The organism is Rhizobium sp. 01N447_2, from assembly GCF_056399245.1.
Window position 1 is genome coordinate 115343 of sequence record NZ_JBFTQY010000009.1, and the last position, 56059, is coordinate 171401.

A 56059-nucleotide genomic window follows, 5' to 3' on the forward strand; every position below is an offset into this window, starting at 1 on the left:
ATCCAGCGGATGAATTCGCCGGTCAGAAAAGCCGTCTGGGTCTCATCGCGCGAATAGGCCGGCGGCGCATCGGAAATGTCTCCGGCTCCAGCACCGACCGGAATATGGATATCGCGGCTGACGGCATCCGCATGGCCGCGGGACCTGAGCCAGGAGAGCCATTGTCTTTCATGCTCGGGCAGAAGCTGGCGAGCCGTAAAGCCCGGCAGCACGCCTTCGTAGGTCGTCAGATGCGGATCGCCGGTATCCATCCCGCGCGGATCGGGCGCCGTATCCGTATAGCCGAACAGCGTCGGGTCGTATCCCGCCCGCCGGGCGGCCAGTGCCAGATTGTCGAAGCGGGCATCGAGCGGCGAACCGTTGCGACAGACGCGGTGGTTCATCTGATAGAGGCCGGTATAGAGCGTGGCCCGCGCCGGTGAGCAGGGTGCCGCCCCGGCAAAGTGCCGCCGGAAGAGGGTGCCTTCGCGCGCCAGTGCATCGACGCCAGGCGTCTTTACGCAGGCATGACCGACAGCCGACAGGCAATCGCCGCGCCACTGGTCCGCCGTGATCAGCAGGATGTTCGGCCGGCGCGCTTTCTCGATGCTGGTTGGCTCAATGCTGGTTGGATTTTGCATGCCAGTCCCAGGCGGAGCGGATGATCTCAGACAGATCATACTGCGGCACCCAGCCGAGCACGTCACGAGCCTTGTCGTTATTGGCGACCAGCGTATGCGAATCGCCTTCGCGCCGGCCGATATATTCGACCGGGAAAGGCCGGTTCGACACGTCCTCGATTGCGCCGAGCAATTCCTTGACCGTCGTGCCGGTGCCGGTGCCGAGGTTGAGTGCGACGGAATCGCCGCCCTTCAGCAGATATTCGACGGCGCGCACATGTGCATCGGCAAGATCCAGCACATGGATATAGTCACGCACGCAGGTGCCGTCGCGGGTCTCGTAATCGCTGCCGAACACCTTGAAACCCTGGCGGCGGCCGAGTGCCGCGTCGATCGCCAGGGGTATCGCATGCGTTTCCGGCTGGTGCCATTCGCCGATCCGGCCTTCGAAATCGGCGCCGGCCGCATTGAAATAGCGCAGCACCACCGAGCGCAGGCTCCTGTACTGGTCGTAATCGGCAAGCGCCTGTTCGACGATATATTTCGTCCGCCCGTAGGGATTGATCGGCACCTGCCGGTGCGTCTCGTCGAGCGGCACGCTCTGCGGCAGGCCGTAGGTGGCGCAGGTGGAGGAGAAGACGAAGGCATTGATGCCGGCCGCCTGTGCCGCCGAAAGCAGCGTCAAAGTGCCGATCACATTGTTCTCGTAGAAGGAAACCGGATCCTTGACCGATTCGCCGACCTCGATCAGCGCCGCGAAATGCAGGATCGCCGCCGGCTTGTGCTTGGCCAGCACCTCGTCCAGCCGGGCGCGATCACGAATATCGCCCTCTTCGGCCGGCCCCCATCTGACGAACTCGCGATGACCGTTCGAAAAATTATCAAAGACGACAGGCGCATAGCCCTTGTTCGCCAGGTCGAGGCACGTATGCGAGCCGATATAGCCGGCGCCGCCGACGACAAGAACCGTTTCACCTGCCATGCACCACCCTTACTATTCATTGAGAGATGGGAGAAACCTAGACGAGATACACGTCAATAAAAAGAAGGAACTGCGATCGGCGTCAACGGACAATACGTCAAATGCCGAAGCCACGCTCGACCGGGTGCGATCCGCCGCCCGTGCAATTTGTGCCGGATCAGCAGAAAACACAAATTATTCGCGTGATTTGCATAGCCGCCCGATCTAAGGGGCTTGCACCACCATGTGATGATCAACGGTCTGCAGGCATCAGGCAGGGAGAGCGCGAATGAGGAAGGCATTGGTCGTTTGGGGCGGCTGGCAAGGCCACGAGCCGGAGCAATGCGCCGATATCGTCGCCGATCTCCTGCGCGAGGACGACTTTACCGTCGAGGTAACCGGCGATCTCGGCGTGTTCGGATCTCCGACGCTGGCGAAGGCCGATCTGCTGGTGCCGATCATTACCGGCGAAACGCTCGAAAAGCCTCATGCCGCTGCGCTGGTCGAAGCGGTGCGCGGCGGGCTCGGGCTTGCCGGCCATCACGGCGCACTCGCCACGTCCTTCAAGGAAAGCGCCCCTTTCCGTTATGTCTCCGGCGTCACTTGGGTCGCCCATCCCGGCAATATCATCGACTTCCGCGTCGCCGTCACTCGGCAGGACGATTCCGTCATGGAGGGCATTCCGGACTTCGACTACCGTTCGGAGCAATATTACCTCCACTATGATCCCACAGTCGAAATCCTTGCGACCACCACCTTCACTGGCGCCTACGATCCGGCAGCCCGCAATGTCGTGATGCCCGTCGTCTTCAAGCGCCATTTCGGTGCCGGCCGCATCTTCTATTCCGCCCTCGGCCATGTCGCAGCCGAATTCGACCATCCCTACATGCCCCTCATCCTGCGGCGGGGCCTGAGCTGGGCCGCACGCCAGTAGTGTCAGGACGATCGCCCTCGGACGAGGATCGGCGGCGACAGCCAAAGATGTCGGCGGCTGAAGAACGAGCATTTCAAGCTGGAGGGCAGCCTCACCTGATCGGCCGGCATGGGCGAGCGCTTGCCGATCGTCCGCCTGCGCCATAATTTGCCCGGATGCAGGATCGCTTCTCTTTCTTCCCCGCCACCGCCGACCGCCTGGCCGATATAGAAGCGGTCTTCGACGATTGCGCCGACGGCCGGAATTGTCGCTGCGCCTACTGGTATCGTCCGAATGCCGACTACAAGGCAGGATGGGGCGAAGGAAATCGCAATTGGTTCCGAAGCCTCGTCGCCGAACCGCGCCCGCCCGGCATTCTCGGCTATCACGACAATGAGCCGGCCGGATGGTGCGGTGTCGCGCCACGCGCCGTATTCGATCGGCTGCGCCGCTCAAAACCCTTTGCTCCGGTCGATGACAGGCCGGTCTGGTCGATCAATTGCTTCATCGTCCGCAAGCCGTTCCGGCGGCAGGGCCTGTCGCGATTGTTATTGAAACACGCCGTTGAATTCGCAAGCGCGAACGGCGCCGAATGTCTCGAAGCCTACCCTGTCGATCAGGCAGCCCGTGCTTCGAACGGAGCCGAACTCTATCCGGGAACGCTATCGATGTTTCTGGATGCCGGTTTCGCCGAAGCGGCAAGACGCCTGCCGGCAAGACCTGTGGTCCGTCTGGAATGCCGCTGAATATTTCGGCACTCAGGGGAGTGGCAATACGGTCTAGCGAGCCGCTTTGATCTGCCGGTCGTTCTCGACGGTGGGCGCCGCCTCGTCATAGATCCGCATCAGCCGCCCGGCTGCCTTCAGCTTCTCGATGAGGTCGTTTCCATCAGGCGAGGCCTTCGTCAGCTCCAGCTGCTCGAATTCCCTCAGCGCCTGCGCCCAATGGCTTTCCCCACGCCCATCCGGCCTGCCTTCCGATTCCCATAGTGAATAAGCGCGCTGGCTGACCCAGGCGTCTTTATTATGACTCATAATCAACCCCAGCGAGAAATTTGGAAGCAATATTCGACAGGCAACAAGGTGCCAAAACCGGCTTTAGGAGTCGTTACGAGGCAGCGTTAGTTTTTAGCTAATAGCGAGGCGCCGAAGGATTATCCCGTGCACACATTCCGGACCTTGGCCTCGTACCGCCTGCAGGGTAGGGTCATCGCAGAAACGACAGCGATGACCGATGGCAGCCAAGACAACACTCAATGCGAAGAATCTCGAATCCCTTGGTGCGCAGCGCCTTGCCGAGCTGCTGGTCGAGATCAGCATGGGCAGTGCTGCCCACAAGCGACGGCTTCGAATGGAACTTGCCGGCAACCACGGCAGCGCCGAGGTCGCGCGTGAGGTGCGAAAGCGGCTTGCCAGCATTGCCCGCGCTCGCACTGTCATCAACTGGCGCAAAGTGAAAGCGCTGAAGAGCGATCTGGAAACCCAGCGCAAGACGATCGCAGAGACGGTTGCCGCCGATGATCCCCAGGAGGCTTTCGAATTGATATGGCAGTTCCTCGCGCTGGCGAATTCGATCTTTGAGAGATCCAGCGACAGCAGCAGTTCTCTCATCGAAAGCTTTCATCAGGCTTGCGAGGATGCTGCCGCAATCGCCGCGTCCGCCAAGATCGCCTCCAATGTCCTGGCCGAGAAGGTGTTCAAAGCCGTGCAAGACGATGGCTACGGCCAATACGACAACCTGATTGCGGCGATGGCGCCTGCTCTCGGCAAGGATGGTCTCGATTGCTTGAAAACTCTCTTCGTCCAATGGTCCAAGGAGCCGAAAGACAAGCCGGCGAATGACAAGCGCGAGATCATCGGCTGGGGCAGCGCAGGCACCCTTTACGAAGATGAGATCTACGGTACTCAGCGAGATCTGACGGTGCGCATAGCCTTGCAGGAAATTGCCGACGCCCAGGGCGATGTTGATGCCTACATCGCTCAGCAATCCGAGAAAACGCGCAAGATGCCGATGATAGCGGCCGACATCGCCAATCGCCTGGTCTCGGCCGGCCGAGCCAAGGAAGCACTTGAGGTGCTGAGTGAGGTCGATACGACAAGCCAGGCCGACATACCATTCGAATGGCAGCGCGCGCGTGTCGAGACGCTCGAGGCCCTGGGGCGCACAGAGGAGGCGCAGTCCTACAGGTGGACATGCTTCGAGCAGTCGCTGCATGGCGAGCACCTCAAGGCTTTCCTCAAGCGGCTGCCGGATTTCGACGATCTCGAGGCCGAGGAGAAGGCATTCGCTTATGCCCAGGCTTTCCCGGACGTCCACCAGGCACTTGCATTTTTCCTGAATTGGCCGGCACCTGCCGAGGCAGCAAAACTCGTGATGAGGCGGAAGCCGGAACTGGACGGCAATCTCTATGAGCTGATGCCGGCGGCGGCCGAAGCTCTGGCGGAGAAACATCCGCTTGCGGCAACCATCGTCTTGCGCTCCATGATCGATTTCACGCTCGATAGCGGCCGGTCCAGCCGCTACAAGTATGCGGCGAGGCATCTTGCGGACTGCGCATCGCTTGCGCCTCATATCAATGACTTCGGCAACACAAGAACCCATGACGTCTATGTCGCAGAACTCAAACGTCGGCACAGCAAGAGGCATGGCTTCTGGAGCCAGGTGACCTAAGTCGCAGCGGATGCGTTACCTTCAGAGAGGAATTCCATGACGACCACTTCCTGGCATACAGATCCGCTGACTTGGGGCAATGGACCCCGCGTCTTCGAAGCCTTTCTGGAGCCGACTTGCCCCTATTCGGTCAGAGCGTTCAACAAGCTCGACGAGTTGCTCAGCCAGGCGGGCGAAGACAAGATCACCGTGAAGATCCGCCTGCAGTCGCAACCTTGGCATATGTATTCGGGCGTCCTTGTCCGCTGCATCATCGCTKCCTCAACGCTGGAAGGCGGCAAGCAGACAGCAAAGAAGGTGATATCAGCCATTGCAGCCCATCGCGAGGAGTTCGAATTCGAACGCCATGCCGGCGGCCCGAATATGGATGTGACGCCAAACCAGATCATCGAGCGCCTGGAGGGCTACAGCGGCGTCAAGCTGAAGGAAGCCTTCGCAATCCCGGATCTTGACCGGGAGATCAAATGGCACTGCAAATATGCCCGGCAAAATGGCATCCATGTCTCGCCGACCTTCATGATCGACGGGCTGGTGCAGGCTGACATGAGCAGCGGTGATGAGGTTGGAGTCTGGGTGAAGAAGGCACTGGGCAACTGACGCTGGCCGAGTGCCAGAGACGGTCCCACCCGCTTATTTGTCTCCTGCCATGAATCCCATGCAGGAATCAGTGCAAGCAGCAGGCATTTTCCAACTTTGGACTTCAGGAAACACCGCGGGTGTGGCCCTGGGATGGATGCGATCCTACCGGTCAGTCATGGAAGTATCCCGGCAATCACAAAGCGCTGATAATCCCGGGAAGCTTATGGCGGAGAGGGTGGGATTTGAACCCACGATACCCTTGCAGGTATGCCGCATTTCGAGTGCGGTGCATTCGACCACTCTGCCACCTCTCCGCGGTCTGGTCGGCGCTTGTTCGGCGCGGGCGTTCTCATAACGGGCAAATGACAGGCTGGCAAGCCGAAAAGTCGAAGCATTCCATCCTTTTGCCTTGACACCTTTTTGTCACTCGCGTATCTCGGCTGCGCAATAGGTTTGGAGAAATCCGCGCCTTAGCTGTCTCGCGCTCGCGCGGGGCTTCACCGGCAGGACGAGTTCGAGGATTTGACCTCTGAAATCCCTGCTTAACTTCGACTGATAAAAAGACAGCCACCTGCTGGATTAGCGGGGAGCGCTGGAACGAACATGAAAGGATAAAAAATGTTCGCAGTCATCAAGACCGGCGGTAAACAGTACCGTGTGGCAGCCAACGACGTGCTGACCATCGAAAAGCTGGAAGCCACCGCTGGCGACTCCATTGAATTCACCGAAGTGCTCGTGATCGGCGAAGGCGCCGACGCTGCGATCGGTGCGCCCTTCGTAACCGGCGCCTCTGTCAAGGCAGAAGTCGTCGAACAGAACCGCGGCAAGAAGGTCATCGCCTTCAAGAAGCGCCGTCGTCAGAATTCGAAGCGTTCGCGCGGCCATCGTCAGCATCACACGGTCGTCCGTATCACGGACATCGTGGCTGCCAAGTAAGATCAACGGGACAAGGTTTTAAAGGAGAACTCCAATGGCACACAAAAAAGCTGGCGGTTCATCGCGCAACGGTCGCGATTCTCAGTCCAAGCGCCTTGGCGTGAAGAAGTTCGGCGGCGAAGCCGTCATCGCAGGCAACATCATCGTGCGTCAGCGCGGTACTGAGTGGCATCCGGGTTCCAACGTCGGCCTCGGCAAGGATCACACGATTTTTGCGCTTACCGCCGGCAATGTGAACTACCGAACGAAGGCCAACGGTCGCGTCTACGTGTCTGTCATGCCGAAAGCGGAAGCAGCGGAATAAGCCGGTAGCGCTCAAAAACAGCCGGCGTCTCATCGACCCGGCTGGCCGTATCAGGTTCAGTCTAGAAAACAGGGGAGATGGGGCGCCATCTCCCCTTTTTCTTTACCCCTCAAGGAGGACTGAACCATGCAAGGCGAATTGTTAAGGGCAGACCAATCACGGTCTCCCCGGGAAGACCAGCGGTCTTCCGAAGAACGGCTGAGGCCGGAACGGTTAAGGACCGATTGCCCTGTCTTGTTATCGGAAAGGCTCGTCATGCGCGCGCCCCACGAGGAAGACATCGACGCCCTTGCCCATCTCGCCAACAACGCCAAAGTCGCCACCATGGTATCGCGTATGCCGCACCCTTATACCGCCGATGATGCTGCTGACTTCGTGCGTCGCACGAAAAATGGCGATATTGGCAAGTGCGTCTATGCGATCACCAAGGCCGAAAACGGCGCCTTTATCGGCTGCTGCGGCGTCGAGCCGCATGCGGACGGCAGAACCGTCGAGATCGGCTACTGGCTGGGCGAGCCCTATTGGAACAAGGGTTACACGACCGAGGCCTGCCATGCCCTGGTCGATATGGTGTTCAGAACCCGCCAGGATGTCGATCAGATCGACGCCCGTTGCCGGGTAATGAACGTCGCCTCGCGCCGCGTCATCCAGAAGTGCGGCTTCCAGTTCCAGGGATCGGGGCTCGCCGCCTCGCTGGCGCTCGGCAGCAACGTACCGGTCGAATGGTACAGGCTCGACCGCAAGACCTGGATGTCCCTCAGAAGCTGGGGGAACATCGCATGAGCACGACTGCGCTGCAAAGGCCAGAGGTCAAGCCGATGATGCCCGGCCCCGCGCCTGTCATCTCGACCGCCCGGCTGACGCTCCGCCCCCACAGGCTGAGCGATGCGCCGGCGATCGCGGAATCGCTCTCCGATTTCGCGGTCACGCGCATGCTGTCCCGCGTTCCCGCGCCGTTCGACCGGCAGGATGCGCTGGACTGGCTGATCCCCGTAACCTCGGGCACCCTGCCCGACTGGCCACTGGCGATCACCGATAAGGACGATGTCCACATCGGCAACGTCTCGATCGAGCTGCGCCACGGTCGCTGGCACCTCGGCTACTGGCTGAACCGCTACTACTGGCGGCGCGGCTATATGAGCGAGGCGGTGGCGGCCATCATCGAGCGCTTCTCGCGCCGCATGCCGGAAACGCCGGTTCATTCCGGCGTTTTCGCCGACAACCCGGCTTCGCTGCGACTGCAGGAGAAGCTCGGTTTCCACATGACGGGCTGCGGCGAAATCTATTGTTTCGCCCGCAACACCATGGTGTCGCACATCGAGACCGTGCTGCAACCTGGCATGCTGCAGCCGCGAAAGGTCGCCTGATCAAAAAGGGAGACGCCGCCATACAGGCGGCGTCTCCGTCAATCACCGATCTCGACCCAGACGGGGAAATGGTCGGAGCCGACGGATTGCGTATCGATCCGGGCGGATTTCAACCGGCTCTCCAGGCCGCAACTGACGAAGCAATAATCGAGATGCATGCGTTTGCCGTGATCTTCGGGATCCATCCAGCTGTAGCTGTCAGGCCCATAAGCCTTGAGCGCCGAAAGGGCGTCGACCGGCGTGCCGATCCTCGCCACACGGCCGTAATATCCGCCGCCAGCCCCGGCAAGCGCGCAATATTCCGGCGATTCCGGCGCCATGTTGAAATCGCCCATGATGATATAATCCTCCGGCAGCGGCGGCTCCGGCAGATCGAATTCACCGCCCCCCGTCAGCGACCCACCCTCCTGGACGAAGGCATTGATATGCGCGTTCAAGAATTCCAATTGGCGGATGCGCTCGTCGGCGGAGACATGGTCGAGATGCACGGAGTAGACGCGGATCGCACCRCCGGGTGCGTCGATCACCGCCTCGGTTGCGCCGCGCTGCAGGTTGATCTTGCCGATCGTGCGGCTGCGCGGCAGAAGCAGCGTTCGGGTCGAGACGATCGGCCAGCGCGACAGCACCATGTTGCCGAACTGAAAACGGGTTCCCGCCAGCGGCTGCAGCCCGCCTTCATCCGCTGCGACATGCATGTCGCAGGCTGGCCCATACACCCAGAAATAGTCGGGAAAGAAGGCTGCAACATCGGCCACCATGTCGGCAAAATCGTTGCGGGAGAAGCCGCGGGTCACCTCCTGCAGCGCGATGACATCGGCTCCCTCAAGGCTCCGGGCAATCCGCGCCAGATCGTATCTGCCGTCGAGACCGAAGCCGTACTGTATGTTATAGCTCGCAAAATTCACGATAATCTTTGACCTCCGTCGGAACCGCCTATATCGAATGGGCCAAGACGGGCCGTCCAACCGCCACTGAATATTGGAAGTAAAATGAAATTTCTCGACGAAGCAAAGGTCTATATCAAGTCCGGGGACGGCGGCGGCGGCAGCGTTTCCTTCCGACGTGAGAAATTCATTGAGTTCGGCGGCCCGGATGGCGGTGATGGCGGACGCGGCGGCGACGTCTGGGTCGAGGCCGTCAACGGCCTCAACACGCTGATCGATTTCCGCTATCAGCAGCATTTCAAGGCGACGATCGGCACCCATGGCATGGGCAGGAACCGCACCGGCGCCAATGGAAGCGACGTGACGCTGAAGGTTCCGGTGGGCACCCAGATCTTCGAGGAAGACCAGGAAACGCTGATCTGCGATCTGACCGTGGAAGGCCAGCGTTACTGCCTCGCCCACGGCGGCAACGGCGGCTTCGGCAATGCCCATTTCAAGACCTCGACCAATCAGGCGCCGGATTGGGCCAATCCCGGCCTGCCCGGCGAAGAAAAAACCATCTGGCTTCATCTGAAGCTGATTGCCGATGCCGGCCTCGTGGGCCTGCCCAATGCCGGCAAATCGACCTTCCTGGCCGCTGTCACCCGTGCCCGGCCGAAAATCGCCAACTATCCCTTCACCACGCTGCATCCCAATCTCGGCGTCGCCACCATCGACGAGCGCGAATTCATCCTGGCCGACATTCCGGGCCTGATCGAAGGCGCCCATGAAGGTGTCGGCATCGGCGACCGTTTCCTCGGCCATGTCGAGCGCACCCGCGTGCTGCTCCACCTCATCTCCGCCCAGGAAGAAAAGGTTGGCAAGGCCTATAAGACGGTCAAGCACGAGCTGGAAGCCTACGGAAACGAGCTGACCGACAAGGCTGAGATCGTGGCACTGTCACAGATCGACGTGCTCGACGATGCCGAACTGAAGAAGAAGACCAAGGAATTGGCCAAGGCCTGCGGCAAGACGCCATTCCAGATTTCGGCCGTCACCGGCAAGGGCATGACCGAGGTGCTGCGTGCGCTCCGCGACATCATCGTCGAAGCCAATACCGAGGAGAAGCCGGCCAAGGTGCCGAAGCTGCGCCATCGCGACATGGTCGTCACCGATGAGGGCGAGGACGATGACCAGCCGTAAGCCGCTTGGCCGCTACCGCCGCATCGTCATCAAGATCGGCTCCGCGCTTCTGGTCGACCGCAAGGCCGGGCTGAAGAAGGCCTGGCTCGACGCCATGTGCGCCGATATCTCAGGCCTGAAGGCCAAGGGCATCGACGTACTCGTCGTCTCCTCGGGCGCGATCGCGCTCGGCCGCTCGGTGCTCGACCTGCCGTCAGGCGCGCTGAAGCTGGAGGAAAGCCAGGCGGCAGCGGCCGTCGGCCAGATCGCGCTGGCGCGCGCCTGGTCGGAAAGCCTGTCGCGCGACGAGATCGTCGCCGGCCAGATCCTGCTGACGCTCGGCGATACCGAGGAACGTCGCCGCTATCTCAATGCGCGCGCCACCATCAATCAGCTTTTGAAGATCGGCGCCGTGCCGATCATCAATGAAAACGACACCGTCGCCACCAGCGAGATCCGCTATGGTGACAACGACCGCCTGGCCGCCCGCGTCGCGACGATGACCGGCGCCGATCTGCTCATCCTTCTCTCCGATATCGACGGTCTCTACACCGCGCCGCCGCATCTCGATGCGAACGCGACGTTCCTGGAAACGATTGCCGAAATCACCCCCGAGATCGAGGCGATGGCCGGAGGTGCGGCCTCCGAGCTTTCGCGCGGCGGTATGCGCACCAAGATCGATGCCGGCAAGATCGCGACGGCATCAGGCTGCGCGATGATCATCGCCTCCGGCAAGACCGATAATCCGCTGTCGGCGATCGAAAACGGCGCGCGTTCCTCCTGGTTCGCGCCATCGGGCACACCCGTTACCGCCCGCAAGACCTGGATTGCCGGGCAGCTGCAGCCGGCCGGCGAATTGCATGTCGATGACGGCGCGGTCGCGGCCCTCGGCGCCGGCAAGAGCCTGCTTCCCGCCGGTGTACGCAGCATTTCAGGCCTCTTCAGCCGCGGCGATACGGTGGCGATCATCGGCCCGGCCGGCCGCGAGATCGCCCGCGGCCTGGTAAGCTACGATGCCGACGATGCCCGTCGGATTGCCGGCCGCAAGTCGGCGGAGATCGAGGCCATTCTCGGTTATGCCGGGCGCGCCGCCATGGTCCATCGCGACGACATGGTGATGACCGCGCAGGTCTGTTCGAAATCGGAAAGGCAGAAGAAGGACGCGAGCTATGCTTGATACCGTTGCGCCAAGCCCTGACATTGACGTGCTGATGAACGACATCGGCCGCAAGGCAAAGGCTGCCGCACGACCGCTGAGCTTTGCGTCCACCGAGGCCAAGAACAGCGCGCTGAATGCCATGACTGATGCGATCCTGGCGAACAAGGCGCATATTCTTGCCGAGAATGCCAAGGACCTGAAGGATATCGAAGGCACCGAGATGCTCGCTTCCTTCGTCGACCGGCTGACGCTGAACGACAAGCGCGTCGCCGAAATGGCCGAAGGAATCCGCGCCATCGCCGCCCTTGCCGATCCGGTCGGTGAAGTCATCGCTGCCTGGGACCGGCCGAACGGGCTGAAGATCGAGCGCGTCCGCACGCCGCTCGGCGTCATCGGCGTGATCTTCGAAAGCCGCCCGAACGTTACCGCGGATGCCGGCGCCCTCTGCCTCAAGGCGGGCAATGCTGTCATCCTACGCTGCGGCTCGGACTCGCGCCGTTCATCGCAGGCTATCCATGCCTGCCTCGTCGAAGGATTGAAGGCGGCAGGGCTTCCAGAGCATGCTATCCAGCTCGTGCCGGTCACCGACCGTGCCGCCGTCGGCGCCATGCTGCGCGGCTTGGACGGGGCGATCGACGTGATCGTGCCGCGCGGCGGCAAGAGCCTGGTCGCCCGCGTGCAAAGCGAGGCGCGCGTGCCTGTATTCGCCCACCTCGAAGGCCTTTGCCATATCTATGTCGATGCCTCGGCCGATATCGAGATGGCGAAGAGGATCATCGTCAACGCCAAGATGCGCCGCACCGGCATCTGCGGCGCAGCCGAAACCCTGCTCGTCGATGGCGCCGCGATCGGCACGCATCTGACACCGCTGCTCGAGGTTCTGACGGAGGCCGGCTGCGAGGTCCGCGCTTCGGCAACGGTGCTGAAGGTCGCACCCGGCATGAAGCCTGCGACCGAAGAGGACTGGTCGACCGAATATCTCGACGCGATCATTTCGGTCGCCGTCGTCGACGGCATATCGGGCGCCATCGCCCATATCCAGACATACTCCTCCAACCACACCGAGGCGGTCATCGCCGAGGACCCTGAGGTCGTCGCGCGTTTCTTCACCGAAGTCGATTCGGCGATCCTGCTGCACAATGCATCGACGCAGTTTGCCGATGGCGGCGAGTTCGGCATGGGTGCGGAAATTGGCATCGCCACCGGCAAGATGCATGCCCGTGGCCCTGTCGGTGTCGAACAGCTCACCTCTTTCAAATATCGGGTGCATGGTGCCGGACAGACGCGGCCCTGACGTGACGACCGAGAATGTGGACCGGCATTATCTCCGCATGCCGCACAGCGAGCGCGGCATGGTCGTCGGTCTGTTCGGTGGTTCGTTCAATCCGCCGCATCAGGGCCACGCGCTCGTCGCTGAAATCGCCCTCAAGCGGCTTGGCCTCGACCAGCTCTGGTGGATGGTCACACCCGGCAATCCGCTGAAGAGCCGCAACCAGCTCGCGCCACTCGCCGAGCGCATTGCCGAAAGCGAGCGTGTTGCCGCCGATCCCCGCATCAAGGTCACCGCCTTCGAACAGGCGTTCGGCGTCAGCTACACCGCCAACACGCTTGCCCGCGTCAAGGCGCGCAATCCGCATGTGCATTTCATCTGGATCATGGGCGCAGACAGCCTGCAGACCTTTCACAAATGGCAGAAATGGCAGGAGATTGCCCGCACCTTCCCGATCGCGGTGATCGATCGGCCAGGCGCGACGCTTTCCTTCCTGTCCTCGAAAATGGCCAGGACCTTCGATTTCGCCCGTGTCGATGAGGATGACGCCCGTGTTCTCTGGAAGAAACGTGCGCCGGCCTGGACCTTCATCCACGGACCGCGCTCCGGCCTGAGTTCGACGGCAATCCGCAACGGCTCGTCGCACGGCGACGCCGAATAGAGCGCCGCGCGCCCAGCAAGACGCATGCGCCAGCCTGATGTCAGAATATCCCGAAAACGAGAAAGCCCGACGGGGGAGGAGATCCGTCGGGCTTATAAACTCGATCGACAACTGGGAGGAGGAGTGTTGTCGACCCTATCGAACGGCTATGGGAGGAGGAGAAGCCGTGTCGATGAGTATGTTTTATCATATTCGACAAGAAGGTGAATATCGATTGGTGCATTGCAGCAATGCACCGGATGCAAATCTCGAGGTGAATTTGGCCTCCCCATTGCCGTTTTTATTAGCAAAAATGAAGGAACCAGTCCCGGTCGCCGGGAGTCCTTGCGGTTTGTAAACTGACTCCCAGGTATTTTCGCCCTGCTGATCTCACTTTCGGCGGAAGCCATGCACCTCACGAATGCGTGAACATTGCGCCGCTGCGAACGCGAGCGCCCGATGCGGTTATATTTTCTTGGATATATCCCTAGCCAAGGCGTGCGGCCCGTTATATTCGTCGCAATATTTCGAACTCCGGGGAATGAATTATGCAGAACCGCCGCCGATGGATGAAACTGGCAATCGCCGCGATCTCGGCCCTCTGGCTTGGCGCGACGGCGCTTCCGGCGCCTGCCGCCGCAGCCGAAAAACTTACCGTCTTTGCGGCGGCGAGCCTCAAGAATGCGCTCGACGCCGCCAATGCCGCCTGGGCAAAGGAAAGCGGCAAGGAAGCCGTCGTATCCTATGCGGCAAGCGGCGCGCTGGCCAAACAGATCGAAAACGCCGCACCCGCCGATATCTTCATCTCGGCCGACCTCGACTGGATGGATTACCTCGCCAAGAAGAACCTGATCAAGGCCGATACCCGTTCCAACCTGCTCGGCAACCGCATCGTGCTCGTTGCCGAAAAGGCCAAGGCAAAGCCGGTCGAGATCAAGCAAGGCTTCGATCTCGCCGGGCTTTTGGGTGACGGCAAGCTTGCCATGGGTGAGCCGAAATCGGTTCCGGCCGGCAAATACGGCATGGCCGCGCTCGAAAAGCTCGGCGTCTGGAAATCGGTCGAAACCAAGGTCGCCGGCGCCGAAAGCGTGCGCGCCGCCCTTGCCCTCGTTTCGCGCGGCGAAGCGCCTTATGGCATCGTCTACCAGACGGATGCCGCAGCCGATAAGGGGGTCGCCATCGTCGGCACATTCCCCGCCGATTCCCACCCGCCGATCATCTATCCGATCGCAATCCTCGCCGAGAGCAAGAACCCGGATGCATCAGCCTATCTCGATTTCCTGAAATCCGACAAGGCAGCCGCCTTCTTCACGGCGCAGGGTTTCACCATTCTGAAATGATCGAGGCCTGAAATGATTGCGGAATCAACAGCGACAGCTTAGCGTGAAGACTCAATAAGGCGAGCCGCAGATAGCAGTCTGGTTCGTGCCGATGTTGCCCCTCACCCTAACCCTCTCCCCGTAAACGGGGCGAGGGGACGTGCCCAGCGAGACGTTAGCGAGGGACGGAGAGGTTGCGGCTATTCCCCTTCGCCCCGCGAGCGGGGAGAAGGTGCCGGCAGGCGGATGAGGGGCAGGCATCGGGTGATGCCGGATTTCCAGGGAGACCATCGCATTTGAACATATTGGGCTTGAGCAATGAGGAATGGACGGCGATCCTGCTCAGCCTGCGCGTCTCGATCGTCGCCATGCTGGCGAGCCTGCCCTTCGGCATCCTCGTCGCCCTCGTGCTTGCCCGCGGCCGCTTCTGGGGCAAATCGGTGCTGAATGGCGTCGTTCATCTGCCGCTGATCCTGCCCCCGGTCGTCACCGGTTTTCTTCTCCTCATCCTGTTTGCCCGCCGCGGTCCGATCGGCAGCCTGCTCGACCAGTATTTCGGCATCGTCTTGTCTTTCCGCTGGACGGGCGCTGCACTGGCGTGCGCCATCATGGCCTTTCCGCTGATGGTACGTAGCATCCGCCTGTCGATCGAGGCGGTCGACCGCAAGCTGGAAGAGGCGGCCGGAACGCTCGGCGCCGGCCCTGTCTGGGTCTTCCTGACGGTCACCCTGCCGCTGACCCTGCCCGGCATCATCGCCGGCATGATCCTTTCCTTCGCCAAGGCGATGGGCGAATTCGGCGCGACGATCACCTTCGTTTCCAACATTCCCGGCGAAACCCAGACGCTGTCGTCGGCGATCTACACCTTCACCCAGGTGCCGGGCGGCGATGCCGGTGCGCTCCGCCTGACACTCGTCGCCGTCGTCATTTCCATGGCCGCCCTGCTCGCCTCCGAATTCCTCGCCCGTCTCGCTGGCCGGAGGATCGACCTGGAATGACGCTGATCGTTGAGGCAAAACAGAGGCTCGGCGCCTTTTCGCTCGATGCCGCCTTCACCTCCGAGCGTGGCGTCACTGCGCTGTTCGGCCGCTCCGGCTCCGGCAAGACCTCGATGATCCGCATCATCGCCGGCCTCGCCCACCCGGACGAAGGCCGCGTCGTCCTCGACGGCGAGGTCTTGACCGAAACCGCAACCGGCATCTTCGTCGCGAAACATCGCCGCCGCTTCGGTTATGTCTTCCAGGAGGCGCGGCTTTTCCCGCATCTCAGCATTCGTGCCAATCTCTCCTATGGCCGCTGGTTCGCGGCGAGACCGGCACACAGCGAGAGCTTCGATCACATCGTCGACCTGCTCGGCATCGAGACGCTGCTGGAGCGCAGCCCCTCAAAACTTTCCGGCGGCGAGAAGCAGCGCGTCGCCATCGGCCGCGCACTTCTCTCCTCGCCGCGCCTGCTGTTGATGGACGAGCCGCTCGCCGCCCTCGATGATGCGCGTAAGGCCGAGATCCTGCCTTATCTGGAACGATTGCGCGACGAAACCGACATACCGATCGTCTATGTCAGCCATTCGATCGCCGAGGTGGCGCAGCTGGCAAACCAGGTCGTCGTCATGCGTGACGGCAAGGTGGAAGCGACAGGCCCTGCCATCGACATATTGAGCCGCCCCTCCACCGCCTCCGACCGGCGCGAGGCGGGCGCACTGCTGGAAGGCACGGTGGAAAGCTTCGATGCGCGGCACCGCCTGTCGACGGTCGCGCTGAAATCTTGTCAGCTCCACATCCCGGGAGCCGCCCTTGCGCCCGGCAAAACGGTCCGCATCCGCATCCCCTCCCGCGATGTCATGCTGGCGACCGTAAGGCCCGAGGGGCTCAGCGCGCTKAATATCCTGGAAGCAAGGATAGACGGGATGTCGTCGACCGAGGACGGAACGGTGGAAATCCGGCTCGATTGCGGCGGCGATATCATTCTTTCCCGGATCACGACATTGTCCTGCGAGCGTCTGGATCTTCGACCTGGAAGGGCGGTCTTCGCCGTCATCAAAACAGTTGCCCTGGAGGCCTGATCAGCCGCGCTCGCCCTGCTGCAGGTTGCGCTTGCCCTCGAGCCAGGCGAGATCGTCKGCAAGGCTCGTGCGCATCGTCCTTTCCATCCGGCGGAAACGCGCGAGCAATTCTTCGCCGAACGGCGTCAGCGCCGCGCCGCCGCCCTTCTGTCCGCCGCGCTGCGATTCCACCACCTGTTCGTTAAACATCCGGTTCATCTCGCTGACCAGCAGCCATGCCCGCCGATAGGACATGTCCATCGCCCGCCCCGCCGCCGAGATCGATCCGGTCTGGCGAATATGCTCCAGCAGTTCCATCTTGCCATGGCCGAGACGATCCTCATCCGGGAAGCTGATTCGCAGGACGGGCACGAGTGTTTTTGCAGCTGAGTCGGTCATTGAATCTGGAGATCGTGGAATTTGCCGCACTTTACGCTGCGGCATGGAAACTGTACACCGCCCGCACGAGGCCGCCCCGGGCAGCCAAATACTTCAATTCGAACGGCAGATCGGATTTTCGGCCGTTCCGTACCTTAGCATGTCTTGAAACATTAATGGTTTGATGCCTATCTTAACCATGATCCGGTCTCGATCGGATCTGTGTTGTGCATAGTTTGTCATTCCAGGAAAGGGAAAGCACTGACAACAGTACACGCCAAGGGAAAAACGTTCGCCGTTATCCCGAAGAGTGCGGAACGTGGCGCCGATGCCGCCGCCCGTGCCCTAGAAACCGTCCTCGCCAGCCTCGAGGACTCCAAAGCTGAAGATATCGTCACCATCGACATTGCCGGAAAATCGGCGCTGGGAGACTACATGATCGTCGTCTCCGGCCGCTCGAACAGGCATGTCATGGCGATCTCGGATCACCTGCTCACCGACCTGAAGGACGACGGCCTCGGTACGGCCCGCGTCGAAGGTCAGGAAGGCGGCGATTGGGTCCTGATCGACACCGGTGACATTATCGTGCATGTGTTCCGTCCCGAAATCCGCGAGTTCTACAACATCGAAAAGATGTGGGCGGCTCCGGATATGGATGAAGAAACACGGCACTGACAGGCAAGCCGGCACTTTGTCCGGCGCCTGAGACGTGGCATTGGCTGGCCGGAAAACATCACAAGCCGGCCGGTGGCGTAGTGTGCGCCCGATGTGTCGCATGAGCGGGAGCGGATAAATGCGAATAGGTCTCTTTGCGGTGGGACGGCTGAAGTCCGGCCCCGAAAAGGATCTTGCCGCCCGTTATTTCGACCGTTTCGCCAAGGCCGGCCCTGCCGTCGGCCTCGAACTTACCCGTGTTGCCGAAGTCGCCGAAAGCCGTGCCTCCAATGCGGAGACCCGCAAGCGCGAAGAGGCGGCGATGCTTCTGAAATCGCTTGTCGATGGCAGCATCCTCATTCTTCTCGACGAACGCGGCAAGGCGCTCGACAGCGAAGCCTTCGCAAACCTGCTCGGCTCCTACCGCGACCAGGGCAAACGCGAGCTGACCATCGCGATCGGCGGCGCCGACGGACTCGATCCCTCCCTGTATGATCGTGCCGACGCCACGCTGTGCCTGGGCAAGATGACCTGGCCGCACCAACTCGTGCGCACCCTGATCGCCGAGCAGCTCTATCGTGCCGTCACCATCCTGTCCGGCCACCCCTATCACCGCGTCTGATACCGCATCGGCCTGATGTGACGGCAATGCGTCGGCCAATGCGTCGCAATGTCACGCAGCCGTGTTTGACTGCCGCTCCGTTCTCCTTCGAACTTTCTGGCAAAGCGCACCAAATCAGCTTAGTCTCCGCGCGATTTGAGAAAGTGCCCCAACACGCATGACGAGAGCATCCACCAGGCGACACCGCATGATCCTGCCGGCTATCGCGGCCGGCGTCGGTGTGGCGGTGATTGTCGTGTCGGCAAATCCGTTCATCGTCCGGGCGCAGGATGCCGCGCCCGAGACAGCACAATCTGCCCCGCAGCCGGCAGCCGAGCCGCCGCCGCCCGATCCGGCCGCAGAACTTGCCGCCAAGCGTGACCAGACCCGTGCCGAACTCGAAACCCTGTCGAAGACGATCAGCCTCTCCACCGACAAGGTGAGCGCGCTTCAGCAGAGCATCGCCGATCTCGAAAAGAACACCGAAAGCATCCGCCAGGCGCTGATCGATTCCGCCAGCCGCCGCAAGGCGCTCGAAAAGCAGATCCTCGAAAGCGAGAAGAAGCTTGCCGATCTCGGTGTCAAGGAGGATGGCATCCGCCGTTCCCTGCACGAGCGCCGCGGCCTGTTGGCTGAGGTGCTGGCAGCACTCCAGCGCATGGGCCGCAACCCGCCGCCCGCTTTGCTCGTCACCCCCGATGACGCGCTCGCCTCCGTACGCAGCGCCATTCTGCTCGGCGCCGTCGTACCCGGCATCCGCAAGGAGACCGACAAGCTTGCCGCAGACCTCGCAAGCCTCGCGGCATTGCAATCCGCAAGCGCTGCCGAGAAGGCCTCCCTGACCGGGACGATGACCAACGGCATCGAGGAAGAGCGGCGCATGGACCTGCTGCTTGCCGAAAACGACAAGCTCAGCCGCAGCAACACCGCCGAACTCGGGGCCGAAAAGAAACGTTCCGAGGAACTGGCAGGCAAGGCGACCAGCCTCGAAGGCCTCGTCGCCTCGATGGAATCCGAGATCGCTTCAGTGCGGGATGCCGCCGCTGCCGCCCGCCAGGCGGAGGAGAACCGCAAGCTGCTGACGGACGAGCAGCGCGCCCAGGCCAAGGCGCTCGCCGACAGCGGCGTGCCCGATAAAAACCGCATTGCGCCCGCATATCCCTTCGGAGAATTGAAGGCGAAATTGGAGGTGCCCGTTACGGGCGATATCCTGCGCCAGTTCGGCGATGCCGACGGCACCGGGCACGAAGCCATGGGAATGACGGTCGCCACCAATCCAGAGACGGTGGTGACGGCGCCTGCGGATGGTCTGGTGGTTTTCGCCGGCGCATTCCGCAGTTACGGCCAGATGATCATCCTCGACGCGGGCGATGGATACCACCTGGTTCTCTCGGGAATGGATACGATCAATACCCGTCAGGGAAAATTCGTTTTCTCCGGCGAGCCACTTGCCGTGATGGGCGCGAAAAGAGTGGCAAGCGCAACTGCATTGGCGCTGGAAACGAACCGGCCAACGCTTTACATTGAATTTCGAAAGGACGGTAAACCGGTCGATTCCCGGCCGTGGTGGACCGCCAAAGACACTGGAAAGGCACGCAATGATTCGTAGGGCTTCTCTTGTTCTGGTCGGCGCATTGATGGGTGCGACCGCAATGAGCGTCATTTACTCGGCGGGTGTGCCGGCAGAAGCGGCCGGATCCTCGACCTACAAGGAACTTTCGGTTTTCGGAGATGTCTTCGAGCGTGTGCGTGCGCAATATGTGACGCCGCCTGCGGAAGACAAGCTGATCGAGAACGCCATCAACGGCATGCTCTCCTCGCTCGATCCGCATTCGAGCTACATGAATGCGAAGGACGCCGAGGACATGCGCACCCAGACCAAGGGTGAGTTCGGCGGCCTCGGCATCGAAGTCACGATGGAAGACGAACTGGTCAAGGTCATCACCCCGATCGACGATACGCCCGCCGCCAAGGCCGGCGTTCTCGCCGGCGATTACATCTCCGAGATCGACGGCCAGTCCGTGCGCGGCCTGAAGCTGGAAGACGCCGTCGAGAAGATGCGCGGCGCCGTCAACACGCCGATCAAGCTGACGCTGATCCGCAAGGGTGCCGACAAGCCAATCGAGCTGACGATCGTCCGTGACGTCGTCGCCGTCCAGGCAGTCAAGTCGCGTGTCGAGGACGATGTCGGTTATCTCCGCATCATCTCCTTCACCGAGAAGACCTATCCCGACATGGAAAAGGCGATCAAGAAGATCAAGGACACCGTTCCGGCCGACAAGCTGAAGGGTTATGTTCTCGACCTGCGCCTCAATCCAGGCGGTCTGCTCGACCAGGCGATCAACGTCTCCGATGCCCTGCTGCAGCGCGGCGAAGTCGTTTCGACCCGCGGCCGCAATCCGGATGAAACCCGCCGCTTCAATGCCGGCCCGGGCGACCTGACGGATGGCAAGCCGGTGATCGTGCTGATCAACGGCGGTTCGGCTTCCGCATCGGAAATCGTCGCCGGCGCTCTTCAGGATCTGCGCCGGGCCACCGTTCTCGGCACGCGCTCCTTCGGCAAGGGCTCCGTCCAGACGATCATTCCGCTCGGCGAAAACGGCGCGCTGCGCCTGACCACGGCGCTCTATTACACGCCGTCGGGCCGCTCGATCCAGGGTACCGGCATCACCCCCGACATCAAGGTCGAGGAGCCGCTGCCGCAGGAACTGCAGGGCAAGATGGTGACCGAAGGCGAATCCAGCCTGCGCGGCCACATCAAGGGCCAGAGCGAAACCGACGAAGGTTCGGGCTCCGTTGCCTATGTCCCGCCGGACCCCAAGGATGACGTTCAGCTGAACTACGCGCTCGACCTTCTGCGCGGCAAGAAGACCGATCCGGCCTTCCCGCCGAACCCAGACAAGGCCGTCGTCGCCAAGTAATCGATCAGCTCAAGGCCGGGCATCTCGCCCGGCCTTGACCTTTTCTGCTGTTTCCCGGTTTTGGAGCGGGCGAAAAATTGGGAACGGACCTGCATGCGCCTTTGGGCCGCAACCGCAAAACCGGCCGCCGGCGCCCGGGTGTTCTGCGCCTGGGCCGCATCGCCGCCAGTCTTTGCCTTTTTGCGATAGGCGGCTTTTCCCTCTATACGGCGTTTCGCGGCGACGAGCTCGAACGCACCAAACCACCAGCGGCCGAACAAGCCGCAACTGCCCCTGCCAATACCCCTCAGCCGCCGACGGCGACCGCGGACCAAGCGGCGGACGGTATGCCCCGTGCCGACTCGCGCTCGGGCGCCAATGTCGAGCAGATGGTCACGGGCGACGGCTCGGTCGTCACCAAATACAGCCCCCGCCCGCGCGACGGCGGCGGGCCGGTGCTGGTCGACGCCATGCAGATCGGCCAGGATCCGCGCATCGCCGCCCAGCCCAATGAAGCGCTGCTCGAAGAGACGCCTTTTGGCCGGCTGCCGATCGTCGGCCCCGATGGCCGGCGGCCGATGGATCAATATGCGCGTCCCTCATCCGGCGCTCGCGGCGTCCGCATCGCCATCGTCGTCAGTGGCCTCGGGCTCAGCCAGACCGGAACGCAGCGCGCCATCGCGCAACTGCCGGAGGAGATCACCTTCGCTTTCGCCGCAAGCGGCAACAGCCTGCAGCGCTGGATGCAGGAAGCCCGCCGCGGCGGTCACGAGATCCTTCTCCAGGTGCCGCTCGAACCCTTTGATTATCCGGCAAACGATCCGGGCCCCGAAACGCTGCTGACCACGAAGTCGGCCGCCCGCAACATCGAGAACCTGCACAAGGCGATGGGTGAGATTACCAACTATACCGGCGTCATGAATTATCTCGGCGGTCGTTTCCTGTCTGATCCCACCGCCATGGAACCTGTCATGCGCGACATCGGCAAGCGCGGGTTGCTGTTTCTCGACGATGGCACATCGGCGCAGTCGAAGACGGCGGCGATCGCCAAGGGAACCGAACTGCCCTATGCCTTCGCCGACCTGCAGCTCGACGGCCAGCTTGATATCAATGCCGTCCTGAAGAAGCTCGACGAACTCGAGCGCATCGCCCGTAAGAACGGCCAGGCGATCGGCGTCGCCTCGGCTTTCGATGAGAGCGTTGACGCCATTGCCAAGTGGAGCGAGGAGGCTGCGATGCGCGGCATCGAGATTGTCGGTGTTGCCGCCCTTTCCAACGACCCCAGGAATCCTTGAGAGGAATCCCTAAGAATAGTTCCTGAACGGAGAAGAAGATGAGCCAGGCGACCGTGAAAGCCGAGGATCTGCCCTACCGCCCCTGCGTCGGCGTGATGATCCTGAACCGCGATGGCCTCGTCTGGGCTGGGCGGCGCATCTCCGACGGCAATTCCGAATATGACGGCTCGCCGCAGCTCTGGCAGATGCCGCAGGGGGGCATCGACAAGGGCGAGGATCCATTGGACGCCGCCTACCGCGAGCTTTACGAAGAGACCGGCATGAAGACGGTGACCCTGCTTGCCGAAGCGAGAGACTGGATCAACTATGATCTGCCGCCGGCACTGATCGGCATCGGGCTGAGAGGAAAATTCCGCGGCCAGACACAGCGCTGGTTCGCCTTCCGCTTCGACGGCGACGAAAGCGAGATCGCCATCAATCCGCCGCCTGGCGGCCACGAGCCGGAATTCGATGCCTGGGAATGGAAGCCGATGCAGCAACTGCCGGAGCTGATCGTGCCCTTCAAGCGCGCCGTCTATGACCAGGTGGTGGCTGAGTTCCAGCACTTGGAAACACTTCAATCGGAAGATTGATCACGGCAGGATGACTGCCTCCGTTTGCGCTCGGCAACGATGCCTCCGAAGAATGCGGCCGCCGATTTGCGTTCAACCGTGTCAGATCGGGAACTCCGGCCGCCATAGGCGGCCGGCATCTCGTTCGAATATTATTCGGCTTCGTTGGCGGAATCGGCGTTGAGCTGGCCGTATTTGCTCTCGCCGATTTTCTCGAGCAGCTCAAGTTGTGTTTCGAGGAAGTCGATATGACCTTCCTCGTCCGCCAGCAGCTCTTCGAAGAGCTTCATGGAAACATAGTCGCCGGCGTCATGACAGATATCACGCGACTTTTTGTAGGCGGCGCGGGCGTCGTACTCGCCGGCAAGATCGGCTTCCAGAACTTCCTTGACGTTCTGGCCGATGCGTAGAGGTGCAAGGGTCTGCAGATTGGGATGGCCTTCGAGGAAGATGATGCGTGCAACAAGCCGGTCGGCATGATGCATCTCTTCGATGGATTCGGCGCGTTCCTTCTTGGCGAGCTTGGTGTAGCCCCAGTCCTCAAGAAGACGATAGTGTACCCAATATTGGTTGACCGCACCGAGTTCGAGGAACAACGCCTCGTTAAGCCGCTCGATGACCTTTTTGTCGCCTTTCAATGTCCGCTCTCCTGTTTTCCTCATGGAATTGTTTCAAGCGGGACATGAAATCAAATATTTCGGTGTCCGTCGAGTGACGACGGGCGTGATATTCCTCGGTCGTCTGGATAATGATGTCGACGACGTTGGGAAAACAGCCGCAGCAGCGGCCGCGTTTTTCCATGGCGTGGTAGACCTTCGCAGGCACGATAAGCTGCCAACAGTCTTCATCGAGAAGGTTGGTGATAACCTCCCGGATTTCCTTATCGGTTATATAATTGCAGCTGCAGACGAGCACGTCTTCATTCCAAACATGACACTGACTATCGTGTTTTCTGCTAAAGAAGATGGTGGCTGTCAAGAAAAAATTCGAGTCCTGCAGCATTGAACAACAGTGTGCGGATAAGGCCTCATGCATGTCATCCGGGATTTATGCAGCGGTTTCAGGGGGATGACGCCACAGGGCAATGAAGGCGCGCGGCAAGGTCTTGATCGCTGCGACGCACGTCAATGGAAGTTGCGCCCGCGCGGCATCACCTCGGCGGTTTCCGTCGCGCCCGCATGGCGGCCTGTGGCAACCATCCGTTTTTCCAGCTCCGCCCTCTCCTGCGCATTTGCGAGTTTTTTCTGCCGCTGATCGACACCCGGCCTCAGCACCTCGTCCGATCGCTCGCAGACGCCGAAACGCCGGGCCTCGCGTTGCAGGATACCGAGCGCCGGCGTCATGTCCTCGATATGCTCGACGACGGTATGGATCACTCCACTCTGGCTTTGCAGCCTGCCGCGAATTTTCACCAGCCGGGCGCCCATCACGACCGAGCGATATTTGTCGAACATTTTCGACCAGACAATCGCATTGGCCACGCCGGTCTCGTCTTCCAGCGTCATGAAAATCACACCTTTGGCCGAACCCGGTCGCTGGCGCACCAGCACGAGGCCCGCGATCGTCACCCTCTTTCCGTTCACGACCTTCAACAGATCGACATTGCGCGTCACGCCAGCCTTGCGCAATTCCTCACGCAGGAAGGAGACGGGGTGCGCCTTCAGCGACAGTGAGAGATAACGATAATCCTCGATGACCTGCTCTCCCGGCAGCATTTCCGGCAGCTTCGCTACAGGCTCGATCTGGAGGTCGACATGACGGACCTGCTCGAAAAGCGGCAGCTCCTCGGCCGCGCTCTTCACATCCAGCGCGCGCACCGCCCAGAGCGCGTCGCGTCGTGACAGTTTGAGGGACTGGAACGCATCGGCATCCGCCAGTCGCTCGATGATGGATTTCTGCAGACCGGACCGCAGCCAGAGATCGCGCACCGAACTATAGCCTTCACCTCGATTGTCGACGAGCCGTTCCATATCGTCTGTCGAAAGGCCCTTAATCTGCCGGAAGCCGAGCCGCACCGCATGGCGGGTCTTGATGATCTCGCGCATCTCATGATGCCGAAAATCGATGGCATTCCGATCGAAGGCATCCTCCTCCAGACCGCAATCCCAGTTCGATTCATTGATATCGACCGGCAGGATCTTTACCCCGTGCTCGCGTGCATCCCGCACCAGCTGCGCCGGCGCATAAAAGCCCATCGGTTGGGAATTCAGCATCGCCGCGCAGAAGACGTCGGGATAATAGGCCTTGAGCCATGAGGAGGCATAGACGAGCAGCGCAAAGGAGGCGGCATGGCTTTCCGGAAAACCATATTCACCGAAGCCTTTGATCTGGTTGAAGCATTGCTTCGCGAACTCCGGATCATAGTCTTTTGAGACCATTCCCTCGATGAACCGCTTTTCGAAGTTACCGATCGTACCCGTTCTCTTGAATGTCGCCATCGCTCTGCGAAGCTTGTCGGCTTCCGCCGGTTTGAAGCCTGCGGCGGTAATGGCGATCTGCATGGCCTGTTCCTGGAACAAGGGCACGCCGAGGGTTCTTTCCAGAACCGTTTCCAGCTCCTTGCTCGGATATTTGATCGGAATGTTCTTGGCCCGCTGCTCCCGGCGTTTCAGATAGGGATGCACCATGTCGCCCTGGATCGGACCTGGCCGCACAATCGCCACCTCGATGACGAGATCGTAGAACACCTTCGGCTTAAGACGTGGCAGCATGCTCATCTGCGCCCGGCTTTCGATCTGGAAGACGCCGAGCGTATCGGCCCGGCCCATCATCTCGTATACCGGCTCGCCCTCACCCCCATGCTCCTTGTGGCCGAGGTCTGCGAGCGTCTTCTTCACGTCGTAATGCAATTCAAGCAGCGAGAAGGCCTTCCGCAGGCAGGTCAGCATGCCGAGCGCCAGCACATCCACTTTGAGGATCTTGACGTTGTCGAGGTCGTCCTTGTCCCACTCGATCATGTAGCGATCCGGCATCGCCGTCTTCATGATCGGCACCACCTCGTCGAGCCTGTCCCGCGTGATGACGAAACCGCCGACATGTTGGGTGAGATGGCGTGGGAAGCCGAGGAGCTCGGACGCATATTTCAGCACGTTCTGCGTCACCGGATCCTTGATGTCGAGACCCGCCGCCTTCGCGTCCCGCTCCGAGAGATTATCCTCCGACCAGCCCCAGACGAGGCTGCTGATCGCCGACTGGACATCCTCCGACAGCCCAAAGGCCTTGGAAACCTCGCGGCCCGCCGAGCGCGTACGATAGGTCGTCACCCCCGCCGTCAGCCCAGCATGTTCTATGCCGTATCTTTTATAGATGAACTGGATGACCTCTTCGCGCCGGTCATGTTCGAAATCGACATCGATATCCGGCGGTTCGTCGCGATCCATCGAAATAAAGCGGTCGAAGAGAAGCGTGCTCTTTTGAGGATCGACTTCCGTTATCTCGAGACAATAGCAGATGACCGAATTTGCCGCCGATCCGCGCCCCTGGCACAAGACCTTGAGTTCATAGCGGGCGTGCTGGATGATCCTGTGCACCGTCAGGAAATAAGAAGCATATTTCTTATCTCCGATGAGTTTCAACTCATAATCGATCTGTTGCGCCACCTTGGGCGGGATACCCTCGGGATAGCGTCTTGCGGCTCCCGCTTTCGTCAGCCTTTCGAGTGTCTCCTGCGGCGTTTCGCCGGGATCGTTTTCTGGCGGATAATTGTGCTCCAGTTCCTTCAGCGAAAAGGTCAAGCTGTCGAAAAATACCTGCGCATTTTCGATCGCACCAGGATAGTCCCGGAAGATCCGGACCATTTCACGTGAATCCTTGAGATAACGTTCGGCATTCGGCGCCAGCAGGAATCCGGCTTGCGCTATCTGCACATGCTCCCGGATCGCGATCACGACATCCGAAAGCGGCCGGCGTTCGGGATGATGGTAAAGTGGTTGGTTGGTCGCAATCAACGGCACGCGATTTCGGGCAGCAAGCATGGAAAACACCGCAAAGACCTGCCTGTCGCGGCCATCATAGGCTGGCGCCAGCGCCATAAAAAAAGCCTTGCGGAAGCGTCTGCGAAACCGTTCCAGATAATCTTCCAGCGTCGACTGACCCGCCTGATGATCGACAAGGGTGCGATCGGGAACGAGGGCAAGCATCATCTCGTCCCCCCATTCCACGAGCTCCGCTTCCGTCAGTATGCAGGTCCCCTTGACCGCCTCTTTTTTCAGATTACCGGCGCTGAGAAGACGGCAGAGATTTGCCCAGCCGCGCCGGTTGCGCGGATAGGCAAGGACATCAGGCGTTCCATCGCAAAAGACGAGACGAGCGCCGGGCTGAACCCGGATAGGATCGAGAATGACCTCCGTTTTTCCCTTCTTCTTCGCTTCGGCTAAAATCGCATCCCTGTTTTTGTATCTCTCCTCAAGCTGCTCCGCCTGCGCATGTGCCCGCACCACGCCGGCAACCGAATTCCGGTCCGCAATGCCGAGGCCGCCGAGCTTCAGCGAAGCGGCCTGCACGACCATCTCTTCCGGGCTGGAGGCGCCTTCGAGAAACGAGAAATTCGTCCTCGTGCCGATCTCGCAAAATGCGGGTGCGGTTCTCATGCAAAGACACCATGCATGAACCAGCGCGGATCGAGTTCCCGACCATAGAAGCCGCGACGATAGATCCAGAAGCGATGTCCGGTCTCGTCCTCGATGCGGAAATAGTCACGCGCCTCGGCGTCATTCCCATCGATCCACCATTCCATGGCAATCCGTTCCGGCCCTTCGCTTCTTGCCACCTGATGCTGCATGCGCCGCCAGCGGAAGATCTGCGGCGGACCATCGGGCACTTCGGCAAGTATGGTCTCGACGGGCTCCGGCGTTGCAAAGAGCCGCAGCGGGCGCTCTTCGCGGAAAGGAAGTTGGATGTCCTGCTCCGCCTTCCGCCTGGGAAGGCTCTCCATCACAGGAACCGTGATGACGGCGCGTTCCGGAACATGGCTCTCGCGAAGCTGAAAGCTTTGCAGGCAATCCGCACCAAGTCGGGCCGAGACCCGGTCGACGAAGGCCGAAAGCGAGATCTCTCCCTGCCGGTCACCCTCGAAATCACCCTGCGCCTCGTTGAAGGGATCGTGCCGCAACACATTCAACCGCAGGATCTCGAAACCATAGCCGGCATCGAGATCGTCATAGACCGCCTGCAATCGCTCGGAAAAAAGCCCGGCGATGAACTTTGGTTCGCGAAGCGGCTGCGAAGCGCCGACGGAGATATGAAAGACCCTGCCGTCGACGCGGAACAGGACCAGTTCGAACACCCGCCCGCCAGCCCCCCGCGCCTCCAGCGACGGCTGCAGCGACATGGCGACCTGCCTGGTGACGGCAAGGATCTGCTCTTCCGTGCCGATGGGCTCGATCAGCCGGCTTTCGGCCGAGAGGCTGGCAACAGGACGCCGGGGCGAGACCGGCTCCTCTTCACGTCCCAGCGCCTGGTCGAGACGCAGAAGCAGCTCCGGGCCGAACCGGCGGGTCAGCGGCGCTCGCGGCGCATCGATGACGTCGCCGATATATTTCAGACCGAGCTTCTTCAGGGCAGCGACGGTTTGTCCTTCCAGCCGCAAGGCTGCAACCGGCAAGGACATCAGCACATGTTCCGCCTCCTCGTCCCCGATCACGCCACCTTGCCCGAAGCGGGACGCGGCCCAGGAAAGGCCTGATGACGATGAGACCGCGCCGCGGGCATCGAATCCCATATGGAAAAGCCGCGACAGCACATCCTTGAGAAGCGCCTTTTCACCACCGAAGAGATGGGCGCAGCCGCTAATGTCGAGAAACAGACCGTCCTTGCCGTCGAACGCCACCAGCGGCGTATAGCGGTCGCACCAGTCGGCAATTGCCTCCAGCAACCGGCGGTCGGCCACCAGATCCTCTTCCGCCACCTCGAGCATGGGGTACATAGCGCGCGCTTCGGCAACGCCCAGCTCCTTCCTCAACCCCAGCCTTTCGGCCAACTCGTCCAGTGCCGTCAGCCGCATGGCATTGTTGAGCTTGCCGGAACAGACGATAGGCGGCGTCTCAGGACGCCCTTTCGAACGCCAGGAGAGCCCCCATCGCTTGCGGGCGATGCGGTCCGTTGCCAGATGCGGGAAGCTGAGCGCCAGAATGCGCTGACTGTTCGCCTGGAGGACGAACGAGGTTTGGTTCGGCGATAGGGAGAAATTCGCGTTCATGGGGGTTCCACTCCAGAAGAAAGGAGAGCGGGGCCGGATTGCGGCTCTTCTCCAGTGTGAGACGGAAAATCGGATTGCCGATGCTGCCGGAAAGTTTCGATCCATCCGGCAACGGCCGCAGACCGGACGGGGCCGGTTCGACATGCAGGCGGAAGGCCGCACTGCTTGCCTCCTCTGCTCCCGCCTGGCGGACAAGGAAGAGCGGACGGCGGGCAGCATGCGCCCTGAGACTGAGCCTGCGGCTTTCGGTCAGGCCGAAATGGGCGGGATTGCCCCGCACTTCGAAGATGACGGCCGAGAAGGCAGCGCTTTCCACCGCCACCTCCGCCAGCCAGAGCGCCTCGTCCAGCTTGCGCGGCGCGGCATGGAGAAACCGCTCCGGGCTCAACCCGAAATCCCGAAGCCCGGGTGCATAGGGACGACCGGCCTCCAGCGTGCCGACGGCATCGCCAATCCAGAGCAACGGCAGAAGCCTGCCGGCATCCGCTTCCTGTTTCTGCAGCCGCGCGGCAACAGCCATCGCCAGCCCGCTTGCCGCACCTGCATCGCGAGACAGAGCCGAGCGGAATTCGGTGATCGCATCGAGCCGCAACCCGCCTTCCAGCGCGCTGTCGAGAAACTCCACCCCAAACGCCAAGGGCGGCAAAATGCGTCTCCGGGGTGTCTTACCTCCTGCCGCCAGGGCTTCCCGCTCCGCCGCGACAAGCGCCGGCGCGAGCTTTCCCTCCAGTCTGGCGATGGTTTCGCGGAGCGCAAAAAGCCGCTCGCGCGCCAGGGCGTGCTGCGCCATGGCGTTCTCCAATTCGTCTTGTTCCTGTTATGTTCTTATAGATTCCAGAGAGCTAATGAAGAGTCAACGGCCATTTTCTATGAATTTATTCCTGCCTTTGATTCCGCACTCGAAAATCGGCGATAAAGGTTCTATATGGGCCCGCAAAGGAAGGAATATTCATGGCCCGCATAGACCAGAGCGATGATTGGCGGGACCGCCATGCGCCGACGATCAGCACCTTCGAGTCGCTGGCCATGGAGGCCTATAGCCATCTGCCGGATGAATTTCGCCAGCTGACGACCAACCTCACGATCGAGATCGAAGATTTTCCCGATGACGACGTTTTCGAGGACATGGCGCTGGAAACCCCTTTCGATCTGCTCGGCCTTTTCGAGGGCAGGGGCATTTCCGAACGTTTCACGCTGGAAACCGGCGAGATGCCGAACCGCATCCGCCTCTACCGCCGCCCCATCCTCGATTACTGGGCCGAGAACGACGAGACGCTCGGCGATATCATCACCCACGTCCTGATCCACGAGATCGGCCACCATTTCGGACTGAGCGACGATGACATGGAGCGGATCGAGGCAAGCGCCGAGGAAGCTGCCGAACGCTAGACGCTCCATTACTTTCAATCACGCATAATCCTTTCCGAAAATCGATTGCGATTTTCGGGGTTATGCGCTGAGCCTCACTGCTCGGAGAGCTTCATCTCAGGATCGTAATCCTTGCCTTCGACATGCTTGACGACGGCCTGGCCGCACTGCATCGCGCCGGTTGCGGCATTGAAGGCATAGGTCGGCGAGCCCTCAAGCGCCCAGCCCTTGTTGAGGGCGGCAGTGACCTTGTGGCAGAAGGAAGCATCGTCGGGACCGGTCAGGAAGCGGTAGAGTTTCATCACATCGTCTTTCGTGCTGCAGCGCGGGCTGCGATCAAGTGCGCTTTATGGACCAGACTTTCCGCCTGGACAAGATGCAGCCGCTCGACCATCCGCCCGCCTGCATTGATGACGTTCAGCCCATCGGAGGCAGGATCGGCAAAGGCTGATATGATCGCCTCCGCTTCCGCAATCGCTGCCGGATCCGGGCCGAAATGGCGGTTGGCGGGCTCGATCTGCGCCGGATGGATCAGCATCTTGCCGGCAAAGCCCATGGCCCGGCCCTGCCGGCATTCGGCATCAAAACCCTGTTCGTCCCTGAAATCGTTGAAGACGCTGTCGATCGCATCGAGCCCGTAGGCGCTGACCGCAAGGACGACCTGCATCAGCCACGGCACGAGATAGCTCCTCCCCGGTTGCGGCAGCACGCCGGTTTCCTTGCGCAGGTCGTTGAGCCCGACGACGAGGCAATCGAGCCGCGAGCCCGGTGTGCGCCCGGCTTCGGCGATAACAGCCGCATTCAGGATGCCGCGCGGCGTCTCGATCATCGCCCAGATGCGCAGATCTTCCGGTGCATCGGCCTCGGAGAGAAGGTCACTGAGCGCCATGACATCCTGCGGTTCGTCGACCTTCGGCAGCAGCACGGCGTCGGGATCGAGCGCGATTACCAGTTCCATGTCCGCCAGACCGAAATCGGTCGACAGATCATTGATGCGGATGATCCGTTCCTTGCCTTCCAGCGGCCGAGCCGAAAAGAAATTCCTCAGATTTTCCCGCGCTTCCGCCTTTCTTTCCGGCGCCACCGAATCCTCGAGATCGAAGATCACCGCATCGCAATCGACAGCATGGGTTTTTTCGAGGGCGCGGGGATTGATGGCAGGCACACTCAACACCGAACGGCGCAGGCGGGCGGAGCGGGTCGTGGGGTTTCGGCTCATGGCGAATTACTGCCAAGCTTTGAAAGCCGAAGCAAGCAGCCCACCCCAGAACATCGAGCAGAACAACAAAAAGCCATGCTTGCCTTGCAGAGAGGAAGAAGAAGGACCACATTCCTTTCCGAAGAAAGGTCTCCAACCATGCAGAACATTCGCTCCATCTTCCTCATGCTTGCCGGCGCCACCGTTTTCGTGGCTATGCTGCTTCTCACCTTTTCGGTGACGCTCGCCGTCGGCGGCATCCTGACCGTGATCATGGTCGGACGTGCGCTTTCGATGAAGATGAAGCCCGCTCCGGTTCGCGCCAAGGCAAATAACGGCCAGCGCGAAATGCGGGTGTGGAACGACGGCCGCGGCACGATCATCGATCTCTGATCATCTTTTCGCTGAAAAATTTGGCCGACACTGTCGCATCGCGCTTCCATGTTACGTCTTTGAAGCAGCCAGGCATTCAGCCGGCGCTTCAAAAACGAATGGAGGACAAGTATGGATACGACGACAGAGAGCAACCCGATCAAGATGCCACCGGTCAAGAATGGCCTGCTGCCCTATGTGACGGTCGATGGCGCGGTGAAAGCTGCGGAATTCTACAAAAAGGCTTTCGGCGCCGAAGAGGCCTATCTCGTGCCGGTCGACGAGAGCGGCCGAACGATGCATGTGCATCTCTACATCAACGGCAGCTCCCTCATGCTGTCGGATGCCTATCCCGAATACGGCCATGCCTTCAAAGGCCATGAAGGCTTCGCCATTCAACTGGTGATCGACGATATCGATTTCTGGTGGGATCGCGCGGTTGCTGCCGGCGCTGAAGTCGTCATGCCGGTCGAACTGATGTTCTGGGGCGACCGCTATGGCCAAATTCGTGATCCGTTCGGCGTCCTCTGGGGCCTGAACGCACCGTCCAAATAAGGGACAGGCGCAATCGGCGGACTGCGCGAAACGTCGCGTGGCCGCCGTCTGCGAAAGATTCTCCTTCATTTCGGCGAAAAACTGGACTAGATGCAAATTCAGAAAGTAGATTTGCTGAAATGGAGCATGGATCATGGATAAATTCGTGAAGCTCACGGGCGTTGCAGCGCCGCTGCCGGTCGTCAACGTCGACACCGACATGATCATTCCGAAGGATTATCTGAAGACGATCAAGCGCACCGGCCTCGGCACCGGCCTCTTCGCGGAAGCCCGCTACAATGAGGACGGCTCAGAAAACCCGGATTTCGTACTGAACAAGCCGGCCTATCGCGATGCCAAGATCCTCGTTGCCGGCGACAATTTCGGCTGCGGCTCCTCGCGCGAGCACGCCCCCTGGGCGCTTCTCGATTTCGGCATCCGCTGCGTCATCTCGACCAGCTTCGCCGACATCTTCTACAACAACTGTTTCAAGAACGGCATTCTGCCGATCAAGGTCAGCCAGGAAGATCTCGACAAGCTGATGGACGACGCCTCGCGCGGCTCCAACGCCATCCTGACCGTCGACCTCGAAAACCTCGAGATCACCGGCCCTGATGGTGGCTTGATCAAGTTCGATCTCGACGAATTCAAGCGCCACTGCCTGCTGAACGGTCTCGACGATATCGGCCTGACGCTCGAAAAGGGCAAGGCGATCGACAGCTTCGAAAAGAAGAACGCCGCTTCCCACCCCTGGGCAGCCTGAGCCCAATTCAATCGGTTACCGATCAAGCCGGGCTTTTGCCCGGCTTTTTCTTTACAGTGCCGCGCGTCTTTTCAGACGCGCAAAGGACGCTGTAACACTTTAAATTGCGGCACATCAGAAAAATTTCTCTTTCCAGGCCGCAAGCTTTTCGAGCGACACGCCGATGCCGCCGCAGACTTCGATAAGCGGATTGTCGAAGCGCTGAAGCAGTCCGGCATGCACATCGGCAACGGCAAGGGCCGCGCCGCAAGCCGGCTCAACCAGAATGCGCTGCGCATCGGCAAATTTCAGGCAGGCGGCAACGGCATCGGCGTCGCTGACGACAACACTTTCAATCGGATGATGCTTCGGCAGGTCGAAGACATGCTGTGCCACCTGCCGCGCGCCGAGCGAATTGGCAATCGAAGTAATGGCGGGAAGGGTGATGCGCTCATTCGCCCTGAGACTGGCGTTCAGCGAAGCCGCCCCTTCCGTTTCGACGGCGATAACAGGCACATCGGAAAGCCCGTTTCGCTTCAAGCCCTCGACAATACCGGCAAGCAACCCGCCACCGCCGACACTGGTGACGACGCAATCGAATTTTGCCCCCTTCGCCACCACCTCGTCGATCAGCGTGGCATGGCCATCCCACAGAAGCGGATGGTCGAAGGGGTGCACATAGGTTGCCTTGCGGCTTCGGGCGAGTTCGACCGCATGGGCATTGGCCTCATCGAAAACCGAACCATGAACGAGGACATTGGCGCCCGTTGCGGCAATCGTCTGGCGAACATCGGCCGCCGTCGTCTCCGGCACGACGATCGTGACCGGCACACCGAGCGCCCGGCCGGCATAAGCCGCTGCAATGCCGGCATTGCCGCCGGAAGCACAGAAGATCTCGCGCGCGCCATTTTCCACCTCGTACTGGCAAAGCCGGCCGACACCGCGCAGCTTGAAGCTGCCGGAAGGCTGCAGCGCATCAAGCTTCAGCCAGAGCGGTTTGCCGCTGGCGCTATAGCCAGGTGCTGTCTGAACCAAGGGCGTGTCGAGATGGAGAGGTGCAAAGGGCATAAGGAACCATCCAGGGAAATAAAGGTAGGAGCTGCCTTTCTAATCCGTTTGCGGGCGCAGGAGCAATCATCGCCGCTCAGAGCGAAGCGTACCGATTCACCCCTTCTCTCGCTTGAAATGCCCATTTCCGGGGTCTAAGAAACCGCAACTTGTTTTTCCCAGGAGGGTTTCATGACAGCGCGCAATCTTTTCCTGCTGCCGGGTGACGGCATCGGTCCCGAGGCCATGGGCGAGGTCCGCAAGATCATCGCCTATATGAACGAGGCGATGAATGCCGGTTTCGTCACCGACGAAGGCCTTGTCGGCGGTTGCGCCTATGATGCGCATGGTGCGGCGATCTCGGAAGCCGACATGCAGAAGGCGCTTGCCGCCGATGCCGTTCTCTTCGGTGCCGTCGGCGGCCCGAAATGGGATAGCGTGCCTTACGAAGTGCGCCCGGAAGCTGGCCTGCTGCGGCTACGCAAGGATCTGCAGCTCTTCGCAAACCTGCGCCCCGCCATCTGCTATCCGGCTCTTGCTGCGGCCTCGTCGCTGAAGCCGGAGCTGGTTGAAGGCCTCGATATCCTCATCATCCGCGAGCTGACGGGCGGCGTCTATTTCGGCGAGCCGAAGGAGATCATCGATCTCGGCAACGGCCAGAAGCGCGGCATCGACACGCAGGTCTACGATACCTACGAGATCGAGCGCATCGCCGGTGTCGCCTTCGAAATGGCCCGCACGCGGCAAAACCGCGTCTGCTCCATGGAAAAGCGCAACGTCATGAAGTCGGGCGTGCTCTGGAACCAGGTGGTGACCGAGACGCACAGGTCGAAATATTCCGACGTCCAGCTCGAACACATGCTGGCCGATGCCGGCGGCATGCAGCTGGTGCGCCAGCCGAAACAGTTCGACGTCATCGTCACCGACAATCTCTTCGGCGACATGCTCTCCGACGTCGCCGCCATGCTGACCGGCTCGCTCGGCATGCTGCCGTCGGCCTCGCTCGGCGCGCCTGACGGCAAGACCGGCAAGCGCAAGGCGCTCTACGAGCCGGTGCATGGCTCGGCCCCCGACATTGCCGGCAAGGGCATCGCCAATCCGATCGCCATGATCGCCTCATTCGCCATGTGCCTGCGTTACTCCTTCAATCTGGTGAAGGAAGCCGACGATCTGGAAAAGGCGATCGCCAACGTGCTCGACAAGGGCATCCGCACTGGTGACATCATGGCCGACGGCGCAAGACAGGTCGGCACCGTCGAGATGGGCGATACGATCCTCGCCGAGTTCAAGACGCTTTCCGCCTGATATTTCACGTGAAACAGTTCCGGCCCTTCGCAGGATTCTTGCGGAGGGTTTTTTCCAGGACCGCGGGCCGCATCTGCTTGGTCGAATTATCCCAAACCGACTATCCTCGGCCACAATCTCGTGTATTTTTGCGCCGGATTTTAACGAGCGCATAACCTCGACATTGGAAACGATCTTCCAATGGATTATGCGCCAATTCAAAATAATAGAGCGTCCTTAGCGCGTCGTGGCACTTTAGGGCAAATTCGAACGGACAACGGAATGCGGGCATTTTGGGCTTCCCTGAACAGGCGCTGGCGCCGGAGCAGTGCCGGCATGCCGCCTTTGCGCTGGCAGACCTGCCTCTTCATCACGCTGAATGCCGTGATTCTCTCCATGCTGCTCTTCGATGCACCGATCGGCGCCAGCGAGGCTCCCGCACCGGTGAAGCACCTCGGCGAGATGCTGACCGGCTTCGGTGATTCCGCCTGGCTGATCTACACCAGCATCCTGCTGTTCTTTCAGGGCCGGGCAGGCTACAAGCTTGTCAAGACGGCCCGCTCCAAGGCGCAGGCGCTTTATGTTAGCTGGATCGGTGCCTATCTCTTCACCACGGTCGTCTTCTCAGGCCTGCTCGCCAATCTGCTGAAGCGGGCGATCGGCAGGGCGCGTCCCGATCATTTCCACGACTACGGCATATTTTCCTTCACGCCCTTCTCAGGCCATGCCGCTTTCGAAAGTTTCCCGTCCGGCCATTCCACCACGGTCGGCGCCTTCTTCGCCGCCTTCGCTCTGCTGTTTCCGCGCTATCGCGTTGCCTTCATCGCCTGCGCCATCTGGCTCGGTATGACCCGTGTCATGGTCGGCGCCCATTATCCGAGCGACGTCATCGCCGGCCTTGCCTTCGGCGCCTGGTTCTCGTTGCTGACGGCGATCGTTTACGCGCGCTGTGGCCTGCTCTTCAAGCTGGCGCCGGATGGTTGGCCAGTCTCGAAGCGCCTGTTTCGCACTACATAATTCCTTAAATCGGAATCGATTTAGGGATAAAATTATGCAGCAATTCAAAATGTTACAGCGTCCTTTGCGCATCCGAAAAGACGCGCGGCGCTGTAATATGGAAAGCCCGGCGCCTTGTGAGCGCCGGGCCTTTTTCTCAAGCGCGGATTGGCCTCAATCCGCCTCTCAATCCATTGCGTGGATATCCCTGTTCTTCGTTTCCGGCAGGAAGATCAGGCCGATAACCAGCGTGATTGACGCAAAGACGATCGGGTACCAGAGACCGTAGTAGATATCGCCTGCGGCAGCGCTCATCGCGAAGGCCGTCGCCGGCAGCAGGCCACCGAACCAGCCATTGCCGATGTGATAGGGCAGCGACATGCCGGTATAACGGATGCGGGTCGGGAAGAGCTCGACCAACAGAGCGGCGATCGGGCCGTAGACCATCGTCACATAGAGGACGAGGACGAACAGCACGGCGATCGTGCCGATCCAGTTGACGCGGGCCGGATCGGCGACCATGGCGAAGGTGCCGCCATTGGCGATGTTATAGACCGCCATGTCGGTAACGCCATTGGCCTCATCCGCCGTCAGCAGCTTGGTCTCGACGAGCTTCCCCGCCGGTACGGTTTCCTTCTCGCCGGCGCGCACGGCATCGGCATTGAGCGACAGTTCCGGATTGGCTGCGATGAAGGCATCGAGCTTGGCATCCGGCACCCTGACGGCGCCGCGGTTCAGCGGGTAGCCGGCATCGTGGAGCGCGATGTTGACGCCCTTTTCGAAGGCGGCGGTCATGCCCTTGGCCTTGTCGCCGGCAGCGACGACGTCGAAGCTTGGGATCGTCGCGTTTCCGACCTTCACCGTTGCCGGCTGTCCGGCGGTCCCGGGAACGACGTCGTAAGGCACTGAGTTCCTCGTCAGGAACGCCGTTGCCACGTCGCAGGAGCTGGTGAACTTCGCCGTGCCGGTCGGGTTGAACTGGAACCTGCAATCGGCCGGATCAGCCGTCACCGTTGCCCGGATCGAAGCCTGCGCTTCGGCAAGCGCCGGGTTCGCCGTCCAGGTCATCGCCTTGAACAGCGGATTGTAGGTCACCGCCGCAATGAGAAGGCCTGCCATGATGATCGGCTTGCGACCAATCTTGTCGGAGAGACCACCGAAGATGACGAAGAACGGCGTGCCGAGGAGGAGTGCGATGGCAACCATGACATTGGCCGAGAACAGATCCACCTTCAGCACGTTCTGCAGGAAGAACAACGCATAGAACTGGCCGCCGTACCAGACGACCGCCTGGCCCATGGTGGCGCCGAGAAGCGCGATGATCGCGATCTTGGCATTTTTCCATGTCCCGAAGGCTTCGGTCAGCGGCGCCTTGGAGCCTTTGCCTTCCGCCTTCATGCGCTGGAACGCCGGCGATTCGTTCATCTTCAGGCGGATCCAGACGGAAATGCCGAGCAGGACGACCGAGACCAGGAACGGAATGCGCCAGCCCCAGGCAGCGAACTGAGCCGCACCCATCAGATATTGAACCAGGACGATGACGATCAGCGACAGGAACAGGCCGAGCGTCGCCGTCGTCTGAATCCATGAGGTGAAGTAGCCGCGGCGCCCGTTCGGCGCATGTTCAGCGACGTAGGTTGCCGCACCGCCATATTCACCGCCCAGCGCCAGACCTTGGAGCAGGCGCAGCCCAATCAGGATGATCGGGGCCGCGATGCCGATCGTGGCGGCACCCGGCAGGACGCCGACGAGGAAGGTCGACAGACCCATGATCATGATCGTGATCAGGAAGGTGTATTTACGGCCGACGAGATCGCCGAGACGGCCGAACACCAGCGCGCCGAAGGGGCGCACCAGGAAGCCGGCGGCAAAGGCGAGCAACGTGAAGATGTTGCGCGTTGCCTCGGGATATTGGGTGAAATAGGTCGCGCCGATATAAGTGGCGAGCGAACCATAAAGATAGAAATCGTACCATTCGAAAACGGTGCCGAGCGAAGAGGCGAAGATGACCTTCTTCTCCTCGCCGGTCATCGGACCGGCCTTCGCGCCGTCGATGCTTGCGACATTTGCCATTGTCTGTCCTCCACAGAGTGATGATCACGCGCGCGACCTACTCTCCTCAAAGCATACCCCTGGCCGCGACACGCCTGACGAGAGTGTGCCAGAAACGACAGATCAAAAAGAGAGATGCTTTGGGATTATGACTTTAGTCTAATGGCGCCACGCTTTGTCACGCACATCAGGTTGCCCGCCGCCCGTGCCGATTGAGCTGCCGGAGGTTTGGAGCAGGTTTCACTGCGGTTTGCGACGTGGACCCTTTATGCTCTCAGCGCCTGCGCCGGCGATTGCCGATAGGCGAGCACTGCCGGCAGCGCAGCGAGAATTGTGGCAAAGCCAAGCAGCACTGCCGCAAGCCCGGCGTCTTCACGGGCAAAGCTGACCGACATGGCGACCCCGCTCGTTTGCGAGAACATACCGGACAAGATGAGGGCCGCGCCATAACCGAGTGCGAATCCAAGTGCGATGCCAACCGCCACCAGGAAGAAGAATTCCACCCAGACGATGCCGAAAATCGCGCCGCGTGGGGCGCCGAAGGCCCTCAGCGCGCCGATCTGGCGGCGGCGCTGGCCGATATGGATGACCGTGACCAGCACCAGCGAGGCTGCGACGAGAGCTTGCGCGCCGGAGGCGACCGCGACGAGGATCTGCTTGGCGTCGCCGAGCGTGGCGTAGAGATTGGTCAGCACCTCGCCGGGAAAGACGGCGACGGTATTGCCGCTGCGATAGTCCTGTCGCAGCTTGTAGGCATCGGCGATCGTCTTCGGCTTGACGAGAATGGCGGGAAGGCCGGGAGCACCCACAGTCCAGGTCTCATCAAGCGCGGCATCCGGATCGACTTTCCCGTGATGCCCATGCCCATCGTGATCAGCGCCGGCTTTCTCATGCGCATGGCCATGTTCAGCGCTATCCGTTCCGGACGCCGCTTCATGCTCGTGCTCACCGTCCTCCGCATGTTCCTCGGCCTCCATGCCATGGATGTGCCAGACGGCTTGGATGGGAACGAGAATGGCCCGGTCCCAGGCGGTGCCGGTCGGCCGCAAGCGGCCGGCGATATGATAGACGAGCTGGGTATGGGTCTCGCCGCCCTCTTCCAGCGACCCGTGCATCGGCTTGATCTCGCCACCGAGCGGCAGCTTGACAGCGGCGCCGATCACCGCCTCGCCCTCGCGCGCAAAAATCTTGCCTTCGGCCAACTCGCCGGACAGGTTCTGCGCCAGCATGGTCGTTGTGCCGATGATCGGATAGCCGGAGAAGGAATCGCCGAAGCCGATCGGGGCCGCCCAATCGACCCGCGGATCTGTCGCAAGTTTGCCCAGCACTTCACCCGGCATCAACGGCAAAGGCGAGGGCTGCAGGAAGACGGAGGACAGTACGAGCTGCGTCTCGCTGCCGCCGGCGCCGATCACAAGATCGAATTTGTCGGCAGCGCGTGCGCTGCCGAGACGAAGCGCCCGCTCCTGCAGGACGACAGAAACGCCGAGCGCCGTCGCAAGCGCCACCAGCAGCACGACCACCAGCGACCCCGCCCAGAGGCGACGAAGATCGGAAAGGATGAAGCGGATCATGCAGCCTCTCCCGCCGTCGACGCGGAATCTTCGCTGATCCGGCCGGAGCCGAAGGTGATGCGCCGGTCGAGGCGGCTGGCCAGGCGCTGGTCGTGTGAAACGACGATCAGCGTGCTGCCTTCGGCAATGGCAAGGTCGAGGAGAAGATCGCCGACCGCCTCGCCGCTTTCGGCATCGAGGCTTGCAGTCGGCTCGTCGGCGATGATGACGCCGGGCTTGCGCAGCAGCGCCCGGCCGATCGCCACACGCTGCATTTCGCCGCGCGACATGGTCTCGATTTTCTGGCCGGGGCGGGAAAGACCGACCGTGCTCAAAAGCGTATGCGCTCGCTCGATGACATCAGCCGTGGCAGCGCCGGCAAGCCGCGCCGGCAGCAATACGTTCTCCAGCGCCGACAGGCCGGGGAAGAGATGAAACTCCTGCATGACCAGACCGATATTGGCGGCACGGAACCTATCCCGCCGGTTTTCTGAAAAACTCGCGATATCCTCGCCGTTCCAGCGGATGCGGCCTTGCCGTGTTCGCTCCAGCCCGGCAACGATATTGACGAAGGTGCTCTTGCCGGAGCCGGAAGCGCCTGTGATGGCGACCCTGCTGCCTGCATCGATCGACAGGCGGCCGATCGCCAGTGCCGGCGAGGACAGGCCCGGGAAGGCAATGGTCAGGTTTTCGATATCGAGAGCGAGCATATCGGTTCAAACGGCGGAATATTCGGCTTGGCGGATGCGCAACAGGCTGGCGAAACCGGTGTCCGGATCCGTCCAGGAGCCGTATTCCAGCGTGCCGCGCACTTCGATCGTCTGGCGCGGCTGCGCGAAGGTCTGTTTCTCCAAGAGATAGACGACGACGATATTATCAGGCCAGTCCGCATCCGAGGAGCAGAAAGGGCAGAGCGACATTGGCACTTCGGTAAGCACGAAGAACTGGGCCTCGGCCTTCAATGGCGGCGCCATGAAGCCCTTCATTCTGATGTCCTGACCGGCAAGGCGCTTCACCTTGTCGGAGAATTCGAGGCCGAGCACGCCGAACTTGCCGTAGAGCTCACCGAACGCAAGCGAAGAATCGGCAGCGTGAACGAGGGGAGCGGTGAAGGGAAACATAATGGCGGCGCCGATCAGCCGGCGGCGGCTGAGATGCAAAGAAGAAAGTGTTTCCATGGCGACCTCCAAGAAGCAAATCCCGGCCGCTGAACGGCCGGGACCATGATCGATGAAAGAGGCTAGGCCGGCAAGCGGCCTGGCCGGATCGGCAGATCAGTTCGTCTGCTTGGCGCCGAGAGCGAAGGTATCGGCGAGCACGCGATAGACATCGCTCTGTTCCATGTAACCATGGAAACCTTCGGCGCCCGGACCTGCCGACTGCAGGACGACGTCGTCGACTGCGTGGACGCCACTATCGCCGCTCTTCGGAATATTGCCCTGAACGAAGACCGCGCCGGGAACATCCTTATACTGTTCGTTGGCGACATATTCCTTCTTTTCGTTCTGGACAGCCGGAACGAACGGACCATCGAGCTTCGGACGGAAGGTCTCGTAGTGATCGGGGCCGTTATTGGCGCTCAGGAACAGTCGGCGGCTGACGTCGATCTTATCGGGATAGCCGTCGCCGTTTTCGTCCTTGTAGTTCGGGAAGCCGGCTTCGGCATAGGTCCCGACCTTTTCGCGCATTTCCGTGCCGGGCTTTTCGTCATCGACGGTACCGATGATGGATACGCCATGCGTGTGGTCGCCGGTGACGACGATCAGCGTGTCCGGATGGGCTTTCTGGAATTCGCGGGCAACGCCGATGGCCTGGTCGAATTCGATGGTTTCGATGACGGCACGATCCCAATCGAGCGGATGGGACATTTTGTCGATCGAGGAACCTTCGACCATCAGGAAGAAGCCATCAGGATTCTTGGAAAGGCGGTCGAGCGCAACCTTGGTCATGGCGACGAGACCCGGCTGGTTCGAGAACTTGTCGACGGTGCCCTTCTTCAGGAACTCGCGATCAAGCGTGACGTCCATATTGCCGGTGTGGAAGAGACCGAGGAGACTGCCTTCAGCCGATGCATTGGCTGCGAGCTCGTTCTTGTCGGTCGCAAGCTTGTAGCCGGCATCCTGGAACAGCTTGATGTAGTCTTGGTTGTCCTTGCGCTTGGAACCGGCGACTTCCTTGCCGAGGAAATAGGCCGAACCGCCGCCAAGGAGGACCTCAGGCTTGACGTCGAGCAGCATGCCGACGACGTCGGCCTTGTCGTTGCGGTTGCGGGTGTGGGAAACGACCGCAGCCGGCGTAGCATCTTCGACCTCGGCCGTTGCAACGATGCCGATCGACTTCTTGGTCAGGCGGCGAACGGCTTCTGCGAAGGTTTCAACACGCGGGTCATCGAGGGAGGCCGGCGTACGGTCCGCGTAAACGCCGATCGCGTTGACGGCTGTCTTGTGGCCCGTCATGTAAGCGGACATGGTGTTGGCCGAGTCCGTATCGACGGAATTCGTCGCCGACGTGCCGATAAAAGCCATACGCTCGAGATCGTCCATATTCAGGCGGCCATTCGCCTTACCTTCAGTCATGCCCTTGGACATGATGCGGGCAGCGGTGCGATGCGCAACGGAAAGCCCGTCACCCAGCAGGAAGATGATGTTCTTTGCCTTCGGCTGGGCGGCTGTTTCATAAACGTTCCAAGTGACGGACTTCGTTTCGTCTCCGGCCGCAACTTCGATCTTGTAGTCGCCCGGAGCGGAAATCTTCAGGCCACGCAGCAAGATAGCGGAGCCGAGAGCCTTGTCATCCTTGCCTTTTTCCAGTTCGACGAACTGCGCCTCACCCCCGAGGACGGTCTTGTAGTCCTGGCCATTGACGGTGATCTTCACGTCTTCGGGCTTGACCTGCTTGTTGAGCTCCACCTTGAAATCGAATGGCGAACCGGCAAGAATCGTCGCGCGATCAAGCGGATAGACCGTCGTCGCCTGAGCGGCGCCCGCAAGGATGGTGGTGGCCGCAAAGGCGGCGAGAAGCGTACGCATGGAAAACCCCCGTTTTCGTTGCAGACATTAACAACCCGGCCGGGATACCTCCCGAGGATGACAGCGGCATGACAAAACGTCGCAGCATTGCGGCCGCCGCTTTCGCCTGCCGGCTCTGCTCGCAAAAACCTTGACTCCTGTGGAAAACCTTCTAAGAGCAACAACGGAAAAGGAATCTCCATGGTTCGCGACGAACACGCCATTGCCGAATGCAATGACCGGGCACGGGTTGCCGGGGTGGATATTGCCGTTCCGGTTTCTGCCAAAACCAAGGCCAAAACGACGACGAAAACCGTCTGACGTCTCTGGCCTGCCGCTCTCTCCCCGGCTCGGCTGGGGACAGGAAGACGCGATTAGTCGCGCCTTTCCCCTCACCGGACAAGAGGAGAGAAGAGAAAGAGAGCTTGAAAAATGGGTTTCAAAGTAGCAGTTGCGGGAGCGACCGGAAATGTTGGCCGGGAGATGCTCAACATCCTCTCAGAGCGTGGCTTCCCCGCCGATGAGGTTGTGGCACTCGCCTCCTCACGTTCGCAGGGCACCGAGGTTTCCTTCGGTGACCGGACGCTGAAGGTCTCCAATCTGGAGAATTACGATTTCTCCGATACCGACATCTGCCTGATGTCGGCCGGCGGCGAGATTTCCAAGAAGTTCTCCCCAAAGATCGGCCAGCAGGGCTGCATTGTCATCGACAATTCCTCGGCTTGGCGCTACGACGCCGACGTGCCGCTGATCGTGCCTGAGGTGAACCCGGATGCCATCAGCCAGTTCACCAAGCGCAACATCATTGCCAATCCGAACTGCTCGACCGCCCAGCTGGTGGTGGCGCTGAAGCCGCTGCATGACTTCGCCAAGATCAAGCGTGTCGTCATCTCGACCTACCAGTCGGTCTCCGGCGCCGGCAAGGACGGCATGGACGAGCTCTTCAATCAGACGCGCGCCGTCTTCGTCGCCGATCCGATCGAGAACAAGAAATTCACCAAGCGTATCGCCTTCAACGTCATCCCGCACATCGACGTCTTCATGGAGGACGGCTACACCAAGGAAGAGTGGAAGGTGCTGGCCGAGACGAAGAAGATGCTCGACCCGAAGATCAAGGTGACCTGCACGGCGGTGCGCGTGCCTGTTTTCATCGGTCATTCGGAATCGGTCAACATCGAATTCGAAAACGAGATCACCGCCGACCAGGCCCGCGACATCCTGCGCGACGCACCGGGCTGCCTCGTCATCGACAAGCGCGAGGACGGCGGCTACATCACGCCATATGAATCCGCCGGCGAGGATGCGACCTACATCTCGCGCATCCGCGAGGATGCGACAGTCGAAAATGGCCTGAACATCTGGGTGGTTTCCGACAACCTGCGCAAGGGTGCTGCGTTGAACGCCATCCAAATCGCCGAGCTGCTCGTCAATCGCGGCCTTGTCAAGCCGCGCAAACAGGCCGCCTGATACCATTTGTAAACCATAATATGCTAAAGCCCTGCTGATGAAGGCAGGGCTTTTTGCCGAGCCGTAGGCGCTCTCTATCCATAAGCGCTTACTAAAAGGTGATCGTGACAAGATCGCCTTCGGCTGGCATTCTGCCCGGCGTCAAGCCAAGGTATGGCGCCCGAAACCGTGAAGCGGTTTTGGCACAGACATGAACAGAACGAAGACTTAAGGCGCGTCGCATGGTTTCGATCGGCCGTGGCGCGCTTCAGCAGACCGGAGCGGGGTTTCTCATGCGCATGACAACATTCCTTCTGGCCGCGTTTACGGCAGCCGGCGTTTTCCACGCGCTGCCGGCAGCGGCCCAGGGCGCCCAATGCGGCAATAATAGCAGTGGTTTCAGTGCATGGGTCGCCGACTTCAAGCAGGAAGCGGCGGCGAACGGCGTCAGCCGCTCGGTCCTCGACCGTGCCTTCGCCAACGTCAATTACAACAAACCGACGATCGCCGCCGACCGCGGCCAGAAGAGCTTCAAACTGTCCTTCGACGCCTTCATGCAGAAGCGCGGCGGGGCCACCGTCATCTCCCGCGGCCGCAGCATGAAGGCCGCCAATCAGGCGCTTTTTGCCTCCATCGAGCGCCGTTTCGGCGTTCCGGCCGGCCCGCTGATTGCGATCTGGGGCATGGAGACCGGTTTTGGCAGCTATATGGGCAACCAACATACGCTGTCGGCTGTTTCGACCCTTGCCTATGACTGCCGTCGTTCGGAATATTTCACCGACCAGCTCTATGCCGCGCTCCAACTCGTCTCCGAAGGTTATCTGAACCCTCAGGCCAAGGGTGCTGCACATGGTGAAATCGGCCAGACGCAGTTTCTGCCGCGCAACGTCGTGCGCTTCGGCGCCGACGGCGACGGTGACGGCCGCGTCGACATGGTCGGTTCCCGCGCCGATGCGCTGGCCTCGACAGCGAATTTCCTCAAGGGCCATGGCTGGCGCGCCGGCGCCGGCTACCAGCCTGGAGAGCCGAATTTCGTCGCCATCCAGGGCTGGAACGCCGCCAGCGTCTACCAGCAGGCGATCGCCTATATCGGTCAGCAGATCGACGGCAGATAGGTCTTTACGGCGGATAAGCCTTCATCGACACCAATACCCGAAACGCCGCTGCGATATGCGGCGTTTTTCATATGCGGGAATCAACGCCGCCACCGGACGCCGCCTTGCGTCGTTCTTCCTGCACTGGGGCCGGCAGGGTTGGTCCCGAGACGACGCAATTGCGGCCGGAGGCCTTGGCGGCGTAAAGCGCCAGGTCGGCGCGTTTGACCAGATCCTCAAAGTTCCGGTTGGAGGCTTCATTTGCCCGTCCGGCGCATCCGAAACTCGCCGTCACCTTAAGAACATCGCCGCTCGGCAGGGGGATTTCCGCCGCCTCGATCGCCAGCCGCACACGCTCGGCAACGATTGCAGCATCATCAGGCGTCGAATCCGGCAGAAGCGCCAGGAACTCCTCGCCGCCGTGGCGCACCAGCAGATCGAAGGAACGAAAATTCTGGCGCGCAACGCCCGCGACCTGCCGGAGCACGGCGTCGCCGGCGTCATGCCCGTGAACGTCGTTGATCTTCTTGAAATGATCGAGGTCGAACAGCACGACGGAAATCCAGCGTGATCCGTGCTCGGCCTGTGTCAGAAGTGCGGATGCGGCGACCTCGAAGCCGCGCCTGTTGTAAAGGCCGGTCAGAAGATCGGTCTGGGCGGCGCTGCGCAACTCGCCCACCAGCGTCTCCCGATCCTGGGTCAGCCGGTCGATCAGGCGCAGGCCTTTTGCCGCCAGCAGCAGCACCAATGTGGCGAGAATCAGCAGGCCGGCACACAACGCCAGGATCCGCGTCAGGTGTATGTGCGAGCGCGTCGACAGGTTTTCGCCGGTCTCGTGAATGTCCTTTGCAGCCTCGATCATCTTCTGCTGCAGGAAGGTCATGCGCTCGCTCTGCGCGGCGGCCCAGGCGTCATGCACCGCGCGTGTCGGCCGTGATCCGGCGAGGATGGCATCGGTGATCGCATTCGCCTTCACTTGGCTGCTGCGGCCAAGATAAGCAACAATGGTGCGCACGATCGGCGCGGAGGAATGGAAGACCATGTGATCCATGCCCTCGCCGAGCATGACCTTGCCCTGCATGAAGAGCTCCACCGGCAATCTGGCGGAAACGCCTTGGTTGAGATAACGGGTGCCGATCCCGGTGATCAGCCTTTCGCCGTAGTAGGTCAGCAGGATGCCCATTAGCTGGTTGGATTTCTCAAGCAGCACCGGATCGCTGATCAGCGGTGAAAGCGCATCGACGACAGCAAGCTGCTTGAGAGCCGCATACCAGTAGATGGAACCCGGATCGCTGCCGGTATAACGCCCCTGGTCGACGGCGCTGCGCGCGGCAACGATGCGACTGTAGGCAAGGCTGAGAATTGATAATTCGCCGACGAGGCCCTCGTCGAGCGCATCGCGGGAGGGCAGGCTGGCATAAAAAGCGCGGCGTTCGTGATCGAGTGTCACCCGGCTTTGCTGCATGTCGGCGGCAGTCCTGCTGTTGGGACGCGCGAGATAGAGGCGGGTGGCACCAATTTCACTCAGGATCTCTGTGGCGGCGATCGACCCGCCACGGGCGAGCACATCGGCAAACTGCCGGTCCTTTTCGAGATCCCTGTATTGAGTGACCGAAGCCCGAATGACGACGACGCCTTCAATGAGCATGAAGACGAAGGGCAGCAGAATGGCGGCCAGAATAACCTTTTTGATGGTTTCGAACTTCATCGCCAATCGCCACGGTGATCAAAACGTCGGTCGTGCGCGACCAATTGACGGCGAGCTTAGCAACAATCCTTAAAAAAGTGATAAACCGGCATGTCCCTAGATTTCGGGACGAATGAAGTCGCGTGTCTCGGCGTCCATGACCCAGAGTTCACCGGTCGAAATGTCGAACCAGGCGCCGTGGAGATGAAGGCTTCCCGCTTCCTCGAGAGCCTTGATGTCCGGGAAGCTTCTGAGATTGTTGATTGAATTGCGGATGGAGACACGCTCAAGCGCCGTCTGCCGCTCGGCGGTCGTCATCACGTCGTTGCTCTGGATCTGCTCGGCGGCAGGTTTGACCAGCGACATCCAGCGGCCGATGAAGTCACCGGGCGACAATGGCTCGGCATTCGGATCGAGCGCTGAGCGGATGCCGCCGCAGCGGCCATGGCCCATCACGACGATATCCGAGACCTTCAGCACCTGCACGGCAAATTCGAGTGCGGCCGAGGTCGAATGAAAATGGCCATCCGGCTCGTAGGGCGGCACCATGTTGGCGACGTTGCGGATGACGAAGAGCTCGCCCGGACCGGCATCGAAAATCAGCTCCGGTGCCGCGCGAGAATCCGAACAGGCAATGACAAGCGTATGGGGATTCTGACCGTTTTCGGCGAGCTGCCGATACCTGTCGCGGGCGTCGGCATAACGCCCGTTCATGAAGTTGCGATAGCCGTCCAGAAGAGGGTTTGGAAAACGCTGCATGCTTCTCGATTAGCGCGCGCGGACGACAAGATCAACTGCTGCACCGCAAAATGAACATATTGGCAGATGCGTCACTTTTTCCGCCGCTGCGCCGGGTGCACGAGCCGGCGCATCTGCACCATGGCCATCGGCGTCGAAAGGCTGGAAGCATCGCTTGCCAGCATCAACTCGTTGCTGCCGCGCTTGACGGCACGCGCAAGCACCTCGAAGACGCTGGCGGTGGCAAGCTGCAGCGCCTTTTCGTCCTCAAGCCCGGAAAGCAGGCGCGACAAGAAGACGGCGGCGAGCAGGTCGCCAAGACCATTCGGCGGGTTTTCGACGACGCGGTGCTCGGCAAGAAGCGCGTGGCGACCGGAAAGATAAAGATTGCCGGTACCGCCCGCCATCATTGGCACGGCTGAAGTGACGAGCATGCGCGATGGTCCGAGCGCGAGCGCTGCCTCCATAATCGTGCTGTTGTCGTCGAGGGCTGCCCCCGAAAGCCATGCGAGCTCGTACCGGTTCGGCGTCGCGAGCGAGGCGAGCGGAATGAGATGATCGCGAATGGCCTCTGCGGTCGCTTCCGGCACATAAAGGCCGCCGAGATCACCCATGACAGGATCGCAGACATAGAGCAGCTCGGGATTGTTTTGCCTGAGCGCACCGATCAGCCGGGCGACGGAGCGCGCCTGGGCGGCATTGCCGAAATAGCCCGAAAGTACCGCCTTGACTTCACCGATCCAGGGCGCGCGGATCAGGTCGTCGATCGCCGCGTCGAAATCCGTTTCCGCAAAAGTCAGTCGCGTCGAGCGGCCGTGGCCGGGATGCCAGGGCAGCACGATGGTCGGCAGGGCCCAGACCGGATGACCGAGCGTCTCCAATGCAAAGACGGCTGCCCGGTTTCCGACCGAGCCGCGCACCACATGGCTGGAGATGACGATGACTGCGCCCGCTGCATTTTCCGACATGATATCCAAGATCCGAATGATGACCGCGTTTGATGATCTTTTTGACGCCACGCTGTCAACCATTCTTCATGCGAGCGTGGAAATGTTCGCCGCAACGAAAAACCGGAAGACGGGACTTTCTCTTTCATTTGGCGACGAAAGCGGAAAATCTCTTACAATTTCTCATTTCCAGMGCCAAAAAGCGTCAAAACAATCCTTCGGACCTCTCTTTTAGGGATTTTTTCGAAGAATCTTCTGCTAGCTTGCGAAAAATCAGACATTGAGGGAGGCGATCCATGGCTGCCAGAAACAATCCGAAACGGGAAAAGCAGATCGAAAGCGCGCGCAAGATCGCCAAGGCGACGGGTGAGACGCATCTCGATCCGGAAATTCTCTTCGGCCGGGCAAGCAATGACGATCTCGAACTCTATACACCGGAAATGCTGGCACTCTCCGCCGTGCATTCGGCAAAGGAACTCGACGCCTGGAACGGCAAGGCGCCCCGCGTAGGCATCGACACCATTGCCGATGTGACGCCTGGTGGCATCGCGGTCTCGGTGCTTTCAGTCACCGACCAGAACATGCCTTTTCTTTTTGAATCGGTCATGGGCGAAGTGACGAGCACCTATCGCGACCTGTTCATGGCCGTGCATCCCATCCTGGTCATGGAAAAGGGCAAGGCGCCGGCGCTTTATTCTGCCGATCACCCAAGCGATCCGGCCAACCGCGTCAGCCATATCCAGCTTCATGTTGCGCCGCTCAATTCCGCCCAGGCGGCCGATCTCGTCAAACGCATCGAAAAAGTGCTCGAACAGGTCCGCCTCTCGGTGTCCGACTGGAAGCCGATGCTTTCCAAGATCGACGGAGTGATCGCCGAGCTTGCGGCCAATGGCACCAGCCGGAAGAAGGCCGATCGCGACGAAGCCGTCGCTTTCCTGACCTGGCTGCGCGATGAGAATTTCACTTTCCTCGGCATGCGGGAATATGTCTATTCCGGCAAGGGGATCGATGCCAAGGTCGAACGCGACAAGGGTGCTGGTCTCGGCATCCTTTCCAATCCCGATGTTCTGGTGCTGCGCACCGGCAAGGACGCCGTCACGACAACGCCTGAGATCCTTGCCTTCCTCGACGGCCCCGACTTCCTGATCGTCACCAAGGCGAATGTGAAATCGATCGTCCATCGCCGCGCCTATATGGATTATGTCGGCGTCAAGCGCTTCGACGCTGAGGGCAACGTCACCGGCGAGCTGCGCATCGTCGGCCTTTTCACCTCGACCGCCTATACGTCGCTTGCCTCCGAAATCCCGCTGCTGCGTTCCAAGATCGAGAAGGTGAAGGAGCATTTCGGCTTCGACCCGATGAGCCATTCCGGCCGCATGCTCGACAACACGCTGGAATCCTATCCGCGCGACGACCTTTTCCAGATCGACACGACGCTGCTTGCAAGTTTTGCCGAACAGATCAACGACCTGGCCGATCGGCCGCGCGTGCGCGTCCTGCCGCGCATCGACCATTTCGACCGCTTCGTCTCGGTAATCATCTACGTGCCGCGCGAGGAATATGACTCGATCGTACGCGAACGGATCGGCACCTATCTGAAGACTGTCTATGACGGCCGTGTCTCCGCTTATTACCCGGCTTTCCCGGAGGGGGGCGTGGCGCGCGTGCATTTCATCATCGGCCGCTCGGGCGGCAAGACGCCACGCATTCCGCAGGCAAAACTCGAGCAGGTGATCCGCGAGATCACCGCCCGCTGGGACGACCGTTTCGAGGCGCTGGCCGGGGCCAAGGCGCCGAAGATATCGGTCGACCAAGCCTTCCAGGATTCCTTCACTCCGGAGGAAACCGTGGCCGACCTCGCCGATATCGGCGCCTGCGCCGCCGGCGAGCCGCTTCGCATCCAGTTCTACCATCGTCAGGAAGAACAGGGCCGCACCCTTTCCTTGAAAATCTTTCACGCCGGCGGCCAGCTGGCGCTGTCGCGCCGGGTGCCGCTTCTCGAGAATCTCGGCTTCAATGTCGTCAGCGAACGCACCTTCGACATCGGGGTGCCTGCCGCTGATGGAGAAACCAAACTCGTCGTGCTGCACGACATGGAACTCGAGGCCCGCAACGGCGACGAAATCGATCTGCAGCGTTACGGCGCCGCCCTCGAGGAAGCCTTCGTCGCCGCCTTCGCCGGCACGATCGACAATGACAGCTTCAACCGGCTGATCCTTTCAGCCGGGCTCTCCGCGCGCGAGACGAACGTTCTGCGCGCCTATGCGCGTTATCTCCGTCAAGCCGGCATCGCCTATTCGCAGGATTATATCGCGACGACCCTCGACAAATATCCTGGTGTCGCCGCTGCTATCTTTCGTCTCTTCCATGACACGCTCGACACCAGGCTTTCGGAAAAGGCTCGCGTCAAGAAGCTTGCCGAACTGCACCGGGCGATCGAAGCCGAGCTTGCCGACGTGCCGAGCCTCGACGACGACCGTATCCTGCGCCGCTACGTCAATATCGTCGATGCGACGCTACGCACCAATTATTTCCAGAAGAACCCGGATGGCTCGCCGAAGCCGATGCTGGCCTTCAAGCTCGATCCGCATCTGGTGGACGGATTGCCGCAGCCGAAACCCTTCCGCGAGATGTTCGTCTATGGCGTCGAGGTGGAGGGCGTGCACCTGCGCTTCGGCAAGGTGGCGCGCGGCGGCCTGCGCTGGTCGGATCGCGCCGAGGATTACCGCACCGAAGTGCTCGGCCTCGTCAAGGCCCAGCAGGTCAAGAACGCGGTGATCGTGCCGGTCGGCGCCAAGGGCGGTTTCTATCCAAAGAAGCTTCCCGTCGGCGGCAGCCGCGACGAGATCTTCAATGCCGGCCGCGAGGCTTACAAGACCTATATCCGCACGCTGCTTTCGATCACCGACAATATATCCGGCGCCGATATCGTGCCGCCGAAAGATACGGTCAGGCTCGATGGCGACGACCCCTATTTCGTCGTCGCCGCCGACAAGGGCACCGCGACCTTCTCCGACACCGCCAATGCACTGGCGCAGGAAGCCGGCTTCTGGCTGGACGACGCCTTTGCCTCCGGCGGCTCGGCCGGTTACGACCATAAAAAGATGGGCATCACTGCCCGCGGCGCCTGGGAAACCGTGAAACGCCATTTCCGTGAAATGGACATCGATATCCAGACCACGCCCTTCACCGTTGCCGGCGTCGGCGACATGTCGGGCGACGTCTTCGGCAACGGCATGCTGCTCTCTCCCAAGATCCGGCTCATTGCCGCCTTCGATCACCGCGACATCATCATCGATCCCGACCCCGATATGGAAAAGACGCTGGCCGAACGCCAACGGCTTTTCGACCTGCCGCGTTCAAGCTGGCAGGATTTCGACAAGAGCGTGCTGTCGAAAGGTGCGATGATCATTTCCCGCGCAGCGAAATCGGTCACGCTGACGCCGGAAGCGGTTGCCGCGATCGGTATCGACAAGGCCGTGGCCACGCCCTTCGAGATCATGATGGCGATCCTGAAGAGCCCGGTCGACCTGCTCTGGTTCGGCGGCATCGGCACCTATGTGAAAGCCCCGTCCGAAACCGACACCGAAGTCGGCGACCGCGCCAATGACCCGATCCGCATCACCGCGGTGGAGGTGCGCGCCAAGGTGATCGGCGAGGGCGCAAACCTCGGCGTTACCCAGAAAGGCCGCATCGCCTACGGAATGAAGGGCGGGCGCTGCAATTCCGACGCCATCGACAACTCAGCCGGCGTCAACACCTCGGACGTCGAGGTCAATATCAAGATCGCGCTGGCAGCCGCCATGCATGACGGACACCTGACGCGCGCAAAACGCGACCAGCTTCTTTCATCGATGACCGGCGAGGTAGCGACCCTGGTGCTGCGCAACAACTACCTGCAGTCGCTGGCGATCTCCCTGACGGAACGCAAGGGCACGGCAAACGGTCTGCAGCTTGGACGCTTCATGAGCGTGCTTGAGGGCGCCGGCCAGCTGAACCGCAAGGTCGAGACGCTGCCGGACGACCAGACCCTCGCCGAACGCTATGCGGCCGGCAAGCCGCTGACGCGGCCGGAAATCGGCGTGCTGGTGTCTTATGCCAAGATCGTGCTCTTCGATGCGCTGGCCGCAAGCGACCTGCCTGACGATCCCTATTTCATCGCAACGCTTTTGAATTATTTCCCCGTGAAGATGCAGAAGTCGAATGCCGGCGATATCGCCAACCACCGCCTGAAGCGCGAAATCGTCGCGACCGTGCTTGCCAACGAAGCGATCAACCGTGGCGGGCCAAGCTTCACCGTCGCCATGATGGACGCGACGGCAGCTTCGGCACCGGAAGTGGTGCGCGCCGCAATCGTTGCCCGCGACGGTTTCGATCTGACCCGCCTTTGGGCCGAAACGGACGCCCTGGACGGCAAGATATCAGGCCAGATGCAGAACCGCATCTACGAGGAGATCAGCCACAGCTTTGTCGTACTGACGCGCCTGCTGCTGAAGACGGGCATGACCAAGGTCGATATGGCGGAAGTGATTAGCCGGCTGCAGGCGGCCCTGAGGAGGCTGAAAACCGCCTTCGCCGGACAGTTGGCCGGCGAGGTCGCCGTGCGTCAGGCGGAGTACAGCCAGGCGGGCCTGCCCGAAAAACTCGCGGCCGAGATCGCCAGCCTCCCGATCTTCGCACTGGTGCCGGAGATCATGCAGATCGCCGAACGCACCGGCGAACCCCTGGTGCGCGCCGCCGAGAACTACATCGCTGTGTCGCAAACCTTCCGTATCGGCAGGCTGCTGGCGGCGGGCGGGCGGATCCTCACCTCAGACCATTACGAGAATCTGGCGCTTGCCCGCAGCATCGACCAAATCGCCAGCGCAAGGCGCGACATCGTCATCTCGGCCCTTTCCGATCACGGCAAGGAAAAGCTTCCCGTTCAAGCCTGGCATGCGCAGGATCGCATCCGCATCAACCGCATCCTCGAGGAGCTTTCAAGCCTCAGCGACGGCGGCGATCCCAATCTCGCGCGTATTACCGTTGCTGCAGGTATCCTGACCGATCTTGCGCGCGACCGGGCGAGGTGAGACAGTCCGCGTCAAAACAAGGAGCGGATGTTGAATCGCATTGACTGGACAGGAACGCAACCGCCGAAGGCCACGGAGAAGGGCATCTGGGGGTGGATGTTCTTCGACTGGGCAGCACAGCCCTTCTTTACCGTCGTCACAACCTTTATCTTCGGGCCCTATTTCGTTTCCCGCCTGACCGATGACCCGGTTTCCGCGCAGACGACGTGGAGCAACATGGCGACGATCTCCTCGGTGATTATCGCCCTGCTCTCACCCGTTCTCGGCTCGATCGCCGACCAGTCCGGCGCACGCAAACCCTGGATCGGCTTCTTCGCGATCATCAAGATCGCCAGCCTCTCCTGCCTATGGTTTGCCGCCCCCGGTTCACCTGTTGTCTATCCCGTCATTTTCATGATCCTCGCCTCGATCTCGGCCGAGTTTTCGATCGTCTTCAATGATTCGATGATGCCGCGCCTGGTCGGCAAGCACGAGGTCGGCAAGCTCTCCAACACCGCCTGGGGGCTCGGTTACCTCGGCGGCATCATCGTGCTCATTGCCGTCGTGACGCTTTTGGCGGCGAGCCCGGAGAGCGGCAAGACCATCCTCGGCCTCGATCCCCTATTCGGCCTCGATCCTCAGACCGGCCAGGATGCACGCATCACCGGGCCGATCTCGGCCGTCTGGTATCTGATCTTCATCCTGCCGATGTTCTTCTTCACGCCGGATGTCGGCAGGGGTCTTCCCTTCGGTACCGCCGTCCGCTCCGGCTTGCGGGAACTCAGAAACACGCTTGGCGAACTCAGAGAGCGTCGCGGCATCCTGACATTCCTCATCGCCCGGATGATCTATCAAGACGGCGTCAACGGCCTGCTGATCCTTGGCGGTATCTTCGCGGCCGGCATGTTCGGCTGGGCGACGATCGAAATCGGCATCTACGGCATCATCCTGAATGTTGTCGCGATCTTCGGCTGCCTGATCGCCGGCCGCGTCGACAAGAGCGTCGGTTCGAAGGTGACCGTCGTCATCAGCCTCACCATGCTGCTTCTCGCCACCATCGGCATCATCTCGACAGGACCGGGTTACACCCTGTTCGGACTGATGCCGCTGCCGACGGCCGATTCCGGCGGCCTTTTCGGCACGGCAGCGGAAAAGGCCTATATCCTTTATGGTCTGCTGATCGGGCTCGCCTTCGGGCCGGTGCAGGCCTCGTCGCGCTCCTATCTCGCCCGCAGCGTCAGTCCGGAGGAAGCCGGTCGCTACTTCGGCATCTACGCGCTTTCGGGCCGCGCCACCAGTTTCATGGCGACGCTGCTCTTCTCGCTGGTGACCTATATGAGCGGATCACCGCGGCTCGGAATGGCAACGCTGATCCTGTTTCTCGCCGGCGGACTGGTGCTCCTGATCCGCACGCCCTATCCGGCCGATCGGGCATAGGAACGAGCCCGATCAAGCCGGAGATGAGCGCGTGACCGCGCCCAATCCTCATTCAGTGCCGGAAATGACGCATGCCGGTGAAGACCATCGCAACGCCGTGTTCATTGGCGGCATCGATGACCTCCTG

Annotated in this window: 55 protein-coding genes and 1 tRNA gene (2 of these 56 cut by a window edge); 33 read left to right on the plus strand and 23 right to left on the minus strand. The window is 61.0% G+C overall.

What is annotated here, in order from left to right; all coding sequences use genetic code 11:
- Both AC1ECN_RS07665 and galE read right to left on the minus strand, forming a co-directional pair.
- A protein-coding gene (locus AC1ECN_RS07665; protein WP_130673286.1) for an alkaline phosphatase family protein crosses the window boundary here: on the minus strand, window positions 1-620 show its 5' end (the start). The gene continues 940 nt to the left of window position 1, outside the view; 620 of the gene's 1560 nt are visible here — the first part of the coding sequence; it begins with the start codon at window positions 618-620; its stop codon lies off the left edge, out of view.
- Window positions 598-1581, minus strand: coding sequence for a UDP-glucose 4-epimerase GalE (gene galE / locus AC1ECN_RS07670; protein ID WP_018071947.1), 984 nt, complete (start codon window positions 1579-1581; stop codon window positions 598-600). The genes AC1ECN_RS07665 and galE overlap by 23 nt, the downstream gene beginning before the upstream one ends.
- Window positions 1582-1849: 268 nt before the next feature.
- Here galE and AC1ECN_RS07675 point away from each other — a divergent pair, with 268 nt between their 5' ends.
- Both AC1ECN_RS07675 and AC1ECN_RS07680 read left to right on the plus strand, forming a co-directional pair.
- Complete coding sequence (locus AC1ECN_RS07675) at window positions 1850-2494, plus strand: ThuA domain-containing protein (RefSeq protein ID WP_018071946.1); 645 nt, start codon at window positions 1850-1852, stop codon at window positions 2492-2494.
- A 155-nt stretch (window positions 2495-2649) separates the two neighbouring features.
- The gene (locus AC1ECN_RS07680) at window positions 2650-3219 is read left to right on the plus strand and encodes a GNAT family N-acetyltransferase (protein WP_130662492.1); all 570 of its coding nucleotides are present in this window, start codon (window positions 2650-2652) and stop codon (window positions 3217-3219) included.
- Between the two features lie 33 nt (window positions 3220-3252).
- On the opposite strand, the gene AC1ECN_RS07685 is transcribed toward AC1ECN_RS07680, so the two are convergent.
- Window positions 3253-3507: a DUF2934 domain-containing protein gene (locus tag AC1ECN_RS07685; protein WP_130662493.1), complete on the minus strand. Its 255-nt coding sequence runs from the start codon at window positions 3505-3507 to the stop codon at window positions 3253-3255.
- 199 nt (window positions 3508-3706) lie between these two features.
- On the opposite strand from AC1ECN_RS07685, the gene AC1ECN_RS07690 reads away from it, so the two are divergent.
- Both AC1ECN_RS07690 and AC1ECN_RS07695 read left to right on the plus strand, forming a co-directional pair.
- Window positions 3707-5143 carry a DUF6880 family protein gene (locus tag AC1ECN_RS07690; protein WP_130673287.1) on the plus strand — a complete coding sequence of 479 codons (1437 nt, stop codon included), beginning with the start codon at window positions 3707-3709 and terminating at the stop codon, window positions 5141-5143.
- A 36-nt stretch (window positions 5144-5179) separates the two neighbouring features.
- On the plus strand, window positions 5180-5740 hold the full coding sequence (locus AC1ECN_RS07695) for a DsbA family protein (protein ID WP_477952646.1): 561 nt from the start codon (window positions 5180-5182) through the stop codon (window positions 5738-5740).
- A 206-nt stretch (window positions 5741-5946) separates the two neighbouring features.
- Here the strand turns inward: AC1ECN_RS07695 and AC1ECN_RS07700 are convergent.
- Window positions 5947-6036, minus strand: a tRNA-Ser gene (locus AC1ECN_RS07700).
- Between the two features lie 304 nt (window positions 6037-6340).
- Between AC1ECN_RS07700 and rplU the strand changes: the two genes are divergently transcribed.
- The 4 genes from rplU to AC1ECN_RS07720 all read left to right on the plus strand — a co-directional run bounded on the left by rplU (window position 6341) and on the right by AC1ECN_RS07720 (window position 8329).
- Window positions 6341-6658: a 50S ribosomal protein L21 gene (gene rplU, locus AC1ECN_RS07705; RefSeq protein ID WP_003543907.1), complete on the plus strand. Its 318-nt coding sequence runs from the start codon at window positions 6341-6343 to the stop codon at window positions 6656-6658.
- A gap of 34 nt (window positions 6659-6692) precedes the next feature.
- Window positions 6693-6962, plus strand: a complete 270-nt coding sequence (gene rpmA, locus AC1ECN_RS07710) for a 50S ribosomal protein L27 (protein WP_003543909.1) — start codon at window positions 6693-6695, stop codon at window positions 6960-6962.
- Window positions 6963-7088: 126 nt separating this feature from the next.
- On the plus strand, window positions 7089-7745 hold the full coding sequence (locus tag AC1ECN_RS07715) for a GNAT family N-acetyltransferase (RefSeq protein WP_017966066.1): 657 nt from the start codon (window positions 7089-7091) through the stop codon (window positions 7743-7745).
- Complete coding sequence (locus tag AC1ECN_RS07720) at window positions 7742-8329, plus strand: GNAT family N-acetyltransferase (protein ID WP_027668025.1); 588 nt, start codon at window positions 7742-7744, stop codon at window positions 8327-8329. Before AC1ECN_RS07715 ends, AC1ECN_RS07720 begins: the two co-directional genes overlap by 4 nt.
- A 38-nt stretch (window positions 8330-8367) precedes the next feature.
- On the opposite strand, the gene AC1ECN_RS07725 is transcribed toward AC1ECN_RS07720, so the two are convergent.
- Window positions 8368-9234, minus strand: a complete 867-nt coding sequence (locus AC1ECN_RS07725; protein WP_130673288.1) for an endonuclease/exonuclease/phosphatase family protein — start codon at window positions 9232-9234, stop codon at window positions 8368-8370.
- An 84-nt stretch (window positions 9235-9318) separates the two neighbouring features.
- On the opposite strand from AC1ECN_RS07725, the gene obgE reads away from it, so the two are divergent.
- The 7 genes from obgE (at window position 9319) to modC (ending at window position 16824) form a co-directional block, all read left to right on the plus strand.
- Window positions 9319-10395, plus strand: a complete 1077-nt coding sequence (obgE, locus tag AC1ECN_RS07730; protein WP_075225363.1) for a GTPase ObgE — start codon at window positions 9319-9321, stop codon at window positions 10393-10395.
- The gene (proB, locus tag AC1ECN_RS07735; protein WP_130725915.1) at window positions 10382-11551 is read left to right on the plus strand and encodes a glutamate 5-kinase; all 1170 of its coding nucleotides are present in this window, start codon (window positions 10382-10384) and stop codon (window positions 11549-11551) included. The genes obgE and proB overlap by 14 nt, the downstream gene beginning before the upstream one ends.
- On the plus strand, window positions 11544-12827 hold the full coding sequence (locus tag AC1ECN_RS07740) for a glutamate-5-semialdehyde dehydrogenase (RefSeq protein ID WP_130662497.1): 1284 nt from the start codon (window positions 11544-11546) through the stop codon (window positions 12825-12827). The genes proB and AC1ECN_RS07740 overlap by 8 nt, the downstream gene beginning before the upstream one ends.
- Entirely contained in the window at window positions 12802-13464 is a 663-nt protein-coding gene (locus AC1ECN_RS07745) for a nicotinate-nucleotide adenylyltransferase (protein ID WP_130662498.1), read from the plus strand. Before AC1ECN_RS07740 ends, AC1ECN_RS07745 begins: the two co-directional genes overlap by 26 nt.
- A 527-nt stretch (window positions 13465-13991) precedes the next feature.
- Window positions 13992-14783 carry a molybdate ABC transporter substrate-binding protein gene (gene modA / locus AC1ECN_RS07750; protein ID WP_130662499.1) on the plus strand — a complete coding sequence of 264 codons (792 nt, stop codon included), beginning with the start codon at window positions 13992-13994 and terminating at the stop codon, window positions 14781-14783.
- 275 nt (window positions 14784-15058) lie between these two features.
- Complete coding sequence (modB, locus tag AC1ECN_RS07755) at window positions 15059-15760, plus strand: molybdate ABC transporter permease subunit (RefSeq protein WP_130662500.1); 702 nt, start codon at window positions 15059-15061, stop codon at window positions 15758-15760.
- On the plus strand, window positions 15757-16824 hold the full coding sequence (gene modC, locus AC1ECN_RS07760; protein WP_130673289.1) for a molybdenum ABC transporter ATP-binding protein: 1068 nt from the start codon (window positions 15757-15759) through the stop codon (window positions 16822-16824). Before modB ends, modC begins: the two co-directional genes overlap by 4 nt.
- On the opposite strand, the gene AC1ECN_RS07765 is transcribed toward modC, so the two are convergent.
- Entirely contained in the window at window positions 16825-17202 is a 378-nt protein-coding gene (locus tag AC1ECN_RS07765; protein ID WP_024320529.1) for a winged helix-turn-helix domain-containing protein, read from the minus strand.
- 210 nt (window positions 17203-17412) lie between these two features.
- Between AC1ECN_RS07765 and rsfS the strand changes: the two genes are divergently transcribed.
- From rsfS to AC1ECN_RS07795, 6 genes are all read left to right on the plus strand, one after another.
- Window positions 17413-17856, plus strand: coding sequence for a ribosome silencing factor (rsfS, locus tag AC1ECN_RS07770; RefSeq protein ID WP_003589592.1), 444 nt, complete (start codon window positions 17413-17415; stop codon window positions 17854-17856).
- A 118-nt stretch (window positions 17857-17974) separates the two neighbouring features.
- On the plus strand, window positions 17975-18457 hold the full coding sequence (rlmH, locus tag AC1ECN_RS07775; protein ID WP_130662502.1) for a 23S rRNA (pseudouridine(1915)-N(3))-methyltransferase RlmH: 483 nt from the start codon (window positions 17975-17977) through the stop codon (window positions 18455-18457).
- Window positions 18458-18644: 187 nt separating this feature from the next.
- Complete coding sequence (locus AC1ECN_RS07780) at window positions 18645-20045, plus strand: murein hydrolase activator EnvC family protein (RefSeq protein WP_130673290.1); 1401 nt, start codon at window positions 18645-18647, stop codon at window positions 20043-20045.
- Window positions 20035-21357, plus strand: coding sequence for a S41 family peptidase (locus tag AC1ECN_RS07785; protein ID WP_017995549.1), 1323 nt, complete (start codon window positions 20035-20037; stop codon window positions 21355-21357). The genes AC1ECN_RS07780 and AC1ECN_RS07785 overlap by 11 nt, the downstream gene beginning before the upstream one ends.
- A gap of 77 nt (window positions 21358-21434) precedes the next feature.
- The gene (locus tag AC1ECN_RS07790; RefSeq protein WP_130673291.1) at window positions 21435-22631 is read left to right on the plus strand and encodes a divergent polysaccharide deacetylase family protein; all 1197 of its coding nucleotides are present in this window, start codon (window positions 21435-21437) and stop codon (window positions 22629-22631) included.
- A gap of 38 nt (window positions 22632-22669) precedes the next feature.
- Window positions 22670-23203 carry an RNA pyrophosphohydrolase gene (locus AC1ECN_RS07795; RefSeq protein WP_105007743.1) on the plus strand — a complete coding sequence of 178 codons (534 nt, stop codon included), beginning with the start codon at window positions 22670-22672 and terminating at the stop codon, window positions 23201-23203.
- Between the two features lie 131 nt (window positions 23204-23334).
- Here the strand turns inward: AC1ECN_RS07795 and bfr are convergent, their stop codons facing one another.
- From bfr to AC1ECN_RS07820, 5 genes are all read right to left on the minus strand, one after another.
- A complete protein-coding gene (gene bfr / locus AC1ECN_RS07800; protein WP_130673292.1) occupies window positions 23335-23820 on the minus strand; it encodes a bacterioferritin in 486 nt (161 codons plus the stop codon).
- Window positions 23786-24184, minus strand: coding sequence for a (2Fe-2S)-binding protein (locus AC1ECN_RS07805; RefSeq protein WP_130673293.1), 399 nt, complete (start codon window positions 24182-24184; stop codon window positions 23786-23788). The genes bfr and AC1ECN_RS07805 overlap by 35 nt, the downstream gene beginning before the upstream one ends.
- Window positions 24185-24306: 122 nt before the next feature.
- On the minus strand, window positions 24307-27771 hold the full coding sequence (locus AC1ECN_RS07810; RefSeq protein WP_130725918.1) for an error-prone DNA polymerase: 3465 nt from the start codon (window positions 27769-27771) through the stop codon (window positions 24307-24309).
- Window positions 27768-29312: a Y-family DNA polymerase gene (locus tag AC1ECN_RS07815; RefSeq protein WP_281033849.1), complete on the minus strand. Its 1545-nt coding sequence runs from the start codon at window positions 29310-29312 to the stop codon at window positions 27768-27770. The genes AC1ECN_RS07810 and AC1ECN_RS07815 overlap by 4 nt, the downstream gene beginning before the upstream one ends.
- Window positions 29224-30168 carry an ImuA family protein gene (locus tag AC1ECN_RS07820; RefSeq protein ID WP_245484732.1) on the minus strand — a complete coding sequence of 315 codons (945 nt, stop codon included), beginning with the start codon at window positions 30166-30168 and terminating at the stop codon, window positions 29224-29226. The genes AC1ECN_RS07815 and AC1ECN_RS07820 overlap by 89 nt, the downstream gene beginning before the upstream one ends.
- Window positions 30169-30329: 161 nt before the next feature.
- Here AC1ECN_RS07820 and AC1ECN_RS07825 point away from each other — a divergent pair, with 161 nt between their 5' ends.
- Window positions 30330-30767 carry a metallopeptidase family protein gene (locus AC1ECN_RS07825; RefSeq protein WP_003589582.1) on the plus strand — a complete coding sequence of 146 codons (438 nt, stop codon included), beginning with the start codon at window positions 30330-30332 and terminating at the stop codon, window positions 30765-30767.
- A 74-nt stretch (window positions 30768-30841) separates the two neighbouring features.
- Here the strand turns inward: AC1ECN_RS07825 and AC1ECN_RS07830 are convergent, their stop codons facing one another.
- On the minus strand, window positions 30842-31048 hold the full coding sequence (locus tag AC1ECN_RS07830) for a DUF1737 domain-containing protein (RefSeq protein WP_018071921.1): 207 nt from the start codon (window positions 31046-31048) through the stop codon (window positions 30842-30844).
- Window positions 31048-31965, minus strand: coding sequence for an HpcH/HpaI aldolase/citrate lyase family protein (locus AC1ECN_RS07835; RefSeq protein WP_130673296.1), 918 nt, complete (start codon window positions 31963-31965; stop codon window positions 31048-31050). Before AC1ECN_RS07835 ends, AC1ECN_RS07830 begins: the two co-directional genes overlap by 1 nt.
- Before the next feature lie 138 nt (window positions 31966-32103).
- On the opposite strand from AC1ECN_RS07835, the gene AC1ECN_RS07840 reads away from it, so the two are divergent.
- From AC1ECN_RS07840 to leuD, 3 genes are all read left to right on the plus strand, one after another.
- The gene (locus AC1ECN_RS07840; RefSeq protein WP_018071919.1) at window positions 32104-32337 is read left to right on the plus strand and encodes a hypothetical protein; all 234 of its coding nucleotides are present in this window, start codon (window positions 32104-32106) and stop codon (window positions 32335-32337) included.
- A 111-nt stretch (window positions 32338-32448) separates the two neighbouring features.
- A complete protein-coding gene (locus AC1ECN_RS07845; protein WP_018494200.1) occupies window positions 32449-32871 on the plus strand; it encodes a VOC family protein in 423 nt (140 codons plus the stop codon).
- Between the two features lie 133 nt (window positions 32872-33004).
- Window positions 33005-33613, plus strand: a complete 609-nt coding sequence (gene leuD / locus AC1ECN_RS07850) for a 3-isopropylmalate dehydratase small subunit (RefSeq protein ID WP_003543984.1) — start codon at window positions 33005-33007, stop codon at window positions 33611-33613.
- A gap of 114 nt (window positions 33614-33727) precedes the next feature.
- On the opposite strand, the gene AC1ECN_RS07855 is transcribed toward leuD, so the two are convergent.
- Complete coding sequence (locus tag AC1ECN_RS07855; protein WP_130673297.1) at window positions 33728-34660, minus strand: pyridoxal-phosphate dependent enzyme; 933 nt, start codon at window positions 34658-34660, stop codon at window positions 33728-33730.
- Between the two features lie 171 nt (window positions 34661-34831).
- Between AC1ECN_RS07855 and leuB the strand changes: the two genes are divergently transcribed.
- Window positions 34832-35944, plus strand: coding sequence for a 3-isopropylmalate dehydrogenase (leuB, locus tag AC1ECN_RS07860; protein WP_130673298.1), 1113 nt, complete (start codon window positions 34832-34834; stop codon window positions 35942-35944).
- A gap of 261 nt (window positions 35945-36205) precedes the next feature.
- Window positions 36206-36940, plus strand: a complete 735-nt coding sequence (gene lpxE, locus AC1ECN_RS07865; protein WP_026238536.1) for a lipid A 1-phosphatase LpxE — start codon at window positions 36206-36208, stop codon at window positions 36938-36940.
- A gap of 165 nt (window positions 36941-37105) precedes the next feature.
- Here lpxE and AC1ECN_RS07870 read toward each other — a convergent pair whose 3' ends face one another.
- The 5 genes from AC1ECN_RS07870 to AC1ECN_RS07890 form a co-directional block, all read right to left on the minus strand.
- Window positions 37106-38992, minus strand: coding sequence for an MFS transporter (locus AC1ECN_RS07870; RefSeq protein ID WP_130673299.1), 1887 nt, complete (start codon window positions 38990-38992; stop codon window positions 37106-37108).
- Between the two features lie 245 nt (window positions 38993-39237).
- Entirely contained in the window at window positions 39238-40545 is a 1308-nt protein-coding gene (locus tag AC1ECN_RS07875) for an ABC transporter permease (RefSeq protein ID WP_130673300.1), read from the minus strand.
- Window positions 40542-41234, minus strand: coding sequence for an ABC transporter ATP-binding protein (locus AC1ECN_RS07880; protein ID WP_130673301.1), 693 nt, complete (start codon window positions 41232-41234; stop codon window positions 40542-40544). Before AC1ECN_RS07880 ends, AC1ECN_RS07875 begins: the two co-directional genes overlap by 4 nt.
- Before the next feature lie 6 nt (window positions 41235-41240).
- On the minus strand, window positions 41241-41702 hold the full coding sequence (locus AC1ECN_RS07885; protein ID WP_130673302.1) for a hypothetical protein: 462 nt from the start codon (window positions 41700-41702) through the stop codon (window positions 41241-41243).
- 96 nt (window positions 41703-41798) lie between these two features.
- Window positions 41799-43553: an alkaline phosphatase gene (locus AC1ECN_RS07890; RefSeq protein ID WP_130673303.1), complete on the minus strand. Its 1755-nt coding sequence runs from the start codon at window positions 43551-43553 to the stop codon at window positions 41799-41801.
- An 87-nt stretch (window positions 43554-43640) separates the two neighbouring features.
- On the opposite strand from AC1ECN_RS07890, the gene AC1ECN_RS07895 reads away from it, so the two are divergent.
- From AC1ECN_RS07895 to AC1ECN_RS07905, 3 genes are all read left to right on the plus strand, one after another.
- A complete protein-coding gene (locus AC1ECN_RS07895; protein WP_018481442.1) occupies window positions 43641-43853 on the plus strand; it encodes a hypothetical protein in 213 nt (70 codons plus the stop codon).
- 111 nt (window positions 43854-43964) lie between these two features.
- Window positions 43965-44999: an aspartate-semialdehyde dehydrogenase gene (locus AC1ECN_RS07900; RefSeq protein WP_017966032.1), complete on the plus strand. Its 1035-nt coding sequence runs from the start codon at window positions 43965-43967 to the stop codon at window positions 44997-44999.
- A 272-nt stretch (window positions 45000-45271) separates the two neighbouring features.
- A complete protein-coding gene (locus AC1ECN_RS07905) occupies window positions 45272-46093 on the plus strand; it encodes a lytic murein transglycosylase (protein WP_024320542.1) in 822 nt (273 codons plus the stop codon).
- A 67-nt stretch (window positions 46094-46160) separates the two neighbouring features.
- Here the strand turns inward: AC1ECN_RS07905 and AC1ECN_RS07910 are convergent, their stop codons facing one another.
- From AC1ECN_RS07910 to pdxY, 3 genes are all read right to left on the minus strand, one after another.
- Window positions 46161-47780, minus strand: a complete 1620-nt coding sequence (locus tag AC1ECN_RS07910) for a GGDEF domain-containing protein (protein WP_024320543.1) — start codon at window positions 47778-47780, stop codon at window positions 46161-46163.
- Between the two features lie 96 nt (window positions 47781-47876).
- A complete protein-coding gene (locus tag AC1ECN_RS07915) occupies window positions 47877-48518 on the minus strand; it encodes a carbonic anhydrase (protein ID WP_018071906.1) in 642 nt (213 codons plus the stop codon).
- Between the two features lie 71 nt (window positions 48519-48589).
- Complete coding sequence (gene pdxY / locus AC1ECN_RS07920) at window positions 48590-49465, minus strand: pyridoxal kinase PdxY (RefSeq protein ID WP_026170891.1); 876 nt, start codon at window positions 49463-49465, stop codon at window positions 48590-48592.
- On the opposite strand from pdxY, the gene AC1ECN_RS07925 reads away from it, so the two are divergent.
- The 3 genes from AC1ECN_RS07925 (at window position 49437) to AC1ECN_RS07935 (ending at window position 55932) form a co-directional block, all read left to right on the plus strand.
- A complete protein-coding gene (locus tag AC1ECN_RS07925) occupies window positions 49437-49679 on the plus strand; it encodes a hypothetical protein (RefSeq protein ID WP_477952656.1) in 243 nt (80 codons plus the stop codon). The genes pdxY and AC1ECN_RS07925 overlap by 29 nt on opposite strands.
- 61 nt (window positions 49680-49740) lie before the next feature.
- Complete coding sequence (locus tag AC1ECN_RS07930) at window positions 49741-54516, plus strand: NAD-glutamate dehydrogenase (RefSeq protein ID WP_130662513.1); 4776 nt, start codon at window positions 49741-49743, stop codon at window positions 54514-54516.
- A 27-nt stretch (window positions 54517-54543) separates the two neighbouring features.
- Window positions 54544-55932 carry an MFS transporter gene (locus AC1ECN_RS07935; protein ID WP_024320548.1) on the plus strand — a complete coding sequence of 463 codons (1389 nt, stop codon included), beginning with the start codon at window positions 54544-54546 and terminating at the stop codon, window positions 55930-55932.
- A 52-nt stretch (window positions 55933-55984) separates the two neighbouring features.
- Here AC1ECN_RS07935 and purH read toward each other — a convergent pair whose 3' ends face one another.
- Window positions 55985-56059: the 3' portion of a bifunctional phosphoribosylaminoimidazolecarboxamide formyltransferase/IMP cyclohydrolase gene (gene purH, locus AC1ECN_RS07940; RefSeq protein WP_130673306.1), read on the minus strand. Its footprint extends 1542 nt past the window's final position; only the last 75 of its 1617 coding nucleotides appear in the window; the start codon falls outside the window, past its right edge; its stop codon occupies window positions 55985-55987.

What these genes read in the sequence shown, in the direction of transcription:
- AC1ECN_RS07780 (WP_130673290.1), top strand. Translation starts at nt 18,645, where the DNA reads ATGATCCTGCCGGCTATCGCGGCCGGCGTCGGTGTGGCGGTGATTGTC.
- AC1ECN_RS07820 (WP_245484732.1), bottom strand. Translation starts at nt 30,168, where the DNA reads ATGGCGCAGCACGCCCTGGCGCGCGAGCGGCTTTTTGCGCTCCGCGAA.
- AC1ECN_RS07875 (WP_130673300.1), bottom strand. Translation starts at nt 40,545, where the DNA reads ATGATCCGCTTCATCCTTTCCGATCTTCGTCGCCTCTGGGCGGGGTCG.
- AC1ECN_RS07795 (WP_105007743.1), top strand. Translation starts at nt 22,670, where the DNA reads ATGAGCCAGGCGACCGTGAAAGCCGAGGATCTGCCCTACCGCCCCTGC.
- rpmA (WP_003543909.1), top strand. Translation starts at nt 6,693, where the DNA reads ATGGCACACAAAAAAGCTGGCGGTTCATCGCGCAACGGTCGCGATTCT.
- modA (WP_130662499.1), top strand. Translation starts at nt 13,992, where the DNA reads ATGCAGAACCGCCGCCGATGGATGAAACTGGCAATCGCCGCGATCTCG.
- AC1ECN_RS07690 (WP_130673287.1), top strand. Translation starts at nt 3,707, where the DNA reads ATGGCAGCCAAGACAACACTCAATGCGAAGAATCTCGAATCCCTTGGT.
- AC1ECN_RS07825 (WP_003589582.1), top strand. Translation starts at nt 30,330, where the DNA reads ATGGCCCGCATAGACCAGAGCGATGATTGGCGGGACCGCCATGCGCCG.
- AC1ECN_RS07890 (WP_130673303.1), bottom strand. Translation starts at nt 43,553, where the DNA reads ATGCGTACGCTTCTCGCCGCCTTTGCGGCCACCACCATCCTTGCGGGC.
- AC1ECN_RS07810 (WP_130725918.1), bottom strand. Translation starts at nt 27,771, where the DNA reads ATGAGAACCGCACCCGCATTTTGCGAGATCGGCACGAGGACGAATTTC.
- AC1ECN_RS07915 (WP_018071906.1), bottom strand. Translation starts at nt 48,518, where the DNA reads ATGCAGCGTTTTCCAAACCCTCTTCTGGACGGCTATCGCAACTTCATG.
- AC1ECN_RS07910 (WP_024320543.1), bottom strand. Translation starts at nt 47,780, where the DNA reads ATGAAGTTCGAAACCATCAAAAAGGTTATTCTGGCCGCCATTCTGCTG.
- AC1ECN_RS07900 (WP_017966032.1), top strand. Translation starts at nt 43,965, where the DNA reads ATGGGTTTCAAAGTAGCAGTTGCGGGAGCGACCGGAAATGTTGGCCGG.
- AC1ECN_RS07835 (WP_130673296.1), bottom strand. Translation starts at nt 31,965, where the DNA reads ATGAGCCGAAACCCCACGACCCGCTCCGCCCGCCTGCGCCGTTCGGTG.
- AC1ECN_RS07885 (WP_130673302.1), bottom strand. Translation starts at nt 41,702, where the DNA reads ATGGAAACACTTTCTTCTTTGCATCTCAGCCGCCGCCGGCTGATCGGC.
- AC1ECN_RS07830 (WP_018071921.1), bottom strand. Translation starts at nt 31,048, where the DNA reads ATGAAACTCTACCGCTTCCTGACCGGTCCCGACGATGCTTCCTTCTGC.
- AC1ECN_RS07675 (WP_018071946.1), top strand. Translation starts at nt 1,850, where the DNA reads ATGAGGAAGGCATTGGTCGTTTGGGGCGGCTGGCAAGGCCACGAGCCG.
- AC1ECN_RS07720 (WP_027668025.1), top strand. Translation starts at nt 7,742, where the DNA reads ATGAGCACGACTGCGCTGCAAAGGCCAGAGGTCAAGCCGATGATGCCC.
- AC1ECN_RS07785 (WP_017995549.1), top strand. Translation starts at nt 20,035, where the DNA reads ATGATTCGTAGGGCTTCTCTTGTTCTGGTCGGCGCATTGATGGGTGCG.
- AC1ECN_RS07685 (WP_130662493.1), bottom strand. Translation starts at nt 3,507, where the DNA reads ATGAGTCATAATAAAGACGCCTGGGTCAGCCAGCGCGCTTATTCACTA.
- AC1ECN_RS07740 (WP_130662497.1), top strand. Translation starts at nt 11,544, where the DNA reads ATGCTTGATACCGTTGCGCCAAGCCCTGACATTGACGTGCTGATGAAC.
- AC1ECN_RS07905 (WP_024320542.1), top strand. Translation starts at nt 45,272, where the DNA reads ATGCGCATGACAACATTCCTTCTGGCCGCGTTTACGGCAGCCGGCGTT.
- AC1ECN_RS07935 (WP_024320548.1), top strand. Translation starts at nt 54,544, where the DNA reads ATGTTGAATCGCATTGACTGGACAGGAACGCAACCGCCGAAGGCCACG.
- AC1ECN_RS07880 (WP_130673301.1), bottom strand. Translation starts at nt 41,234, where the DNA reads ATGCTCGCTCTCGATATCGAAAACCTGACCATTGCCTTCCCGGGCCTG.
- leuD (WP_003543984.1), top strand. Translation starts at nt 33,005, where the DNA reads ATGGATAAATTCGTGAAGCTCACGGGCGTTGCAGCGCCGCTGCCGGTC.
- AC1ECN_RS07855 (WP_130673297.1), bottom strand. Translation starts at nt 34,660, where the DNA reads ATGCCCTTTGCACCTCTCCATCTCGACACGCCCTTGGTTCAGACAGCA.
- AC1ECN_RS07745 (WP_130662498.1), top strand. Translation starts at nt 12,802, where the DNA reads ATGGTGCCGGACAGACGCGGCCCTGACGTGACGACCGAGAATGTGGAC.
- AC1ECN_RS07870 (WP_130673299.1), bottom strand. Translation starts at nt 38,992, where the DNA reads ATGGCAAATGTCGCAAGCATCGACGGCGCGAAGGCCGGTCCGATGACC.
- lpxE (WP_026238536.1), top strand. Translation starts at nt 36,206, where the DNA reads ATGCGGGCATTTTGGGCTTCCCTGAACAGGCGCTGGCGCCGGAGCAGT.
- leuB (WP_130673298.1), top strand. Translation starts at nt 34,832, where the DNA reads ATGACAGCGCGCAATCTTTTCCTGCTGCCGGGTGACGGCATCGGTCCC.
- AC1ECN_RS07845 (WP_018494200.1), top strand. Translation starts at nt 32,449, where the DNA reads ATGGATACGACGACAGAGAGCAACCCGATCAAGATGCCACCGGTCAAG.
- AC1ECN_RS07680 (WP_130662492.1), top strand. Translation starts at nt 2,650, where the DNA reads ATGCAGGATCGCTTCTCTTTCTTCCCCGCCACCGCCGACCGCCTGGCC.
- pdxY (WP_026170891.1), bottom strand. Translation starts at nt 49,465, where the DNA reads ATGTCGGAAAATGCAGCGGGCGCAGTCATCGTCATCTCCAGCCATGTG.
- proB (WP_130725915.1), top strand. Translation starts at nt 10,382, where the DNA reads ATGACCAGCCGTAAGCCGCTTGGCCGCTACCGCCGCATCGTCATCAAG.
- obgE (WP_075225363.1), top strand. Translation starts at nt 9,319, where the DNA reads ATGAAATTTCTCGACGAAGCAAAGGTCTATATCAAGTCCGGGGACGGC.
- galE (WP_018071947.1), bottom strand. Translation starts at nt 1,581, where the DNA reads ATGGCAGGTGAAACGGTTCTTGTCGTCGGCGGCGCCGGCTATATCGGC.
- rlmH (WP_130662502.1), top strand. Translation starts at nt 17,975, where the DNA reads ATGCGAATAGGTCTCTTTGCGGTGGGACGGCTGAAGTCCGGCCCCGAA.
- AC1ECN_RS07840 (WP_018071919.1), top strand. Translation starts at nt 32,104, where the DNA reads ATGCAGAACATTCGCTCCATCTTCCTCATGCTTGCCGGCGCCACCGTT.
- AC1ECN_RS07805 (WP_130673293.1), bottom strand. Translation starts at nt 24,184, where the DNA reads ATGCTGCAGGACTCGAATTTTTTCTTGACAGCCACCATCTTCTTTAGC.
- AC1ECN_RS07930 (WP_130662513.1), top strand. Translation starts at nt 49,741, where the DNA reads ATGGCTGCCAGAAACAATCCGAAACGGGAAAAGCAGATCGAAAGCGCG.
- AC1ECN_RS07715 (WP_017966066.1), top strand. Translation starts at nt 7,089, where the DNA reads ATGCAAGGCGAATTGTTAAGGGCAGACCAATCACGGTCTCCCCGGGAA.
- rplU (WP_003543907.1), top strand. Translation starts at nt 6,341, where the DNA reads ATGTTCGCAGTCATCAAGACCGGCGGTAAACAGTACCGTGTGGCAGCC.